Origin of the sequence: Hydrogenophaga sp. (assembly GCF_030158645.1) — a bacterium.
Lineage (GTDB): Bacteria > Pseudomonadota > Gammaproteobacteria > Burkholderiales > Burkholderiaceae_C > Hydrogenophaga.
The window spans coordinates 1-57,671 of sequence record NZ_JAOASO010000133.1 but is presented as its reverse complement, the minus strand read 5'-3'; the positions used below and the strand labels follow the sequence as shown (position 1 = coordinate 57,671).

The 57,671-nt window shown below is 62.9% G+C and carries 49 protein-coding genes and 3 pseudogenes (1 of these 52 running past the window's edge); 30 read left to right on the top strand and 22 right to left on the bottom strand.

The annotated features are described in order from the left end of the window. Together Q1W68_RS13990 and Q1W68_RS13985 are read left to right on the top strand one after the other, a co-directional pair. Positions 1-843, top strand: partial view of a patatin-like phospholipase family protein gene (locus Q1W68_RS13990; protein ID WP_300653001.1) — the 3' portion only. 231 nt of this gene lie to the left of the window's left edge; 843 of the gene's 1,074 nt are visible here — the last part of the coding sequence; its start codon lies beyond the left edge, outside the window; its stop codon occupies positions 841-843. Between the two features lie 28 nt (positions 844-871). Then, positions 872-2,008: a rhodanese-related sulfurtransferase gene (locus tag Q1W68_RS13985; protein ID WP_300653003.1), complete on the top strand. Its 1,137-nt coding sequence runs from the start codon at positions 872-874 to the stop codon at positions 2,006-2,008. Here the strand turns inward: Q1W68_RS13985 and Q1W68_RS18430 are convergent. From Q1W68_RS18430 to Q1W68_RS13950, 8 genes and pseudogenes are all read right to left on the bottom strand, one after another. Beyond that, positions 1,961-2,341 (bottom strand): annotated as a pseudogene (locus Q1W68_RS18430) (GNAT family N-acetyltransferase); the annotation flags it as partial. The gene Q1W68_RS13985 and the pseudogene Q1W68_RS18430 overlap by 48 nt on opposite strands. Continuing rightward, positions 2,341-4,629: a winged helix-turn-helix domain-containing protein gene (locus Q1W68_RS13980; RefSeq protein ID WP_300716958.1), complete on the bottom strand. Its 2,289-nt coding sequence runs from the start codon at positions 4,627-4,629 to the stop codon at positions 2,341-2,343. The gene Q1W68_RS13980 and the pseudogene Q1W68_RS18430, both read right to left, overlap by 1 nt. 246 nt (positions 4,630-4,875) lie before the next feature. Then, the gene (locus Q1W68_RS13975; protein ID WP_300653009.1) at positions 4,876-5,982 is read right to left on the bottom strand and encodes a hypothetical protein; all 1,107 of its coding nucleotides are present in this window, start codon (positions 5,980-5,982) and stop codon (positions 4,876-4,878) included. 29 nt (positions 5,983-6,011) lie between these two features. Next, positions 6,012-6,659: a glycoside hydrolase family 19 protein gene (locus Q1W68_RS13970; RefSeq protein WP_300653011.1), complete on the bottom strand. Its 648-nt coding sequence runs from the start codon at positions 6,657-6,659 to the stop codon at positions 6,012-6,014. Between the two features lie 12 nt (positions 6,660-6,671). Further along, positions 6,672-8,141 (bottom strand): hypothetical protein, encoded by a 1,470-nt coding sequence (locus tag Q1W68_RS13965; RefSeq protein ID WP_300653013.1) that lies wholly within the window; start codon positions 8,139-8,141, stop codon positions 6,672-6,674. 61 nt (positions 8,142-8,202) lie between these two features. Beyond that, entirely contained in the window at positions 8,203-9,690 is a 1,488-nt protein-coding gene (locus Q1W68_RS13960; RefSeq protein WP_300653016.1) for a hypothetical protein, read from the bottom strand. A gap of 39 nt (positions 9,691-9,729) precedes the next feature. Next, complete coding sequence (locus tag Q1W68_RS13955) at positions 9,730-9,990, bottom strand: LuxR C-terminal-related transcriptional regulator (protein WP_300653018.1); 261 nt, start codon at positions 9,988-9,990, stop codon at positions 9,730-9,732. Positions 9,991-10,290: 300 nt separating this feature from the next. Then, positions 10,291-11,427 carry an iron-containing alcohol dehydrogenase gene (locus tag Q1W68_RS13950; protein WP_300653021.1) on the bottom strand — a complete coding sequence of 379 codons (1,137 nt, stop codon included), beginning with the start codon at positions 11,425-11,427 and terminating at the stop codon, positions 10,291-10,293. A 154-nt stretch (positions 11,428-11,581) separates the two neighbouring features. Here Q1W68_RS13950 and Q1W68_RS13945 point away from each other — a divergent pair, with 154 nt between their 5' ends. Then, positions 11,582-12,565 carry an alpha/beta hydrolase gene (locus Q1W68_RS13945; RefSeq protein ID WP_300653023.1) on the top strand — a complete coding sequence of 328 codons (984 nt, stop codon included), beginning with the start codon at positions 11,582-11,584 and terminating at the stop codon, positions 12,563-12,565. A gap of 1 nt (position 12,566) precedes the next feature. Further along, on the top strand, positions 12,567-13,430 hold the full coding sequence (locus Q1W68_RS13940; RefSeq protein ID WP_300653025.1) for a YbgC/FadM family acyl-CoA thioesterase: 864 nt from the start codon (positions 12,567-12,569) through the stop codon (positions 13,428-13,430). Between the two features lie 3 nt (positions 13,431-13,433). Here Q1W68_RS13940 and Q1W68_RS13935 read toward each other — a convergent pair whose 3' ends face one another. Both Q1W68_RS13935 and Q1W68_RS13930 read right to left on the bottom strand, forming a co-directional pair. Next, complete coding sequence (locus tag Q1W68_RS13935; RefSeq protein WP_300653028.1) at positions 13,434-14,261, bottom strand: NRDE family protein; 828 nt, start codon at positions 14,259-14,261, stop codon at positions 13,434-13,436. A gap of 13 nt (positions 14,262-14,274) precedes the next feature. Beyond that, complete coding sequence (locus Q1W68_RS13930; protein ID WP_300653030.1) at positions 14,275-15,231, bottom strand: folate-binding protein; 957 nt, start codon at positions 15,229-15,231, stop codon at positions 14,275-14,277. 157 nt (positions 15,232-15,388) lie between these two features. Between Q1W68_RS13930 and mltG the strand changes: the two genes are divergently transcribed. From mltG to Q1W68_RS13890, 8 genes are all read left to right on the top strand, one after another. After that, on the top strand, positions 15,389-16,378 hold the full coding sequence (gene mltG, locus Q1W68_RS13925) for an endolytic transglycosylase MltG (RefSeq protein ID WP_300653069.1): 990 nt from the start codon (positions 15,389-15,391) through the stop codon (positions 16,376-16,378). Between the two features lie 27 nt (positions 16,379-16,405). Continuing rightward, positions 16,406-17,065 (top strand): dTMP kinase, encoded by a 660-nt coding sequence (gene tmk / locus Q1W68_RS13920; RefSeq protein WP_300653033.1) that lies wholly within the window; start codon positions 16,406-16,408, stop codon positions 17,063-17,065. Next, entirely contained in the window at positions 17,062-18,105 is a 1,044-nt protein-coding gene (locus tag Q1W68_RS13915; RefSeq protein ID WP_300653035.1) for a DNA polymerase III subunit delta', read from the top strand. The genes tmk and Q1W68_RS13915 overlap by 4 nt, the downstream gene beginning before the upstream one ends. 109 nt (positions 18,106-18,214) lie before the next feature. Beyond that, positions 18,215-18,586, top strand: a complete 372-nt coding sequence (locus Q1W68_RS13910; RefSeq protein ID WP_300653038.1) for a PilZ domain-containing protein — start codon at positions 18,215-18,217, stop codon at positions 18,584-18,586. A gap of 76 nt (positions 18,587-18,662) precedes the next feature. Further along, positions 18,663-19,484 (top strand): TatD family hydrolase, encoded by an 822-nt coding sequence (locus tag Q1W68_RS13905; RefSeq protein WP_300653041.1) that lies wholly within the window; start codon positions 18,663-18,665, stop codon positions 19,482-19,484. 13 nt (positions 19,485-19,497) lie between these two features. Then, the gene (locus tag Q1W68_RS13900) at positions 19,498-20,178 is read left to right on the top strand and encodes an ankyrin repeat domain-containing protein (protein WP_300653044.1); all 681 of its coding nucleotides are present in this window, start codon (positions 19,498-19,500) and stop codon (positions 20,176-20,178) included. An 84-nt stretch (positions 20,179-20,262) separates the two neighbouring features. Then, complete coding sequence (locus Q1W68_RS13895) at positions 20,263-20,751, top strand: tripartite tricarboxylate transporter TctB family protein (protein ID WP_300653046.1); 489 nt, start codon at positions 20,263-20,265, stop codon at positions 20,749-20,751. 15 nt (positions 20,752-20,766) lie between these two features. Further along, complete coding sequence (locus Q1W68_RS13890; RefSeq protein WP_300653049.1) at positions 20,767-22,278, top strand: tripartite tricarboxylate transporter permease; 1,512 nt, start codon at positions 20,767-20,769, stop codon at positions 22,276-22,278. 241 nt (positions 22,279-22,519) lie between these two features. On the opposite strand, the gene Q1W68_RS13885 is transcribed toward Q1W68_RS13890, so the two are convergent. Continuing rightward, positions 22,520-24,289 (bottom strand): AAA family ATPase, encoded by a 1,770-nt coding sequence (locus Q1W68_RS13885; RefSeq protein WP_300653052.1) that lies wholly within the window; start codon positions 24,287-24,289, stop codon positions 22,520-22,522. Between the two features lie 439 nt (positions 24,290-24,728). Between Q1W68_RS13885 and Q1W68_RS13880 the strand changes: the two genes are divergently transcribed. Beyond that, positions 24,729-25,151, top strand: a complete 423-nt coding sequence (locus Q1W68_RS13880) for a hypothetical protein (RefSeq protein ID WP_300653053.1) — start codon at positions 24,729-24,731, stop codon at positions 25,149-25,151. Between the two features lie 136 nt (positions 25,152-25,287). Next, on the top strand, positions 25,288-25,617 hold the full coding sequence (locus Q1W68_RS13875) for a hypothetical protein (protein WP_300653056.1): 330 nt from the start codon (positions 25,288-25,290) through the stop codon (positions 25,615-25,617). Positions 25,618-25,878: 261 nt separating this feature from the next. Here Q1W68_RS13875 and Q1W68_RS13870 read toward each other — a convergent pair whose 3' ends face one another. Next, positions 25,879-28,359, bottom strand: a complete 2,481-nt coding sequence (locus Q1W68_RS13870) for a TonB-dependent receptor (RefSeq protein ID WP_300653062.1) — start codon at positions 28,357-28,359, stop codon at positions 25,879-25,881. A 313-nt stretch (positions 28,360-28,672) separates the two neighbouring features. On the opposite strand from Q1W68_RS13870, the gene Q1W68_RS13865 reads away from it, so the two are divergent. Together Q1W68_RS13865 and Q1W68_RS13860 are read left to right on the top strand one after the other, a co-directional pair. After that, positions 28,673-29,251 carry a recombinase family protein gene (locus tag Q1W68_RS13865; RefSeq protein WP_300653064.1) on the top strand — a complete coding sequence of 193 codons (579 nt, stop codon included), beginning with the start codon at positions 28,673-28,675 and terminating at the stop codon, positions 29,249-29,251. Positions 29,252-29,283: 32 nt separating this feature from the next. Next, positions 29,284-29,808 (top strand): annotated as a pseudogene (locus Q1W68_RS13860) (DUF4158 domain-containing protein); the annotation flags it as partial. A 319-nt stretch (positions 29,809-30,127) separates the two neighbouring features. Here Q1W68_RS13860 and Q1W68_RS13855 read toward each other — a convergent pair. From Q1W68_RS13855 to Q1W68_RS13810, 10 genes and pseudogenes are all read right to left on the bottom strand, one after another. After that, positions 30,128-31,180, bottom strand: coding sequence for a porin (locus tag Q1W68_RS13855; RefSeq protein WP_300649363.1), 1,053 nt, complete (start codon positions 31,178-31,180; stop codon positions 30,128-30,130). Positions 31,181-31,633: 453 nt separating this feature from the next. Further along, the gene (locus tag Q1W68_RS13850; RefSeq protein ID WP_300716957.1) at positions 31,634-31,897 is read right to left on the bottom strand and encodes a hypothetical protein; all 264 of its coding nucleotides are present in this window, start codon (positions 31,895-31,897) and stop codon (positions 31,634-31,636) included. A 144-nt stretch (positions 31,898-32,041) separates the two neighbouring features. Next, complete coding sequence (locus tag Q1W68_RS18425) at positions 32,042-32,227, bottom strand: transposase (protein ID WP_366146708.1); 186 nt, start codon at positions 32,225-32,227, stop codon at positions 32,042-32,044. Next, positions 32,205-32,315 (bottom strand): annotated as a pseudogene (locus Q1W68_RS18420) (polymer-forming cytoskeletal protein); the annotation flags it as partial. The pseudogene Q1W68_RS18420 and the gene Q1W68_RS18425, both read right to left, overlap by 23 nt. 203 nt (positions 32,316-32,518) lie before the next feature. After that, positions 32,519-32,650, bottom strand: coding sequence for a hypothetical protein (locus Q1W68_RS13835; protein ID WP_300649365.1), 132 nt, complete (start codon positions 32,648-32,650; stop codon positions 32,519-32,521). A 12-nt stretch (positions 32,651-32,662) separates the two neighbouring features. Then, entirely contained in the window at positions 32,663-34,213 is a 1,551-nt protein-coding gene (locus Q1W68_RS13830; protein ID WP_300649367.1) for a DUF1173 family protein, read from the bottom strand. Positions 34,214-34,283: 70 nt separating this feature from the next. After that, a complete protein-coding gene (locus Q1W68_RS13825) occupies positions 34,284-37,472 on the bottom strand; it encodes a CusA/CzcA family heavy metal efflux RND transporter (RefSeq protein ID WP_300658466.1) in 3,189 nt (1,062 codons plus the stop codon). A 14-nt stretch (positions 37,473-37,486) separates the two neighbouring features. Further along, a complete protein-coding gene (locus Q1W68_RS13820; RefSeq protein ID WP_300649371.1) occupies positions 37,487-37,828 on the bottom strand; it encodes a P-II family nitrogen regulator in 342 nt (113 codons plus the stop codon). A gap of 19 nt (positions 37,829-37,847) precedes the next feature. After that, positions 37,848-39,464, bottom strand: a complete 1,617-nt coding sequence (locus Q1W68_RS13815) for an efflux RND transporter periplasmic adaptor subunit (RefSeq protein WP_300716956.1) — start codon at positions 39,462-39,464, stop codon at positions 37,848-37,850. An 11-nt stretch (positions 39,465-39,475) separates the two neighbouring features. Then, positions 39,476-40,840, bottom strand: a complete 1,365-nt coding sequence (locus Q1W68_RS13810; RefSeq protein WP_300649375.1) for a TolC family protein — start codon at positions 40,838-40,840, stop codon at positions 39,476-39,478. A 1,148-nt stretch (positions 40,841-41,988) separates the two neighbouring features. On the opposite strand from Q1W68_RS13810, the gene Q1W68_RS13805 reads away from it, so the two are divergent. The 14 genes from Q1W68_RS13805 to Q1W68_RS13745 form a co-directional block, all read left to right on the top strand. Further along, positions 41,989-42,150, top strand: a complete 162-nt coding sequence (locus Q1W68_RS13805; RefSeq protein ID WP_300658789.1) for a hypothetical protein — start codon at positions 41,989-41,991, stop codon at positions 42,148-42,150. A 200-nt stretch (positions 42,151-42,350) separates the two neighbouring features. Then, positions 42,351-42,968: a hypothetical protein gene (locus Q1W68_RS13800; protein WP_300649377.1), complete on the top strand. Its 618-nt coding sequence runs from the start codon at positions 42,351-42,353 to the stop codon at positions 42,966-42,968. After that, complete coding sequence (locus Q1W68_RS13795) at positions 42,965-45,469, top strand: heavy metal translocating P-type ATPase (RefSeq protein ID WP_300658787.1); 2,505 nt, start codon at positions 42,965-42,967, stop codon at positions 45,467-45,469. The genes Q1W68_RS13800 and Q1W68_RS13795 overlap by 4 nt, the downstream gene beginning before the upstream one ends. A gap of 349 nt (positions 45,470-45,818) precedes the next feature. Next, positions 45,819-46,331 carry a DUF6328 family protein gene (locus tag Q1W68_RS13790; RefSeq protein ID WP_300716955.1) on the top strand — a complete coding sequence of 171 codons (513 nt, stop codon included), beginning with the start codon at positions 45,819-45,821 and terminating at the stop codon, positions 46,329-46,331. Between the two features lie 652 nt (positions 46,332-46,983). Next, entirely contained in the window at positions 46,984-48,288 is a 1,305-nt protein-coding gene (locus Q1W68_RS13785; RefSeq protein ID WP_300649381.1) for a TolC family protein, read from the top strand. Next, entirely contained in the window at positions 48,285-49,493 is a 1,209-nt protein-coding gene (locus Q1W68_RS13780) for an efflux RND transporter periplasmic adaptor subunit (RefSeq protein ID WP_300649382.1), read from the top strand. The genes Q1W68_RS13785 and Q1W68_RS13780 overlap by 4 nt, the downstream gene beginning before the upstream one ends. Positions 49,494-49,514: 21 nt before the next feature. Next, the gene (locus tag Q1W68_RS13775; RefSeq protein ID WP_300649383.1) at positions 49,515-52,646 is read left to right on the top strand and encodes a CusA/CzcA family heavy metal efflux RND transporter; all 3,132 of its coding nucleotides are present in this window, start codon (positions 49,515-49,517) and stop codon (positions 52,644-52,646) included. After that, on the top strand, positions 52,643-52,978 hold the full coding sequence (locus Q1W68_RS13770; RefSeq protein ID WP_300649384.1) for a P-II family nitrogen regulator: 336 nt from the start codon (positions 52,643-52,645) through the stop codon (positions 52,976-52,978). Before Q1W68_RS13775 ends, Q1W68_RS13770 begins: the two co-directional genes overlap by 4 nt. Positions 52,979-53,262: 284 nt before the next feature. Next, positions 53,263-53,586 (top strand): zinc-ribbon domain-containing protein, encoded by a 324-nt coding sequence (locus Q1W68_RS18415; RefSeq protein WP_366146707.1) that lies wholly within the window; start codon positions 53,263-53,265, stop codon positions 53,584-53,586. 7 nt (positions 53,587-53,593) lie between these two features. Next, entirely contained in the window at positions 53,594-54,529 is a 936-nt protein-coding gene (locus Q1W68_RS13765) for a cation diffusion facilitator family transporter (RefSeq protein WP_300649386.1), read from the top strand. Then, positions 54,529-56,193, top strand: coding sequence for a phosphoethanolamine--lipid A transferase (locus tag Q1W68_RS13760; RefSeq protein ID WP_300649388.1), 1,665 nt, complete (start codon positions 54,529-54,531; stop codon positions 56,191-56,193). Before Q1W68_RS13765 ends, Q1W68_RS13760 begins: the two co-directional genes overlap by 1 nt. 347 nt (positions 56,194-56,540) lie before the next feature. Continuing rightward, positions 56,541-56,876: a transposase gene (locus Q1W68_RS13755; protein ID WP_300658937.1), complete on the top strand. Its 336-nt coding sequence runs from the start codon at positions 56,541-56,543 to the stop codon at positions 56,874-56,876. Next, positions 56,843-57,205, top strand: coding sequence for an IS66 family insertion sequence element accessory protein TnpB (tnpB, locus tag Q1W68_RS13750; RefSeq protein ID WP_300716954.1), 363 nt, complete (start codon positions 56,843-56,845; stop codon positions 57,203-57,205). The genes Q1W68_RS13755 and tnpB overlap by 34 nt, the downstream gene beginning before the upstream one ends. An 81-nt stretch (positions 57,206-57,286) precedes the next feature. Then, positions 57,287-57,671 (top strand): transposase (locus Q1W68_RS13745; protein ID WP_300649392.1); only part of this gene is annotated, 385 nt, incomplete at its 3' end.

The following is a 57,671-nucleotide window of genomic DNA, read 5'->3' as shown; positions in this document are numbered from 1 at the left end:
CACGATCCGGTGGCTGGATTCGAGCGCCTGGAGCGCGATTACATCGCCCAACATTACGCCGTGCCCCCGGGCCAGAAGCGCCCCACGCCCGACCAGGTGAGCGAGCAGTTTGGCGACAGCCTGGTGCTGTTCTACGGCGGACGCGTCCCTCAGGTGCTGAACCACCCGCGCTACCACCTGCACATCGTCACCTCGCGCGGTCGGCACGTGCTGGCCCGCGAGGGTCGCTTGCGCACCCCGCTGGGCTACCTGGGCGCGTTTGCCGCCAATGCCTTGCACCGCAAGGCGTTGGGGGCCTGGCTGGAGCGGGTGGTGTTTTCCACCAGCGCCGAACTGCCGTTCACCACGCAGGATTTCCGCACCCGCCAGGTGTTGCTCACCGACGCCAACTTCATGGACGCGCTGCAGGCCAGCTGCTCCATCCCGTTTGTGCTGCGCCCGGTGCACAGCATTGCGGGCGCGCCGCCCGGGGCTTACTGGGACGGCGGCATCACCGACTACCACCTGCACCTGCACTACCAGGCGCCCGCCACGGCGCCGATCGTGCTGTACCCGCACTTCCAGCAAGCGGTGGTACCGGGCTGGCTCGACAAGGCCTGGAAGAGCCGGCACCGCAGCAGCGCTGCGCTGGACAACATGCTGGTGCTTGCGCCCGACCCGGCCTGGGTGAAGAGCCTGCCCAACGCCAAGTTGCCCGACCGCCAGGACTTCACCCGCTACGGGCCCGACCTGGCCGGGCGCATGAAGGCCTGGCAAGGCGCCACCGCCGCCAGCCAGCAATTGGCTGACGAGTTCGCGCGGTGGCTTGAGCGGCCCGACCCGGGCCGATTGCAGCCGCTGTGAGGGCGTGGGGCAGGGGGATAATCGCAAGATGTCCGTCGAGCCCAACGCCCACCGCTTCCTCACCGCAGCCCTCTACCAGTTCGTCGATCTGCCCGATTTCGCCGACCTGCGCGAACCGCTGCAGGCCTGCTGCGAGGCGAACGGCGTCAAGGGCACGCTGCTGATCGCGCGCGAGGGCATCAACGGCACCATCGCCGGGTCGCAAGCCGGGGTGCGTGCGGTGCTGGCGCACCTGCGCGCCGACGCGCGCCTGGCCCGCCTGCCCCACAAGGAGTCGTGGAGCGATCACCCGCCGTTTCACCGCATGAAGGTGCGTTTGAAGAAAGAAATCGTCACCCTGCGCGTGCCCGGCCTGGACCCGAACAAGACCGTGGGCCAGTACGTGAAACCCCAGGACTGGAACGCCCTGCTGGCCGACCCGGACGTGCTGGTGATCGACACCCGCAACGACTACGAGGTGGCCATCGGCACCTTCGCGGGCGCAGTCAACCCGAACATCAAGACCTTCACCGAACTGCCCGCCTGGTTGGACGCGCAGCCGGCCTTGCAGGACGGCAGGAAACCCAGGGTGGCGATGTTCTGCACCGGCGGCATCCGCTGCGAAAAGTCCACCGCCCTCATGAAGATGCGCGGGTTTGATGAGGTCTACCACCTCGAGGGCGGCATCCTCAAGTACCTGGAAGAAATCCCGCCCGAGCAAAGCACCTGGCAGGGCGACTGTTTCGTGTTCGACGAGCGGGTGAGCGTGGGTCATGGTTTGCAGCCGGGGCCTCACGAGCTGTGCCGCTCGTGCCGCTGGCCGCTCAGCGTTGCGGAGAAGGCATCGCCGCACTATGTCAAGGGCGTGAGCTGTCCGCATTGCCACGATCAGCGCAGCCCGCAGGACAAGGCGCAGCTCGCCGAGCGCCAGCGGCAGGTGGAGCTGGCCGAGTCACGCGGACAGGTGCACGTGGGAGCCCGACAGGACCGGCCCGACGGCACCGCGCAAGGGGCGGCTCAGCTGCAGGCAGTCGACCGGGCCCCGCAGCAGGGCGGCGGGCAAACTCCAGCCCGCCGCCTTGAAGCCGGCGCGGCGCAGCAGGTGCAGCGAGACCGTGTTGTCGCTGACGATCAGGGCGTCCACCCGGGCCAGGTTCAGCGCATGGGCCTCATCGATGAGGTGTGACAGCAGGGCACGGGCGACACCCTGGCGCCAGTGCTGCCGATCCGTCTGGTAAACCACCACGCCGACGGTGCCTGAGCGCTGCGGGTGAACCGAGAGACTGCCCGTGCCCACCCAGCGCGACGACCCCGGGAGCACGGCCACCCGGGTGACGTACCGGTCGGGGTCCTGGCGGGCGAGCAGTTCGCAGAAGGCCCGCGCCAGCCCGGCCGCGCTGTAGTAGCGCTGGGGGTGGGGCTCGTTGAATTGCTCGAAAGGCCTGCGGTTGTCGCGCTCGAACGCCGCGAACCCGGCAGCGTTTTCTGCCGACAAGGGCTGGATGCAAAACCCCGGCATCACACAGGCAACGGCAGGTAGTGCGCGTAGCTTGATTGGCCCTGATCGCCCACGTCGGCAACGTGGTGGGTCATCAGGCGCGCGGCGGTGCCCAAGAGCACGGGATGCTGCCGCTGGGCGATCGCCCAGTAAGGTTTGTTCAGCAGCATGGCGCGCAGGTGCCGGCCTTCGCGCGTGGCATCCACCCATTGGCCGGCAGGCGCCAGCTGGGCGGGGGTGGGATTGCGCCCGTCGATCAGGGCAAGCCAGGTGTGGCCGAACAGGAGGATGTTGGACATCAGGGTGCCTCGGGCCAGCCGGCACGCTTGCTCGAACAGCAACAGGGCCTTGCTGGCGTTGCCTTCGGCGTACTCCACCATGCCTTCCACCGCCAGCGCGGTGGCTTGCCTGGGTTGGAGTGGCCGGCTCGCGTGCCGGGTCTGCAGGCGCTCGAGCAGCGTCCGGGCCGAACGCCGGTTGCCCGCCACCAGCGCCAGCTGGGCCACAAAGAGCCAGTGGTCCTCGGAACACCACACGCCAAAGTCGGCCATGTCTTCCATGGCGGATTCGGCCAGCGCCAGTGCCTTGACCGGATCGCCCGCCAGATAACAGCGGCGCGCCTGCAACCACAGGCACACCGCGCTGCCCATCGGGATCTGGCGCAGCGCCAGGTGCTCCACCGCGCTCACGCTGGCGTTCAGGCCCGCCTGATCGTCGCTGCGGGCGTGAAGACTGCCCAGCTGCAGGTGCGCGAACAGACGCGCCAGCGCAGACCCACCCCGTTCGCCAGCTTTCAGACCCACTTCGAGTTGTCGGCGGCACATTTCCCACTCGCCCCGTGCGCAGGCCTGAAGACCGTTCAGAACTTGCAGCCAGGCGGTGGTGGGCGCCTGCCCGAGCCAACGCGCGCAGGCGACCGGATCGACGCCGGGATGGGTTTCACCACTGGCCATCTGCCCCAGGGCCAGGTGATCCAGCTCGCACCTCAACAGATGCATGCGGCAGACCAGATCGGGCGAGGGCGACTGGCTGACCAGCGATGCGGCCTCGCACCAGAGGGCGTTCGCTTCGTTGGCTTTGCCAGCGGTGGCCAGCACTTGCGAAGCCAGCAGCAGGGCCCTGGCATGACGCGCGTGGGCTGCGGCACGGCGCACCAGGGCCACGCCGCCCAGGGCCTGCTCGACGGCTTGTTCCGTGTGATGCTGGTACAGGCTGTACAACGCCTCACAGAGCCGGGCCCACCCCTCGTGTGCGCCATCACCGGCCTGGATGGCCAGTTGCGCCATGCGTCGAGCGCACGCGGGCGTGGTGGCGTCTGCGCTCTGGGCCATCACCAGCAGGTATTCGGCCCAGATCGGCAGCGGGCAACCCGGCAGGTCGACACAGACCGCCATCAGCGGCAGGGCCTTGTCCGCCTGATCCAGGGACACGGCCAGCGACACCAGTTGGCACGCATCCGCCCAGAATCGGTCCTCCTGGCCCGGGATGGGCTGCAATCCCGACCGCATGCGGGTGATGAGCGCCACCTCGCGCGCGGCCCGCAGGGCGAGTTCGGCGGGTGCGAGGCCTTCGATCTGGTTGCCATGGCCCACGCCGTCGATCTGCATCCACCATTCGAGCCGGAACTGATCGGCGTGGGCCGTCAGCCGGCTTCGCACCACCGGAATGCCCACCTCACGGATGACGGGTCTGTGGTCTTCGCCCCAGAGAATGCCATCGTTCTCCATCGATTCGTGCACGCGTATGGCCTCGCTGGCGGGCACCGTGGGCACGCCATGGCCGTGCAGCACATGGCTGGCAACGGACATCAGACCGTAGCGAACCCACGACAGGTCCTCGCGGGGCAGACTGCAATCCGTGGGCAGCCACAGGATGCGCGTCGCGCCTGGGGGGCGCGGCGACACCTCGGTGGATGAGGACGCAGACGCCAGGGGATGAATGGCCTTTCGCACCTCGCTGGCAAAGCGGTAACCCACGCGGTGGATGGTCTTGATGGGCCCCGGCTCCTTGCCGCTGATGCCCAGGGCCTTGCGCACTTTTATGATGCTCTGCGCGATCACCGATTCTGAAACGAAGTGGTTGCCCCACACATGCTCCAGCAGTTCGTCTTTGCTGGCGACCCGCCCTTCCAGTTTGAGCAGGTACAGGATGAGGTCAAAGGAGCGACGTTCGATTTTCTGCGCCACCCCGTCCCGCAAAAGCTCCCTTGTGTCGCTGCGAATCACGCAATTGGCGAAGTGGTACTCCTCCCTCCAGGCGCTGCTTTTTTCCGTCATCTTGGGTTCCTTGTGGACGATTCGCCATGCCATGTCTCCACTTCTTCGAGTTTTCGACGCAACGGTTCAAGAATGCTGTGCGCATGCGCATTGCCAAGGATGCTTCGGCCTCGGCTGGTGAAGCCAGGCAGCCTTGTCAAGCAAAAATTAGCAACAAATGGATATTCCTTTACTCAATGGGTATGACTTTATAGAACGTTGGAACTCAGTGTGCCATCGGTGCATGGACCTAAGGGTCATCCATGCCCGCGGCTCGGCGTGCGGTGTGGGATGCGCGGCTCAGGCCGGAGCTTGCCGCTGGCGATCGCGCTGCATTTCGGGCAGGCGGTGGGCCACATAGGTACCGGTGCTCAAGCCCAGTAGGTACAGCAGCTCGGGTCCGAAGACGGGCATTTGCAGATCGTCAAAGACGTCGGCCAGAAACACGATGACCAGCGCAACCGTCCACGCCAGCATCTGAAAGCGCGAGATGGAACAACCCTCGTCGTCGGAGACCAGTTCGCGCATGAACCGGCGGGCCGTCCAGTGGGGCGCGCGAAAGGTGTCGATGTCGTTCTCGGGCAGCGGCGACGCTGCCGTGGTCGGCCCGGTGGCTTTCACAAACGTGTCACCCAATGCCGTCCCCGCGCTGATGCTCAGCGTGGAGAGGATGGAACTGTTCAAGGTGTCGAAGTTGCCGGTGGCCAGCCAGATCACCAGGAAGGCACCGAAGATCACAAAGAACCACAACGCCAGCTGCACCTTGGCCAGGCTGAAGCGGTGCGACAGCGTGCCCCCCGGCAGTCGGTAGCGCTCCATCAGCAGCGTGGTGTGCATGGCCAGGGCGCAGAAGGCCAGGGTGATCCCGGCCACGATCAGCACCGCGGTGAGCAGCCAGCGCCAGTTGATCACCGTGAGCCATGCGCGTTGGCTGGCCTGGGTGAAGTCGGTCGGGAACGGATCGACCTGCTCCAGCCCGACGCTGAACTGCACCGCGCGCTGGAAGGTCAGGGGGCTGAGCAGGTGCGTCCACGTGTCTCGGTTGCGCTCGGTGATGCGCAGATGGAACTGCACGCGACCCCGCCCCAGGTCCACCGCGAGTGGCGTCACGCCGGACAGGGCGCGCCCGTTGAGGTAGGGCACCAGTTGCCAGGCCGGATGCAACGACGCGGGCCCTGCGTGGGTGGCGGCCGGTCCGCCCAGGGCCAGGTTCCAGTCTTCGAGTTGATCGACGTGGACTTCGATGATCCGGTCGACCTCCAGTTCACCCACGATCGCGGTGACATGGGGTGTGGGAAGCGCCGGAGGAGCCGGGGACACCGCCTTGGCCGACGGTGTTTGCGCACCGGCCACAGGCGACGTCCCTGCCAGCAGAAGCGCCAGCGCCAGGAGAAGAACACGGTCCATGCGTTCACCCCTTTCAGGTGTGAGGGTGGTCAGGCAGCGGCGGACAGGAGCGTCTGCGCCTGTTTCCACAGCTGCTCGCGGTGGTCTTCACCGATGAGCCCGCCGTTGATCGCCTCGGTCAGTTGTGCGAATGACTGTTGTGTCGCGGGATCGGCCAGGCCATTGCCACCGATGCGTTGCCAGTACCAGCCAGCGACCCGGGCGGCGGCGTCGGGTTGCAGCAAGTCGTCGGGCTGGTTGACCAGGTCGAGCTGCAGGGCGGCGCCGGCCTCGGTGTACAGATGGCGCCCGGTCAGCTGGATGAGTCCTCGCCCGCGGAAACGCCAGCCATCGCCACTGTTTTCGGGCCCGTTGCCCATGCGGTCGGCGTAGACCACGTTGGCCAGCGCCTCGGGGTGGTGTTCAAACGGTGTGGCGTCCCGCCGGCCGTTGGCGTCGTCCGGCGGCAGAAAGAAGTGTCTGGGCCACACCTCGGGCAGGCGCCGGGCGCTGTAGCTGAGGCATTCTTCCACCGCACGCAGGCCGTCCGATTCGTGGACGATCTGCGCCAGAAACGCCGCCTCGCGGGCGGGCGTGTTGATGTCGAATTCGGTCATGGCGGCCTGCAGCGGCGAGACCCAGGGCGCCACCTCGTCCGTGGAGCGACCAGTCAGCGCAGCGAGATCGTTGGCGGTCATTCAGCCTCTCCCTCACTGGGGCGCGGCGGCCGCTGCGGCAGCGCTGTCGTCACCCTGGATCTCGAGGAACTTGTCGGGGTAGTACTTGCTGACCCACATCTGCGCCAGCTGCGTGCGGGTGATGGGTTTGAGGTAGTAATTGATCGGCACGCCAATGCCGCCTTTGCGGGCCGCCTCGACGTAGTTGTCGAAAGCGGTCATCAGGGAGTTCACGTCGAGCACCTTGACCTTCATGCCCTGGATCTCGCCGAGCTTGCTCAACACACTGGTCACGGTGTTGGCCTGCAGCTCGGTGAACTCCTGGCCCGAGCGCGCGCTGGCGGCCAGGGTCTGCATGGACTGCACACCCGTGTTGGCGGTGTTGGACATGGCGGCGAGCGCGTCCATGGTGGTCTTGCCTTCTTCGGTGGCGAAGGTCTTCACCGCCATCTGCACATCGGTGGAGGCCATGCCCAGGATCACGCCCGAGGTGATCACCGTCACATGCGAGGTGATCTCCTGGCGGCTGGTGATGCTCTTTTCGTCGTCGCTTTCGGTGTCTTCAACCCCCAGTGAACCACTGGCCGCGCTCAGCCAGTCTTTCCTCTCCGCCATGATCTGCAGCTCGCCCACGTCGGACTCCATCTGTTCGCTGGTGGCGGTGGTTTCCTTGCGCAGGATGTGCACCATGCCCACGAAGCTGGAGCCGTAGGTGGCACCGGAGATGATGTTGAAAGACTTCTCGCCGGGTGTGCCCTCCTGCTTCGCGATTTGCGCCATCGTGCTGGCGTCGGCCTTGATCTTGTCCTTGGCATCGGGAAACAGCTGGTTCCACACTCGGATGGCCTTGTCCACATCCAGGCACAAGGGCGCCAGGACCGTGGCCTGCCGGTGCGTGCAGTTGGCGGTGAGCACCAGGGTGCCGGCGATCTTGTGCATCTGCCGCTGACGGTTGATCTGCTTGACGGCGGATTGCGCCACCTCGAACGCGGCGCTCTTGTCGATCTCGGAGCCGGCCAAGCTGATGAAGCGCTGGATGTTGGAGATGGTGTTCTGCGCCTTCTGCTCGTTCTGGTCGAACGAGAAGTACTGGGCGTCCATCTTCAATGTGTCCGCCGCCAGCGGCATTTGTTTGGGCACGGTGCGCTGGTAGTCGATCGGGCTTTCCACGCCCGAGTTGACCAGCTGCACCTTGGCGCGCAGCGGCTGCATCTGCAGCTCCTGCTGCACGCGGACCGTGGCGTATTCAACAGCGGCTTTCTCCAGGTCCGCGTTGACCTGCGGCATCTTGGCGACCAGATTCTTCGGGTCGATGTTCATGTTCACCAGCTCGCTGGCGGTCATTTCCAGGCCGCGCTTGAGCGAGATGAACGAGTTGAGGGTGTCCTGTGCCGCATCGACCGGTGCCTGCAGGGCCGACATGGCCAGCAAGGTTTCCATGGCGGCGGGGTGAACGACGCTGCCCAGCACGAGGGAGGGCGAGTAGGGAATGGAGGATGGCATGGGATGGCTCCGGGAGGGGGTTGGTCGGGGGACTGGGCGCGCGTGTCAGGGACCGGTGCGCTCAGCTGGTAGCTGCCGCGTCTTTCTTGGGGCGGGGTGTGTCGTCGCCCTGGATGTCGAGGTACTTGTTGGGGTAGTACTTCGAGACCCACATCTCGGCCAGCTGCGCGCGGGTGATGGGCTTGAGGTAGTAGTTGATCGGCACGCCGATGGCGGCCTCGGGCGTCGCGGCCGCAGCGGTGTTCACGTAGTCCTCGAAGGCCACCACCATGGAGGCGATGTCGAGCATGCTGTTTTGACCGTCGTCCAGCTTGGCCAGGCTTTGCATCACGCTCTCGATGCTGGCGGTCTTCAGGGCCACGAACTCGCCCTTGGTGCGGGCTGCCGTGGCCGCCTGCTGGAGCGAGGTGCGGTCGGCGGAGGTGAAGTCGGAGAGCTTGGCCAGGCTGGTCATCATGTCCGACGGGTCGAAGTTGGCGAACTGCTTCACACCCAGCGCCACCTGGTTGGCTTTGATCGTGGGAATGAAGCCCGCCGTGATGAGGGTGACGTGGGAGGTGATGTTCTGGGTGCTCAGCAGGCGCTTGACGTCCTGGGCAAAGTTCTTGTCGACCCCGAAGCCGCCCTTGAGCGAAGAAATCGCCGAGCCCAGTGACAGCGTGCCTTTCATGTCCTTGGCGCGCGATTCGTCGTCCTGGCTGGTCGTGGTGTCTTCGGTGTTGAGCACGTGCACCATGCCCACAAAGCTCGATCCCAGCGAGGAACCCGAAATGATGTTGAACGACTTCTCGGCGGTGGTCCCTTCGTTCTCGGCAATTTGGCGCATGGTGGTCTCGTCCATGCGGATCTTGTCTTTCGCGCCGGGAAACAACTGGTTCCACACGCGTATGGCCTTGTCCACATCCAGGCAGAAGGGTGCCAGCACCTGCGCCTCCTTGTGGGTGCAGGTGGCGGTGAGCACCAGTGTTCCGGAGATCTTGTGCATCTGGCGCTGTTTCTCGACCTGGTTCACGGCGGTCTTGGCCATGTCGAACGAAACACCCTGACCCAGAAACGAGGTGGCCGCGCTCACGTACGACTTGATGTTGGAGAGCGTGTCGCTGTCGTTCTCGGCGTTGTCGTCGAACGTGAAGAACTGCGCGTCCATCTTCAGGGAGTCGGCCGCCAGCGCCATCGTCTTGATCTGGGTGCGGTTGTAGTCGATCGGGCTCTCCACATTGGCGTTGACGATCTGCATCTTGGCGCGCAGGGGTTGCAGCTTGAGTTCCTGCTCCAGCCGCACCGTGGCGTAGGCGGTGGCGGCCTTGTCCACGTCGGCGCCGACCTCCTCGATTTTTTTCAACAGATCCTTGGGATCCAGGCCCATGTTGATCAGCTCCTGAACCGTCATCTCCAGACTGCGTTTCATGGCAATGAAGGAGTTGAGCGTCTCTTGTGCGGCGTCGATCGGCGTCTGCGTGGCCGAGATCGCCAGCAGGTTGTCCATGGCTGCGGGCTCGACAATGCTGCCCAGCACGAGCGAAGGCGAATACGGGATGGTGGTCGACATGAAGGACTCCTGAGAAGTGGGGTGGGGCGGTCGGCGGGATCAGAACTTGGTTGCCATGGACGCTTCGCCCGAGGCCTTGAACGACGACAGCGTGGCGCGGCAAGAGGCGAGTTGCGCCCCGTTGTGCGCGCCGAGCTTGCGGCGCAGGTTGTCGCGGTGCGTGTTCACCGTGTAGGGGCTGATGTTCAGTTCCCGGGCGATCTGTTTGGAGGTGAGGCCCCGGGCAATGAAGTCGAGGATCTCGGTCTCCCGGGCGGTCAGCGCGGTGTCGGTGGCGTTCAAGAAAGATGCGAATGTCATGATCTGTCCTGGTGGTGGGTTGTCTGAACTCCATTCAGATGCAACCGCCCAGCGGCCCTGCACCCAGCCGGGCTGTTTCATACTGGGCGGCATCGAATTCAGTGAGATCAGTCTGCGGCAATCAAACCGTCGAGGATTGACGAACAGGTTATGAAACGCTCATGAATCGATGACTCGGAAACGCCCCAAAAGAGGGCTGCGGAAGCCGCCGCAACGCCCGTGCAACGGGCGAAAAAAAGCCGCGACAGCCAGCTGTCGCGGCACACGAAACCAGGGCTGCCCGGTTGGGCAGGGGCGGTGTTACAGAGCGGCCTGCAGCATCGCGCGGTAGTCGTCGGCGGTGGCCAGGCGAGGGTTGGTCTTGTGGCAATGGTCGGCCATGGCGCCTTCGATGACCTTGTCGAACAGATCGGGTGTCACACCCATCGCGGCCAGACCCGTGGGCAGGCCCAGGCGGGCGTTCATGTCGGTGACCGCTTCGGCCACATCACCCCCGCTGCTCAGGCCCATGGCGTGCGCCATGCGCTGCAGGCGGTTGTCCTTCTTCATCGACTCGGCCTCGGCGTTGAAGCGGATCACGGCGGGGAGAAACACCGCGTTGAGCGTGCCGTGGTGCAGGCGCGGGTTGACGCCACCCAGGCTGTGGCTGAGCGAATGCACGCAGCCCAGTCCTTTTTGAAACGCCATCGCGCCCTGCATGCTCGCGCTCATCATGTTCAAACGCGCGTCGCGGTCCTGGCCGTTTTTGGTGGCGCGCTCGATGTGCGCCCAGCCGCGCGCCAGACCGTCCAGACCGATGCCGTCGGCCGGTGGGTTGAATGGCGGCGCCATGAAGGTTTCCATGCAATGCGCAATGGCGTCCATGCCGGTGGCGGCGGTGAGCATGGGCGGCAAGCCCAGCGTGAGCTCGGGGTCGAGCAGCGCGGTCTTGGGCACCAGGTGCCAGCTGTGGAAACCGAGCTTGCGGCCATCGTCCACGATCACGATGGCGCCGCGCGCGACCTCGCTGCCGGTGCCCGCCGTGGTGGGCACGGCAATCAGCGGCGGCACGCGATCGGTGATCTTCGGCGAGCCGCCTTCGATGGTGGCGTAGGTCTTGAGCGGGCCTTCGTGCGTGCAGGCAATGGCCACGCCTTTGGCGCAGTCGATGGCGCTGCCGCCACCCAAGGCAATGAGTCCGTCGCAGCCTTGCGCCTGGTACACCGCCACCGCGGCGCGCACGGCGGCCTCGGTCGGGTTCGACGGCGTCTGGTCGAACACCGCGGGCTGCAAGCCGGGCAGGGCGGCGGTGGCCTTGTCCAGCAAGCCCGCGGCCTTCACGCCGGCATCGGTGACGATCAGCGGGCGGCGGATGCCCACGCGCTCGCACTCGGCCTGCAACTGCGAAAGCACCCCGAAGTCGATCAGGATGTTGGTGATGTAGAGGATCTGGGCCAAGGCGGTCTCCGTGGTGGTTTTTCTGCGTCCAAAAACTATACGGCCGGGCCCGCAATCCACCTATGGCGTCAACCCGCGGGCCGTCACCCACAAGACAGGCCGTTCGGTTTGCGATGTGCCATCCGGCAGCGAGCCCCGCGACAATCGGGGGGCCATGTCTCACCACCCCGATCCCCGCTCGCTGCTCACGCCGGCCATGCGCCATGTGCTGGAGCGCATCGCGCGCGCCGGTCATGTGCCCCTGCACGCACTGACACCCGCCCAGGCCAGGCTGGCCTACGAGGCCGGGGCCGGTGTGCTGGAGATCCCGTCGCATAAGCTGGCCCGTGTGGAAGACCTGCGTTTCACGGCGCGCGATGGTGCCAAGCTCGGTGCGCAGCTGTTTGCACCCGCCAGCGAGGTCGCTCTGCCGGTGCTGCTGTATTTCCACGGCGGCGGTTTCACGGTGGGCAGCGTGGCCACCCACGCGGCGCTGTGCCGGCACCTGGCGCACCTGGCCCATTGCGCGGTGGTGTCGGTGGACTACCGACTGGCACCCGACTGGAAATTTCCGACCGCGGTGTTTGACGCCTGGGACAGCCTGCAAGGCCTGCGCGCGCAGTGCCAGGCGCTCGGACTGGACCCGAAGCGCATCGCCGTCGGTGGCGACAGCGCCGGCGGCACCCTGGCCGCGGTGACAGCGATCGCCGCGCGAGACGCGGGCGTGCCGCTGGCGATGCAGTTGCTCTACTACCCCGGTTGCGTGGGGCATCAAGACACGGCGTCGCACACCAAGTTCGCCGAGGGCTTCCTGCTGGAGGAGCCCCACATCCGCTATTTCTTTGGCCACTACCTGCGCAGCGCCGCCGACCGAGACGATTGGCGTTTCGCGCCGCTCGATGGCGTCGACGAACAAGGCCATGTGCGCGAGCTCGACGACGTGGCGCCGGCGTGGATCGGCCTGGCCGAATGCGATCCGCTCACCGACGAAGGCGTGATGTACGCCGACCGCTTGCGGCACGCCGGGGTGCCGGTGGACATCGAGATCTACGCCGGCGTGGTGCACGGTTTCATCAACTTCGGTCGGGCCATTCCCCAGGCCCTGACCGCCCACAACGACGCAGCCCGGGCGCTGCGCCAAGCCTTCCAGGACACATGACATGAGCTTGAAACGCACCGATTTCCGCTTCTTCCACCGCCTGCGTGTGCGCTGGGCCGAGGTGGACATGCAGAAGATCGTCTTCAACGCGCACTACCTGATGTACTTCGACACCGCCATCACCGACTACTGGCGGGTGCTCGGGCTGCCCTACCAGGAAACCATGCACCAGCTCGACGGCGATCTGTACGTTGTCAAGGCCACGGTGGAGTTCCACGCCTCGGCCCGGGCTGACGACCAGATCGAGGTGGCCATGAAGTGCAGCCGTGTCGGCACCTCGTCCATCACCTTCACCGGCGCGATCTTCCGCGGCGACGAACACCTGATCAGCAGTGAAATCGTCTACGTCTTTGCCGATCCGGCTTCGCAAACCTCGCGCCCGGTGCCGGCTGTGTTGCGCGAGATCCTCAGTGGCTACGAGTCGGGTGGACCGGTGACCGAGGTGCGCGTGGGATCCTGGAGCGAGCTGGGTGCCGATGCCCAGCGCCTGCGCACAGCGGTGTTCGTCGAAGAGCAAAAGATTCCCAAAGAACTGGAATGGGACACCCCCGATGCCACCGCCGTGCACGCCGTGGCCTACAACCGCCTGGGCCGACCCCTGGCCACGGGCCGATTGTTGCCCCACGAACCGGGCAGCTCCAAGGTCGGACGCATGGCGGTGGATCGCACCCTGCGCGGCGGGCGCCTGGGGCGCGATGTGCTGCTGGCCCTGATGGAGACCGCCCGCGAGCGCGGTGATGCCGAGGTGGTGCTGCACGCGCAGCGCAGCGCTGAAGGCTTCTACGCCCGCCTGGGGTTCACGGTGCTGGGCGAGCCGTTTGAAGAAGCCGGTATCCCGCACGTGGCGATGTTCAAACGCCTCTGAAGCTCACCACACCAGGGTCTCGATGCGGGCGCGGTCGGGCACGAGGCTGGAGACAGCCGCCGCCGGATCGTGGGTCCATTCGTGTACCGTCACCGCAAAGCCCTGCGCACGCGCCTGCAAGCTCACCACCTGGCTGCTGCGCGTGCCGTACGCACGGTCGGCCATGCGCACGAACGGGCTGGAAAGCGCCCGCTCCAGCTCCGTGGACATGCCGGTGTGGGGCAGGTCGGGGTCGGGCACCGGTTGGTCGTGGGTGAGGGCCTCTGACAGGGGCGACAGCCAGTCGGCGTCGGTGTTCATCGATGCGACGAGCGCCGCTTTGAGCCGCTGTGTCTTGGGCCACGGTGTGTCCAGGCTGGCGTTGGACAGGCCGTAGATCCCGTCTCCAAGCGCCCGCTGGTGCAGGACGCTGGACCGTGCACTGTGCGGTGCACCAGGATCGCGGTTGCCCATCCAGTGCCAGGCGCGGGCATGGAAGTCGCCCACCACGAGATTGAATGCGCCATAGAGGGCCGGGTCGAGGCCGTAGGCGAAACGTTCGGCGTCACCGTCGCACTGCAGCCAGCGCGTGACCAGCTCGCCCCGGCTGCGCCGAGCGGGTTCCTGTACCGGCTGGCGCACATTTGTCAGCATCGCCACCCGGCCCTGCGGGCTCAAGCCAAGCCAGGTGCCACCATCGCGCAGATCCCGCCCGCCCACCACCTCGGTGCCGTCGGCCAGTTGCCAACGGTGCAGCGCCGCGGTGGGCCTGTCCAGGAATTCGTCGCGGTTGGAAGCAATCCGCAGCGGGCAGGCCGCGTCGGCGTTCAGCGCGAAGGCGATCAAGCACACGGCGGGGCCCGCTTCAGATGTCGTCGAGCAGCGGGTAGGGCAGGGTCAGCAGGGTGAGCAACGGACCCCCCGCAGCGCCGGCGTGCAGGCTGCCATCCTGGGCCGCGCTGGTCTGCATGGACACGATGGCGTCGAATCCGCCGTCCGGATGGGCGGCAGCTTGCACCACGGTGCCGCAGGCTTGCTCGGCGTCGCCGCTGTGGAACACCTCCTGGCCCACCGCCAGTGGCCCGGCCGCATGCACGAGGTACGCGCGGCGCTTGAGCGTGCCGCGGAACTGGCTGCGCGCCACCACCTCCTGGCCGGGATAACAACCCTTCTTGAAGTTCACACCGCCGACCGACTCGTAATTGAGCATCTGCGGCACGAAGGCTTCGAACACCGGCTGGCTCAGCGTGGCCACCCCACTTCTCACGTCGAGCCAGTGCCAGAGGTCCTCCGGCAGGGCCTGACCCACCGGTGCCGGGATCTCCGCAGGTGCCGCCCACAGCGCCCGGCCAACGCCCTCGGCGGGGTACAGCCGCACCACGCTGGCGTCCCCTTCGCGCACCTGTGACCACGGCGCGGCGGGCAGGGCGGCGGGCACCGCGTGGCCGGCCAGTCCCCACAGGGCGAACGCGTCGCTGGCATCGCTCAACTTCGCTTTGGCGCGCAGCACAAACATCGACAGGCGCTTGAGCGTGGCGGGCAGCAGGTCTCGGCTGCAGACCAGCAGGACCTGATCGTGGCGGCGCTTGAAACCCATGAAACTGGCCTGCATGCGGCCCTTGGCCGAGCAGAAAGCGGCCAGCCGCGCTTCGGACAAGCCCAGCAGCGAGAAGTCGTGCGTGAGTTGTCCATGGAGGAATTTCGCCGCTTCTTCCCCGTCGACCTGGATCACGCCGAGGTGGTGGAGACGAACCACGCCGTTCAGGGGCTGCGCCGTCGCGTGAGAAGAAGGCTGACTGGCAAGGGTGCTGGGGGAGTTCATGAGCGAAGCCTGTTGGGTTGCAGGATACCGGGAGGGGCGCCGGGGGATGAGGCGCCCTCGCGAGGTGCCCGATTATCATCGTGCGTCTCGCGCGGAGCGCCCTCGTCCGTCCCATCACCCTGTTGAGATCACCCCCTTGCTGCGTCTGCTCAAACTCATGATCGTGCTGCCGCTGGTGGCCTTGCTGATCGCAGCTGCCTTCGGCGTGTGGTGGGTGGACGAGCCCCTGCGGTTGGCGCCCGGCGTGAGCGAACAGACGCCGCTGGAGGTCGAGGTGGCTTCGGGCCAGTCGGCGCGCGGGATTGCGGAGCGGCTGTCATCGTCGGGCGTGCAGACGCCCTGGGTGCTGCTGTACGGCTGGTTCCGGTTGTCGGGTCAGTCGCGCGACATCAAGGCCGGCAGCTACGAGTTCGCGCCCGGCACCACGCCGCGCAGCCTGCTGTCCAAACTCGTGCGCGGTGAACAGGCCTTTCGCAGCATCACCCTGCTGGAAGGCTGGAACCACCGCCAGGTGTTTGAGCTGGTGCGCGCCTCGGCCGACCTCACGCAGGACATCGAGGGCATGAGCACGGCCGACATCATGGCCCTCATCGGCTACCCGGGCCGGCATCCGGAGGGGCGTTTTTTCCCCGACACCTACCGCGTCACCAAACGCGCCACGGCCTCCAGCGTCTTGCGCCAGGCCGCGCAGGCCATGGACAAACGCCTGGCCGATGCGTGGGCCCAGCGCGACAGCGCCGTGCCGTTGCGCAGCCCCGACGAGGCGTTGATCCTGGCCAGCATCATCGAAAAGGAAACCGGTCTGGAGAGCGACCGCAAACGCATCGGCGGCGTGTTCAGCAACCGCTTGCGCATCGGCATGCGGTTGCAGACCGACCCCACGGTCATCTATGGCCTGGGCGAGCGCTTTGACGGCAACCTGCGCCGCGACGACCTGCAGACCGACACGCCCTACAACACCTACACCCGCGCTGGATTGCCGCCCACGCCGATCGCCATGCCGGGTGCGGCCTCGCTGCGTGCTGCCGTGCAGCCCGGCGAGACCAACGCCATCTACTTCGTGGCCCGTGGCGATGGCTCAAGCCAGTTCAGCGCCACCCTGGAAGAGCACAATGCCGCCGTGCGCCGCTACATCCTGCGCCGCTGATCCCCGCTCGACATCCCTTCCCCTCCCATGCAGACCGCCGGACTTTTCATCACCTTTGAAGGCATCGACGGTGCGGGCAAATCCACCCACATTGCCGCACTGGCCGAGGCCTTTCGTGCACAGGGACGCGAGGTCACCCTGACCCGCGAGCCCGGCGGCACGCCGTTGGCCGAGAAGCTGCGCGAACTGGTGCTCAACGATCCGATGGACCCGTTGTGCGAAGCACTGCTGATGTTTGCCGCGCGCCGAGACCACCTGCAGCAGGTGATCGAGCCCGCACTCGCGCGCCGCGAGGTGGTGTTGTGTGACCGGTTCACCGACGCCACGTTCGCCTACCAGGGCGCCGGGCGCGGCTTTGACCTGGCTGTGCTGGGTCAGCTTGAGCGCTGGGTGCAGGCCATGCCGGCGCAGGACGGGCGCCTGCGCCAGCCCGACCTCACCGTGTGGTTCGATCTGCCACCTGCCGTGGCTGCCGATCGTCTGGCTGGCGCACGCTTGCCCGACCGCTTCGAGTCGCAGCCACAGGCGTTTTTTGAGCGCGTGGCGGCTGGCTACGGCGATCGCCTGCGTCAGGACCCGGCGCGTTTCGTTCGTGTGCCTTCAGACCAACCCAGAGAAGCGGTCTGGCGCGCTGTTCGCCTGTCATTTGAGCAGCGCGGCTGGCTGCAAGTCGAGGGTGTTCGGTGAGCGGGGCGGCACTGGCTCCCTGGCTTCAGACCCAGCTGACCACGCTGCTGGCCCAGCGCGGCCACGCCTTGCTGCTCTCGGGCCCGTCGGGCCTGGGCCAATACGACCTGGCGCTGGCGCTGGCACGCGCCTGGTTGTGTGAGCGACCGACACCGCACGGTGCCTGCGGCGAATGCGGCAGTTGCCACGCCATCGACGTGCGCACCCACGCCGATCTGTGCGCGCTCATGCCCGAGGTGCTGAGTCTGGCGCTGGACTGGCCGCTCGATGAGGGCGCACAAAAAGACATCGACGACAAAAAGCGCAAGCCCAGCAAGCTGATCCGCGTGGAAGCGGCGCGCGATGCGGTCGCATTCACGCAGACCACCCGCTCGCGCGGCAGCACCAAGGTGATCCTGGTGTACCCGGCCGAGCGCATGAACATGGAGTCCGCCAACACCTTGCTCAAGACGCTGGAGGAACCGGTGGGCGAGGTGCGCTTCATCCTGGCCACCGAATCCGCGCACCAGCTCTTGCCCACCATCCGCAGCCGTTGTCAGACCCACGCCATGGTCTGGCCTGCGCGGCCCGAGGCGCTGAGCTGGCTGATCGCGCAGGTGAGTGCTGCGCGGGCTGGAGGAAAGTCGCCTGCGCCTGTGCCCACGGCCGAACAGGCTTCGGTGTGGTTGCAGGCGGCGGGCGGACGACCCGAAGATGCCTTGGCCTGGGCTTCCAGCGGGCTGGATGCACAAGCCTGGGCCGGTCTGCCACAAGCGCTGGCGCGGGGCGACTGGTCCGTGCTGGCCGACTGGCCGGCCGCGCAGCAGCTGGCGGTGCTGCAAAAGCTTTGTCACGACCTGATGGCCCTCGCCTCGGGCGCCAGCGCCCGGTTTTTCCCGGCCGCCGGCCTGCCCGCCGCCCCACGCATGACGGCGCTGGCCGCCTGGTCGCGCGAGCTCATGCAGGCGGCACGATCGGTGGAGCACCCCTACAACGCTGGTTTGATGCAGGAAGCCTGGGCCGCCCGCACGCGCCAGGTGCTCGCCGCCAAGGCGCTTTGAGCGCTGCGAAGCGCGCGCTCGGCCGCACCATCCATACCCAACCGGGCATTGTTTTTGCGCCCCTGCAACAAGGCGCGCCTGCGACGAGATTGCCGCTAAACTCGGCGCGATGAGCACAACCCCTTCTCCCTCGGCGGCCGCGGCACGCCCGAGCGTGATCCAGCTCTCCATCAAGGAGAAGGCGGCGCTCTACGCGGCCTACATTCCCTTGTTTGCCGACGGCGGCATCTTCATCCCGTCTTCGCGCGAGTACCGGCTGGGCGATGACGTGTACGTGCTGCTCAGCCTGCCCGACGACCCACAGCGTTACCCCGTGGCCGGCAAGGTGGCCTGGGTCACGCCGGCCAAGGCGTCCGGTGGGCGCACGCAAGGTGTGGGTATCCGGTTCCCCTCCGATGAAAAGTCACGCATGCTGAAGCTGAAGATCGAGGAAATCCTCGGCGCCAGCCTCGGATCGGACCGCGCCACCCAGACGCTCTGAGTCAGCGCCTTCTGCGCCGCCCCGTTGACCGGGCCAACCGCGCGGCTTCCATCTTCTGCCGAATGCCAGGGACTGCATGTTCACCGACTCCCATTGCCATCTGAATTTTCCTGAGCTCAAGAGCCAGTTGCCCGAGATCTTGAGTGCCATGGCACAGGCTCAGGTGGATCGCGCCTTGTGCATCTGCACCACGCTCGAAGAATTTGAAGACGTGCACACGCTGGCGCGCGAGAACGCCAACCTGTGGTCCACCGTTGGTGTGCACCCCGACAACGAAGGCGTTCAGGAGCCCACACTCAACGACCTGGTGGACCGCGCTGCCCGTCCCCGGGTCGTGGGCATCGGTGAAACCGGGTTGGACTATTACCGGCTGGGTGAACGGTCCCTGGCCGACATGGCCTGGCAGCGGGAGCGCTTCCGCACACACATCCGGGCCGCTCGGCAAACCGACCTGCCGCTGGTCATTCACACCCGCAGCGCGTCCGAGGACACCCTGGCCATCTTGCGCGAGGAGGGCGGTTTTGTGGGTGAAGGGGGTTCGCTGGGGCAGGCACGCGGCGTGTTCCATTGCTTCACGGAAACCGCCGAGGTGGCGCGTGCCGCCCTGGACCTCGGCTTCTACATTTCGTTCTCCGGCATCCTCACTTTTCGCAGTGCCAGCGACATCCGTGAGGTGGCCGCCCTGGTGCCGCTGGACCGCATGTTGATCGAGACCGACAGCCCCTATCTCGCGCCGGTGCCGCACCGCGGCAAGACCAATTCACCGGCGTTCGTGCCTTGGGTGGCGCGGCAAATCGCAGAGATCAAAGGCCTGGAGGTCGCGGAGATCGCCCACGCCACCAGCGTCAACTTCGACCGGCTTTTCAACCGTGTCCTGTCCCCGATCCCGGCAGTCTGAGTTTACAAATCACATGAAGACATCCCAAAAGAACATTGTTTTCAAATGGCTGCTGGTGCTGTCCATCGGTTTGTCCACGGCGGCGTGGGCCGATTCGTTCAGCGATTTTTTCTCGGCGGTCAAACGCAATGACGTCAGCGCGCTGCGCCAGTTGGCCCAGCGTGGTTTTGATCTCAACACCCGCAACGAGCAAGGTGAACCCGCCTTGTTCCTGGCCTTGCGCGACGGTGCCTGGGAGGTGTCCGGCTTTCTGCTGGGTGAGCCCAGCGTGCAGGTCGAGGTTCGCACCAGACAGGACGAAACTCCGTTGATGATGGCCGCCCTCAAAGGGCGGCTGGAGCTGGCCCGGCGCCTCATCGAACGCAAGGCCGAAGTCAACAAGCCGGGGTGGACCCCGCTGCACTATGCGGCCACCAACGCCGATGCGGGCAGTCTCGCGCTGACCCGCCTGCTGCTGGAGCACCACGCCTACATCGACGCCGAGTCGCCCAATGGCAGCACGCCACTGATGATGGCGGCGCATTATGGCCACCCATCGGTGGTCAAGCTGCTGCTGGAAGAGGGCGCCGATCCCCTTTTGAAGAACCAGCAAGGGCTCTCGGCCATCGACTTCGCCAACCGGGCCCAGAGGGCCGAATCGGCCGAGATCATCGCTGCCTTTGTCCGTGCCAGGCAGCCGCAAGGCCGCTGGTAGCCCCGTTCATGTAGGTGTAACCCACATGGGGATATTCCTGCGACCGCATCAGAATCGCCACACCCGATATTCCGAGGAGACACTGTGAAGCTGGCAAGTCAAAAAGACTTTTTTTCTGGTTTGATGTTCACCATCGTGGGCGGCTCGTTTGCCATGGGTGCGACGAGCTTTGACGTGGGCACAGCGGCCCGCATGGGGCCAGGGTACTTTCCATTGCTGCTCGGGATCCTGCTCACGATCCTCGGCATCGTGATCACCATCCAGTCTTTTCGCAGCAAAGCGCCCGACGGCGACCCCATCGGCAAGATCGCATGGCGACCGCTGGGCTTCGTGCTCGGCGCCAATCTGGCATTCGGCGCGCTGCTGGTGGGTTTGCCTTCGTTGGGCATCCCCGCCATGGGCTTCATCGTGGCCATCTACGGCCTGGTGATCATTGCTGGCTACGCGCGTCCCAACTGCAACATCAAGGAATCGTTGCTTCTGGCGACCCTGCTCGCGATCGGCAGTTACGGCGCATTCGTCTACATGCTCAATTTGCAGTTCCCGGTGTGGCCTGCCTTCCTGACCGCCTGACCGGAGACAACCCCCATGGAACTCTTTGACAACCTCGCACTGGGCTTCAGTGTCGCCTTCACCCTCCAGAACCTGATCTACGCGTTTGTGGGTTGCCTGCTGGGCACACTCATCGGCGTGTTGCCCGGCATCGGCCCGCTGGCCACCATTGCCATGTTGCTGCCCGTGACCTACGGGCTGGAGCCTGTGGCCGCGCTCATCATGCTGGCCGGCATCTATTACGGCGCACAGTACGGTGGATCGACCACCGCCATTCTGGTCAACCTGCCGGGCGAATCGTCATCGGTCGTGACCGTGATCGACGGTTACCAGATGGCGCGCAAGGGCAGGGCAGGCCCTGCACTCGCTGCCGCAGGCCTGGGCTCGTTTTTCGCCGGTTGTGTCGGCACCCTGGTGCTGGCCGCCTTCGCGCCGCCGCTGACCGAGGTGGCGCTGAGCTTTGGGCCTTCCGAGTACTTTGCGCTCATGGTGTTGGGTCTCATCGGTGCTGTGGTGCTGGCCTCGGGCTCGTTGCTCAAGGCGCTGGCCATGATCGTCCTGGGCCTGCTGATCGGCCTGGTCGGTACCGACGTGAACTCCGGTGTGGCCCGTTTCAGCTTCGACATCCCCGAGTTGACCGACGGCATCAACTTCGTCGTGATCGCCATGGGCATCTTTGGCTACGGCGAGATCATCAGCAACCTGTCGCAGGATGAAAGCAAGCGCGAAGTCTTCACCGGCAAGGTGCATGGCCTCATGCCCACCAAGGAAGACTTCAAGCGCATGCTGCCCGCCGTGATGCGCGGCACGGCATTGGGCTCGGTGCTGGGCATCCTGCCCGGTGGCGGTGCGTTGTTGTCGTCGTTTGCGGCCTACACCATCGAAAAGAAGACCAAGCTCAAGCCGGGCGAGGTGCCCTTCGGCCAGGGCAACATCCGCGGCGTGGCGGCCCCCGAGTCGGCCAACAACGCCGGTTCGCAGACGTCGTTCATCCCGTTGTTGACCCTGGGCATTCCTCCCAACGCCGTGATGGCGCTGATGGTGGGTGCGATGACGATCCACAACATCCAGCCTGGCCCGCAGGTCATGACATCCAACCCCGAGCTGTTCTGGGGTTTGATCGCCTCGATGTGGATCGGCAACCTGATGCTCATCGTTCTGAACCTGCCCCTGATCGGTGTCTGGGTCAAATTGCTGTCGGTGCCTTATCGCTGGCTGTTCCCAGCCATCCTGATGTTTTGTGCGATTGGTGTGTATTCGACCAACAACAACAGCTTCGACATCTGGATGGTGGCCGTGTTTGGCTTGATTGGTTACAGCTTCATCAAACTGGGTTGTGAGCCAGCACCCTTGTTGCTGGGTCTCATTCTGGGTCCGATGATGGAAGAGTATCTGCGTCGCGCCTTGCTGATCTCGCGTGGCGACTGGTCGGTGTTCGTGACGAGGCCCATCTCCGCCTCGTTGCTGGCGGCGGCGCTGTTGTTGCTGGCCATCGTGTTGCTGCCATCGATCAAGAAGAAGCGCGAAGAGGCATTCGTCGAAGACTGACCACGGCTCAGGTGACCTGTGAAGAAAGCCCGACCTTGAGTCGGGCTTTCTTTTTTCATCTCGACGGAACCTTGTCGCACATTCTACGATGTATATTATGTAAACAAAAAGAATTACAACATTATCGCGGTTCAGACCTCACGACGCAACTACACCTGGAGCAGCCGATCACGAGTGCCCGGCTGCTCCTCCACCAGTGCGCCTCGGCAGACAAGCGCGTGATACGGCGGTTTCACATGCGCTAGGGTGCACCAGCGGCGGCTGGTCCTGTCTTCGGGTTCGAATCTAGGATGAATGTGCGTAGCACAGTGACTCTCTTTCGTAAGTCGAGCACACTCAAATCGGGCTCGAAATGCCCTACAACGTACTTGGCCACATCGACCTTCGACGCGCTGGTCTCCTTACCATTTGCTGATTTGATGCGCAGCAAGTTGGCATGCTTACCCGTCTCAGCAATCTGGACTGCTCTCGGGTGAATCACTGAAATGGCGCTCGCAACCTGTGAAGGCTGCAGGTAGTTCTCGATCTCCCGCCCTTCCGTGATCCATGCATGACCTGGTCCAGAATCAAATTCGGTTTGAAGTCGCCGTTTGGTCGCGTTTATAGATGCATGCGGCTTATCGCGATCACTATCAATAATCATTGCCCCCCTGCGGTTGAAGCGGCGGAGCGAGATGAAATCGCTGATCTCCGTACTGTCTGGAGCCTGCGTTAGATGTGATGCCAATCGACCGCCATAGAACATGATGCTGTAGTGAATGCCCTCTACCAGATCTGGATCCACACTACGGAGCCACCATTTCAGATAAATACGGTCTGAGGGACCCTCCACCCAAATCACGCAGTTTGCTTGCAGAAGATCCGATGGGTGATAGCCCAAGTCTTCGCATACCGACGAACGGTGTTCATTGCTGGTTGCACGTTCAACAATCGAAGCGCCATCTTTCAGACTAACGTGATACACCTCCGCGCCTGGTGTGTCCATTAGTGCTGCAGAGTGCGTAGTTATGAAATACTGATTTTGCGTGTATCGCGCGAGGTACCGTAGCAGCTTCTTCTGAAGAATAGGATTCAGATGCAACTCTGGTTCTTCTATGCAGACGACGTAATCCTCTAGGACTGTTGCAGCCGAAGCTAAGATGATGACTTCGTGAATCCCCGATCCAAGCGATTCAATGGGAAGTACCTTTCCATCCATATGCACCAAGATTGTGTCCCTTTCGTATGGGACTTCGATGGTGGCATCCGGTCGATCTACGACGTCGCGCAGGAAGTCGCGGATCGCGTTGAAGCGTTGGCGACTTGTCTGGCTGTGGACATCGGGATTTTGGAGTTTTGCAACTCGTTCGATTATTCCTGTGCCGTCGAAAGAATCGGAAGTGCTTCCCTTAGCGCCGATCTGGCGAATGGCGGGGATCATCTGCGTCCGAATAGCCATTGGAGCCGCCTGAATTCGCTGAAGTACACCTGGTTCCCAGCTATACTTTCGGTCACCCCCGCTCATTCCCGTGAGCAAGGCCCATACGTGCTTTATCTCTTGGTCCTGAAGTATCTTCGCGGCTTCTATCCAAGATTCTTGCTCGTCTGTGCGAATAGGCAGCGTCAATAGTGTCCAACACAAATTCGTCTGATCAATTCGCGCCTTTTCGGCGAGGAGCTTTCCTAGCGTATTTGAAAGGATCGCCTTGTTTTGCTCGCTGTGATTACCAGCTAATAATATTTGATCGTCCATCAGCTTTGGGCGCTTAGGATCAGTGCGGTTGAATGCCTCGCCTATACCAAGAAGGATTGGTGGCTGATCAGGCAAATGTCTTGCTAGTAAGTCGAGCTTCGGTGTCTCTCTCTGTGAGGCGTTCGGGTAGATTTCATGCAAGAACCTAAGGACGTTTGACTTGCCGGCGTTATTCTGCCCGATGAAAATATTTACCTTTGCGAATCGCTCGAAGTACTGAGGTTGCTTCCCAAAACTTCGATAGCCCGCAATTGCCAAATTAGGTATGAGAACGTTCATGGAGTAGATTGTGCCCATTAAGGTTGGGGATGAAGGAAGGAAACAAGCTGGCCGTCAAATTCACCATCGATGTGCTTAGGATGCATAGCACCCTCCTGAGAGGGTAGGCAAAGAAACTGCCTCGTCGCCGGCCCTGCATCCGCAGCAGAACCACGGCGCATTGGAGAGGCTGACTGATACGCAGTCATGTTCCTTTCTCCAGAGTGTTGAGCGCTATTCATCGAAGGCGCGGATCCGCCTCACCGACCATTGCCGGTGCCCAACTTTAGTCGCTCGCACCCTCCTCTGCCAGGTACGTGCTAGCCAGTCCGAGCGCACTGGAGAGAGGCACCGACTGCAACTACTTCGCAATTGATCTCCGTCCCGAGGTTCCGACGAGCACATTGAAGGTATCAGCAAAGCTGGGAAGCCAGCGTCAGAACCCAACCCGGAAAACATCATGAGCACCCGCAACACCAAGTCCAAAATCTCGCCCTTCGCCTTCCTCCTCGCCCTTGGCGTCATGGCCGTGGTCGTGATGAACGCTGACCGGCTGCACGGCGGAATGAGCGCCGCTGGCCAAGCGTTTGCCTCAGATGCCCTGCCCAGCCACGGAGCATTCAAGCTGCAAAACCCCGCTCCCGCGCGGCAGCTCCGGCAAGTAGCCGCGCAACCCGCACCCACGGTGATCCATGTCCCGCTTCGGACCTACAACGCCTCAGCTCGCCCGCTGGCCAAGCAAGGTGGCTTCGACTGGGCGTCTGATGAGGCCGTGAACGCCATGGAGCAAAGCCGGGCGCAAGAGCAGGCCATGGCCAAAGACGCAGCCGAGCGCCACGCCGCCGCCATGCAAGCCCAGCTCGATGAGCAAGCCACGCGGTAAGCAGCTCCAGGCACACACAAGAAAGGCCCACTTCGGTGGGCATTTTCACGTCTGCTCTCTGCATGTTCCGCCTCGCGTATTGAGGGTGTGGATGGAGCAATTCGCAACGTCTAAACCCAACCTCTGAAGGTCTCACATGAAGAAACTTGCCCTCGCCCTAGTGGTCTGTCTGTCGCTGCCGGCCTTTGCTGGCGAATCGGTCACGGGTGCATACCCAAATAGCTATCTGCGGTCGCAATCCGGCGAGTTGTTCATGAGTGGCAACCCTCGATGCGCTGCAGCTCTGGGCTACCTCGGTGCTCACATGGAAATCAACGGTCAGGCAAGCGATCAGCTCTTCTCGATGGCCCGCCACTACTTGACGCTTGTCCATTCCACTGAACGCGCCGGGTCGGCTGGCCGTGAACACATGGACAACGCGATGAAGATGGGGCGCCCACAGAATTCGAAAAAAATAGTACGCTAAGGTTTTCAGTTGGGCGAGGATTCGCTTCCGCGCCTTTGTGGCCAATGGCTCTGCGCGTTACACGCGGATCGACTATGACCGCGAAATGGCACTGGTCGCGATCTACAAGCAGCGCACACCGACAGCAGACGGCGAATTCACCGAAACCGAACGCATTATCGGCGTCTCGCGCTATATTTAAAAAGCCACCGCCTGGCATGCCTTCGAAACACACGTTCTGCTGGTGGATTGCCATACGCGCAGGTGCATGGCAATCTCCGGTTACCCCTTGGTAGGCTTGCCAAATGAATAGCGCAGTCCGACCCAGATCAGCCGTGGTGCGCCGGGGGCGAAGAAGGTCGATTGCTGGACCGGAAAGCCGTCGGCGTTCGATCCTCCGAATGGTCTGGCCTGGAAATTGCCGTTTGCATCAAAGCCTGTCGGGCCAAGCTGGGCGGCGGTGTTGTAGCGCGTGTCGAACACATTATTGACTTGCGCCAGCAACTGCAACTGTGGCGTCATGCGGTAGTTGGCGCCCAGATTGAAAATCGCATAAGCGGCGCTGCGGCCCTGGCCCAGGTAAAACGTGCGATCCGGCTGGTGGCCATTATTCTCGTTGCCGCGCGCTAATGCACCTGACACCGCCACCATGCTGCCGTTGAGCGTGAAGGCCGGCGACACCGCATAATCGGCAAACAGCTTCAGCATTTGACGCGGAATCAGCGGAATGCGGTCGCCGGGCCGAATGTTGATGATGCCATCCAGGCCGGGAGCGCCGGCGGCGGCCGTGACATTGCTGCTGTTGCTGCTGCCATTGACTGTTTCGGCACTCTGGAAAGTCGCATCCAGCAAGGTGTATTGCGCACCCAGATTGAGCTTGCCCAGCTTGCCGCTGAGACCCAGTTCCAGCCCCTGACGGCGGGTTTTCCCGAAATTCTTGAAGTAGCCAAAGCCGGCCTGATTGTCGGCCACAAACAGGATGTCGTCCCGATTTTCAGCGCTGAACACGCCGGCATTCCATCGCAGATTGCCGGCTGCAGTGCCGCGCACGCCAGCCTCCAGGGTGCGCGTGACAACCTGGTTCAGCGGCGGATCGCCAGCCATCGCATTGGGCAGCTTGCAGGGCTGGTCCGGATTGGCGCAACCCAGTTCAATGGCAGTCGGCGCGCGGCTGCTTGCGCTGTAGCCGGCATAAGCATTGAGTGCCTGCGTCGGGCTGTAGCTCAGGCCGATGGCTGGATTGAAACGTGAAAAGCGGTGGTCGCCACTGAGCGACGCGCTGTCGCCGTCGGCGTGAATCTGGTCGCGATTCTTGATTGACGTGGTGTTATAGCGCCCCGAAAGCGTCAGGTGCAGATTCTCCTGGAGTGACAGCGTGTCGCTGGCAAATACGCTCCAGGTCCGGATGCGACCCGACAGATCGACCCGCGTGTCATACGGTTCATCATCCACAGTGCCGCCGCTCACACCATCGCCAAAAGAATTGACGCCGCTAATGCTGCGGTCCGGATTCAGAAAACCGAGCTGCGAGGATTGCGTAAATTTCACCCGACTGGCGTCATAGCCGGCGCCTGTCACCAGCTGGTTGCGCTTGCCGGCCAGCGTGCCCAGCCAGGTCAACTGGCCTGACAGCCCATAGTTCTGTTGCGAGCTCTGGCTGCGGTTGATCAAGCCATTGCAGTTCTCGGCCGGCTCATCGTTTTGCAGCGATTGCTCGATGCAGCGCAAGGATGGAAAGGGCGTGTTCGATGCATTTTCACCGGGCTGATACACATCCTGGTCCAGCACCTCCTCGTTGATATCCCCATTGAAGGTCGAGGTCTTGATATTGCGGTAATACGCATTGCCGGAGAACAGCAGATTGTCATTGAATCCGTGGCTTGCCGCCAGATTGAGCAGCGTGGAACGGTTCTGCGTCAGATCCGGCTTGGTGTACACGCTGGCCCGGTCGCGCGCCAGCAAGCTTTGCTCTTGCAGACCGTTGCCGGTCAATCGATTGTCGGCATGTGCCAGCGTCAATTTCAGGTCGGTGGCGCCGCCGCGCCAGCCCAGCTTGCTGAACAACTGGCGCACATCGGACGGAGAATCATCGCGCCAGCCGCGTTCCTTGAACAGGTTGCCTGTCAGATACCAGTCCAGACCCTTGTCGTTAAAACCGCCATGCTCAAACTCGACTGCACGCCGCGCATTGCTGCCGACAGTGGTCTGCAGCGATGTCCCCGGATCGCTTCTGCCGTCCTTGGTCTGCACCGACAGCGCGCCGCCCAGAGTATTCAGGCCAAACAGCGGGTTCGAACCCGGGATCAGGGTCATCGACGAGATCGCCGCGCGCGGAATCAGATCCCAGCTCACCACATCGCCAAACGGCTGATTCATGCGCACGCCATCCATGTACACCGACAAGCCCTGCGGCGTACCCAGCAGCGGCGACGCGGTATAGCCGCGATAGTTGACATCCATCTGGAATGGATTGCCCTGCATTTCATTGACATGCACGCTGCCCAGCCTGCGGTTCATGAAGTCGCCCAACTCCAGCGCGCCACTGCGCTCGAGGTCGCGGCTTCTGGCACTTTGTACCGGTGCCGCGATCTCGTTGCGTGGCTGGCCGATGCCAGGCAGCGGCGTGGTGCCGATTACCTCGACCGCCGGCAGTATTTTTTCTTGTTGCGCGTGGGCATTCAGGTTGAATGCAGCCGTCAACGCCAGCGCGATGGCAGTCTGGGGCCATATCTGCGGCCCACGATGAAAAGTCGAATATTTCAAAACGTCTCCTATCTGTATTCAAATCGTTCTTGTTGTTTTAAATCCACTTTTCCACTGCCACGGGCCACGGCCAAAGGGCGGCACATCGCCACTGGATTTGTTGTCGCTGCGAATATTATCCCAGCTCACCTTGCTGCTGGCGTGCACGACAAATGTCCGCTCTTGTTCGAATGGTGCCTGTCGTAAAACAAGTGTTTCCCGACAGGCCGGCAGGCGACACCGGAAGCTTACTCGCAAAGGCTTGTAAAGTGTACGGAAAACTATGTCGTCATGGTGTAGCATACGGCAATCACACTTTATAGGTTTTCCGTACATGCTTGTAGGCTACATGCGGGTTTCGTCCGAGTCGGACCGCCAAAACACCAACCTGCAGCGCGATGCGCTGCAGGCGGCGGGTGTCGATACCCGTCACCTGTATGAAGATCGCGCCTCCGGCGCCAAGGATGATCGACCTGGCCTGGCCCAGGCGCTCGAATTTCTGCGGCCTGGCGACGTGCTTGTCGTCTGGAAGCTCGATCGACTCGGGCGCTCACTGCCACACCTGCTTGCCATCGTGAACACGCTGAAAGACAGGCAGGTTGCCTTTCGTTCACTGACCGAAGGCATGGACACTACAACACCTTCCGGCGAATTGCTGTTTCATGTTTTCGGCGCACTGGCTCAGTACGAACGGGCCTTGACCAGGGAGCGCGTGAGCGCTGGACTGGCGGCGGCGCGGCGGCGCGGTCGCATCGGTGGCCGGCCGCCTGTCATCACCGGCGAAAAATTGGAGTCCATCCTTACCGCGCTGGGCGGGGGCATGTCCAAGGCGGCTATATGTCGAACCTTTGGGGTCAAGCGAACCACGCTGATTGAAACCATCGCGCGAATCGGCGGGACCAGGCCGACATGAGGCGCCATTGCGCCGACAGGATGGCGTAACGCATGGCACGCCGATCAATACTTTCCGCAACGGAGCGGGACAGCCTATTGGCACTCCCGGAAAGTCAGGACGACCTCATCTTGCATTACAGCTTCACCGAGTCCGATTTATCCATGATCCGGCAGCGCCGCGGCGACGCCAACCGGATCGGTTTCGCCGTCCAATTGTGCCTGCTGCGTTATCCGGGCTATGCGCTGGCCGGCGACATGCCGGTGCCGGCCCCGGTAATCCAGTGGATCGCTCGCCAAGTGCAAAGCGACGCCGCCGCCTGGCCACAATACGGCGTCCGCGACGAGACGCGGCGCGAACATTTTCAGGAGATCCGCGCCTATCTCTCGCTGTCCACGTTTGGCCTGCCGGATTTTCGTAAGCTGGTGCACTGCCTTGCCGACCTCGCCATGCAAACCGACAAGGGAATGGTACTCGCGATTGAGTCGCTGGAAGCCTTGCGGCGACAGCGTGTCATTCTGCCGGCGATCACCGTCATCGAACGGGCATGCGCCGAAGCCGTGACGCGCGCCAATCGGGGTGAATTCAAGTTCGGTGCAAATGACCCGGTTAACGCCTGAGGGTTTTCCCCTGATCTTCTTGGGAAGAAAATTGACCGAAGCGCGAACCGCAAAGTGCTCCGAATTGATTTCAATGTTCAGCAGAAGTAACTGTAGGTTGTGTTGAAGCTTTCGTGACCCTGGGCCTCACGCTACGCATCGTCGGGATGGACGGGAATCCAGGCTAGGCTGCCTGAGCCCGGCGCCTCTCACACAAAATGCCGCACCCATGAAAAAACCCACCGCCCTTTCGAGCGGTGGGTGTCAACATGCGTTTGAGAGTTAGTAGGCTTGAGAATCAGAAGGCGTGAGCAACGCCGACGGCGTAGATGTCACGCTCGCGAACTTTAACGCCAGAAGAGTTCTCGATGTCACCGGTGGTCAGCAGGCCGTACAGCCGGGTTCGCTTGGACATGTTGTACAACACACCAGCAGAGAAAGCATCACCCTTTTCGAAGGTAGAACCGTTGGGATTTTTGGCTTTGGCGGTGCTGTAGCCCAAAGAGAACTCCATTGCGCCAACCGGCACCATAGCACCGATGGTGTATGTGTCCGATTTGCGAGGAGCCTGGTTCTTCACTTGGTTCCAGCCGCCGGAGAGGCGGAAGGAGCCGAAGTTGTAAGCCGCAGCCAAAGTGTTGTATTCCCGGGTAGTGTCGACCAGAGCGGCACTAATGGCTTTGTTTTCCTGGTAACCGTAGCCCACATCCAGATTGCCCGCTTTGTAACGCAGGTTGAAAGCGGTGATGTCGGTCTTTTCCGGTTTGGTGGCCTCGCCGAAGCCGTAGCTTACGCCAGCAGAGAAACCGCCGAAGGAAGGTGACTCGTAGCGGATTTGGTTGTTCGCACGGTCGCCGTAGTCAGCGAGCTGACCTACCCCTTGGAAGGCTGGAACAGAACCATTTCCAGTGTTGGCCAAAGTAACCTCGGTGGGAACAAAATTAGCCGAGTCCCAAATGTTTTGGCTGAGCATCAGATCGCGGATGTCGTCAAACGATGTGTCGTGGCGACCCAGCTTGACGGTACCGAAACCACCGGCCAAGCCAACGAACGCAGCACGGTTACCCAGACTGGTTGGTGAAGGCGCGTCGACTACAAGGTCACTCTCTACAGCGAAAATTGCCTTCAGACCACCACCGAGGTCTTCAACACCACGGAAACCCAGACGGCTGCTGGTCAAGCCGCTGTTGAACATCTGTGTGTTGCTGACAGGACCCACGCCACCCGTGATGTTGCCCACTTTGGCAGAACCAACGGACGCATCAAGGCGGCCATAGATGGTGACAGACGATTGCGCCAAGGCGGCGCCGGAAGCGGCCAGAACGGACAGAGCAATGAGGCTCTTTTTCATGAGGGTGTACTCCAATGGATTGCGGGAGGGCTTGTGCCCTTGCCCCCTACCGGATGCAGGGCGACCCTCATATTGTCCGCAAGAGACACCACAAGCCTGTGAACCACCCTCAGTTTTTTGCGGGTTTTTACTGATTTACAACGCCGACTGCACATCCGGGCTGATTCACATGTTTGTCATGAATCGCGATGGGGCCAGCGCGCGAGCAAACCACCCCGTAAAGACAAGTGCGAGACCAACAAGAATCCCGCGATAGCTTTCACAGCGGGCTTTCATCGATCGACGTGGTGCCGGAGAGATGAATCGAACACTCGACCTTTTCATCGTGAGCGGCCGGTCAACCCATCTTGACCGACCGCAGCCGGCTCATTTGGACTGCAGGCGTGCACCGATGTAGGCCACGCACTCCACGAGGTTGAGGCAGACCAGCCGCAAGTATTTCTCGGCGTCGGTTCACACGCACAGCAGGTCGTGCTGGCCAAGGTGGCCGTATACGAATGCCAGGAGATAGCGCTCGGGGTGGTCGACGGACAACTGCGTGAACATCTGTACGAAGAGATGTGGCGGCGCGCCTTTGGAGAACTTCGACGTCGCTGTCAGACGCCGCAAGCAGGTTTCGTGGACGTCTTCAGAGATCGTTGGCGAAGCGTGCCCGCAGTGCTTCATGGCCTGGAAGGCGATGAGCAGGACGTGGATCGGCTCCTCAAGCAGCTGCATGTCGACCCCGTAGCGAGTCAACACGAGGATATGCCCTGGATCGTTTCACTTGAACCGCGCCGACTGCACCAGGCTCACCACCATGGCCGTGCGCTGGCGAGCGAGTTCGCTGTCGGCGAACAACCATGCCCGGCGGCCCATGGCTCAAGGCTTTATCTGCCGCTCTAGGTGGTTGTTGTCGATTGCGACTGCGCGGTCCTCGAGATAGTGCGTTAGCGCTCGCCAGCGCGCGCCTGTGGCCGAGCGTGTACTGGCTCGATCCGGTGCAGATTGCGTTCTCGCCGAAGCTGACCAAACCGCCGCTGGCGTCGATCTTCCCGTTGGCTTCACCGTCGATGCTGATGCTCTTGGCCACGATCTCGCCTTCGACCTTGCCGCCGGCGGCGATCACGAGCTTGGACTGACCGGTCAAGGCCACCTTGCCCTTGATGCTGCCCACCACGACAAAGTCGCACGGGAAGGTGGCTCGCTCTCGTAGCTCAACCCTGCGGTAAAGGTGCAGACCGCTGCTTCTGCGCCAGTACCGGCCTGCAGGTTCAGGGTGCGCACAGGCAGATCGCACCCTGATGTCGCTGGCTCAAGGCTAACCACTGGGGTCGCCGCCGCTGCTGGCACCCGAGGCTATTCGTCGCTCTTGTCGCTCATTGATGCGGTTTCGCTGACGAATTGCACGGTGAGGAAGTGCGGCAAGGCGTTCGGCGGCGGGAACGGGGATTCGTCGACGGCGAGAAAGCTGGGGGTGTTCATCTGCATGGGTTTCTCCTTTCAGGTAGAAAACCGCGGGCTAGGCCCGAACTGATAATCGGCATCAGCACAGGTGCTGATCTCTTGCAAACGGTGCTGCGCCTCATTGGGGGCCTGCTCGTCTCTGGGGGGCAGCGCTGGCACGCGGCGCTCGGCCCAGTTGCCACCGGGAAGCCACGTCCAGGTGGGCACGCCCTTGGCTGCGAGCGATGCGGCCATGGCGTGGCGGGTCTGCAGGTATTCGGGGGAACTGCCCCGTTCCAGCACATCGAGCGCAGCGCGAGCCACGGTCTGACCGTTGGGACCGACGACATGACGAACCAGCCAGTCGGGTGCGACCCTCTTTATGGGCTGCACGTCGGTGAGGTTGCGCTGGAAGGCATGACCGTTGTCCAGCAGCGCATCGACCAGCAGCACTGCATTCGGATTGTTCGCCGGTATGAAGCTGCGGGGGTGGACGTTCATCAACCAGGTGGTGCGGGCGAACACGCCACCACGCAAGTTCACCTCGGCGAGGAAGAAGCCCATGACCTCCGGGTTGTGCTTGCCATAGGGAATCGCTTCATTGCCCTCGATCGCCTTGTTGATGCGCGCCTCGTCGTCGTTCGCCTGCAGATGGCGCAGCGCTGCGCTGCAGTTGTTGCGCAGGAAATCCAATGCTGCGTCCGACAGGACCACTGGGTGGCGCAAGTGGCGCAGGTGCATGACGGGTAGCTGGTTGGCAGGGACCGAGAAGCTGCGAACTGGTGCAACCAGCAGGCGCAGCGGTCGGGTCGCATCCTGGCGCCCCATGCTCAGGCTGGCAACGAATCCCTGCCAATCGGCGTTGAACTGCCTGCGCGCACTTTCCCTAAAACGGCGCGGGACGAACAGAAGCTCCTCCATCGCAACGCCGTTGACTTCGAGCGTGCGCGCTACGCGCATGAGCTGGTAGCGGACGCGGCCCCAGTCGCGGGTCCAGCTGGGGTGCCAGCGGCACAGGTCCGCTTCCTCCCACAAACCCATCGCAAGGTTCTTGAGGTTGAGGCGGCGGTCGACTCCATCGCTGATGGCGCGCTGCCCAGGAATAGCCAGTGTCAATGAACGGCGCTCGCTAGCTGGTGCTGCAGTACCCGTCGGTTCGGCGCCGCTGTTCACGCGCGCCGATGTCGAACGGGGACGCAGCGTGGCCTGGGTTGCTGGCGTTGCGCGGGCCGTGGCGGGGAAAGGTGCACGGGCGACGGGATGGTCGTGCGTGGCTTGGGACTGCGCTTGCACCTGTTCTGGCGAACGGGGAGTGATGATGGGATTAGACCAGAGGTCATCGCGGAAGAACGCGCACTCGGAATCGTGAAGCGGCCCTTCGTGGGGCCACACAGCGAGGTGTAACTTTGACTCCCGCAGGAGGACTTGCAGCTTGAGGGGTTGGCGCCGGCACAGACACAGAGCGTGGCCGAAGCGTTCGCGCGCGGCGACCATGGCCTGCTGTATTTCGGCGATGTGCGCCTGATCATCGACTTCTCGTTGACCAAACACCCGTCCCCCGATCATGAGCCGGGCGGCCAGGGAGGACGGTTGTGCGGTGGTGGTCATAACCTTGTGGCTCCGGCCACGGCGGTCTTGTTGCATAGACTAAATTCTCAGACAGCAGATGGAAGCATCTTCATGCAGGAGACTTTGCGCTGTCGGGCGGTGTCCATTGAGCAGTGACTTGTTCGGCTGGTTGCGCCTCGCGCCAATGGGCCAGCCGGTACAGCAATGGGAGCACCAGCAGTGTGAGCACTGTCGACGAGAGGATGCCGCCAATCACCACAGTGGCCAGCGGGCGCTGAACCTCGGCGCCAGTACCCGTGGCCAACGCCATTGGTACAAAGCCCAAAGAAGCCACGAGCGCAGTCATCAGAACGGGTCTCAGACGGGTTAGCGCGCCCTCATCGATCGCCTGGTCAAGGGGCATACCGTTATCCCTCAGTGACCGGATGAAAGAGATCATCACCAGACCGTTGAGCACGGCCACGCCCGACAGCGCGATGAAGCCGACCCCTGCCGATATCGACAGAGGTATGTCGCGCAGCCAGAGTGCGACGATGCCCCCAGTAAGTGCAAAAGGCACACCGGTGAAGACGAGCAGGCCGTCCTTGATGTTGCCAAACATCACGAACAGAAGCACGAAGACGAGCAGCAGGGCAACCGGCACCACGATTTGCAGCCGCTTGGCTGCAGACTGCAACTGCTCAAATGTGCCACCCCAGGTGGTCCAGTAGCCGGTTGGTATCTTGACCTGTGCGTCCAGCTTCGCTTGGGCTTCGGTGACAAACGAGCCGATGTCACGACCGCGCACGTTGGCTGTGACGACAACGCGCCGCTTGCCGTCTTCTCGGCTGATCTGATTGGGCCCAGGTGCAATGTCTAGCGTCGCAACATCCCCCAGCTGCACATAACCAGGAAGTCCTGCCGCACCGTCGGCAATGGGCAGGCGGATGGGAATGCGGCGGATGGCGTCAAGATTGCCACGTGCCTCGTCGGGCAGTCTCACGAGAATATCGAAGCGCCGGTCACCCTGAAATACCAAGCCAGCTTCGCGGCCACCCACGGCAATCGACAACGCCTCCTGGATATCGTTGACATTGAGGCCCAGACGCGAGGCCTTGTTGCGGTCAATGTTCAGCGTCAGCATCGGCAGGCCGGTTGTTTGCTCCACTTTCACGTCGGCGGCACCGGGAATGCTCTCCAACACCTCTGAAATTTCCGCCGCTGTGGCGTTCATCACGTCCATGTCATCGCCAAAAACCTTGACCGCGACGTCGCTGCGCACGCCGGAGATCAACTCATTGAAGCGCATCTGGATGGGCTGAGTGAACTCGTAGTTATTGCCGGGGATTTTCATCACGGCCACCTGCATGGCAGCGACCAGGTCCGCCTTGCTGCGAGTTGGATCGGGCCACTCCGAAATGGGCTTGAGCATCACGAAGTTGTCGGCCACGTTGGGGGGCATTGGATCGGTCGCAATCTCGGCTGTTCCAATCTTTGCAAAGATCTTGTCGACCTCAGGGAAGGTTTTGACGACCCGTTCAAGTTCGCTCTGCATCTCAATGGCCTGGGTCAGGCTGGTGCCCGGTATGCGCAGGGCATGCAGGGCCACATCTCCTTCGTTCAAGCTCGGGATGAACTCGCTGCCCATGCGGGTGGCGATGAGGCCACTGAGTGCCACCGACACGGCGGCGATGGTCAGCACGAGCGGCTTGTTCAACATCGCCCAGCCCAACATGGGTCGGTAGCCTCGTTTGGCCCAGACCATGAGTCTGTTTTCTTTCTCGTCGACCTTGTTGCCGATGAACAGCGCCACAGCAGCCGGAATGAAGGTGACTGAAAGAATCATCGCCCCCAGCAAGGCAGCCACGACGGTGTAGGCCATTGGGTGAAACATCTTTCCCTCGACGCCGGTGAGCGCAAAGATCGGGAGGTAAACAACCATGATGATCAATTGCCCAAACAGCAGCGGCCTGCGGGCCTCCTTCGATGCTTCGAAAACTTCGTGAAAGCGTTCGTTGCGTGTCAGGGGTCGACCCGCGATTCCTTGCGCATGCGCCAATCGACGCACGCAGTTCTCGACGATCACGACAGCACCATCGATGATGATGCCGAAATCAAGTGCTCCCAGGCTCATCAGGTTTGCGCTGACCTTGTTGGTCACCATGCCTGTGAACGTGAACAACATGGCCAGCGGGATGACCATGGCCGTGAGCAGAGCAGCGCGAATATTGCCCAAAAACAGGAACAGAATGGCAATGACCAGCAGCGCGCCTTCGATCAAGTTTTTCTTCACTGTGGCGATGGCTTTGTCCACCAGCACAGTGCGGTCGTAGACGGTTGTCGCCGTCACCCCAGCGGGTAGGCTTTTGTTGATCTCTGCCATACGCTTGTCAACAGCCTGCGAAACGATGCGGCTGTTCTCGCCCAGCAGCATGAACACTGTGCCGAGAACGACCTCACGGCCGTTCTCAGTTGCGGCCCCTGTGCGAAGCTCTTTTCCGATGAGCACTTTGGCGACATCAGCCACGCGCAGCGGCACTCCCTGGGGAGTTCCGATCACGATGTTCTCGATATCTGCGATGTTGCTGACCTGCCCGGGCGCACGAATCAGGTACTGCTCGCCGCTGCGTTCGATGTAGCCGGCGCCAACGCTGGCGTTGTTGCGCTCCAGCGCCTGCACCAAGTCGGCAAGCGAGAGGCCGTGCGCCATCAATTTGCTGGTGTCCGGGGCAACCTGGAACTCCTTGGCGTTACCTCCAATGGTGTTGATTTCCGTCACACCTGGTACGTTGCGCAATTGCGGCTTGATGATCCAGTCCTGGATCTCGCGAAGATCGGTGGCCGTGTAGGGCGTGCCGTCGGCCTTCAAGGCGCCAGGCTCGCTTTCCACTGTCCACATGTAGATCTCGCCGAGTCCCGATGAAATGGGTCCCATCGCAGGCGCAATGCCTGGCGGCAGCTTGTCTTTTGCCTCCTGAATGCGTTCGTTGACGAGCTGCCTTGCGAAATAGATGTCGGTGCCGTCCTTGAAGATCACGGTGACCTGCGACAGGCCGTAGCGCGAGATGGATCGGATTTGCTCCAAATCGGGAAGACCGGCCATCGCCGTCTCGACTGGAAAGGTAATGCGCTGCTCCGATTCCAGTGGTGAGTAGCCCGGTGCCGCGGTATTGACCTGCACCTGGACATTGGTGATGTCGGGAACTGCGTCAATGGGCAGTCGCTGGTAGTTGTAAGCCCCCAGGGCGGCCATTCCCAGCACCATCAGCATCACCAGCCACCGCTGATCGATGGCGAAGCGTATGATTTTTTCAAACATGAGAAATTCTTTCGTCAGGCTGCGGCATCGCCGCGTTCGCCGGTGCGGATGCGCACAAGGTCAACAAGCTCGGTCATGGCGACCATCCCGTCACCGGCATTGCCCGTGCGGGCTGCTCGGCAAATGACGTTCAGCATTTCCATGGCGTCGTCGTCAGCACAAAACATCACGAGCACCAACTTGTCGTGGGCGTCCGGGTTCCATTCGTCAGGCGTGAACTGGTGTTCTGCACCGTGGCCGCGAGCATGGCCACGGGCAGCATGCAGCGTGAAGCCTGGCAGGTTGGGCAGCGCATGCAGTGCCTGCTCCACTTGCTCAAGTCGATGTGGGCGAAAGATAGCGGTGATCTGTTTCATGTGATGCTCCCGACATCTGTCAATGGCTGTGGCTGGCACCGGCTTTGCCGATATCCGCCTTGACAAGAAAGCTGTTGCGTGAGGCGTAGCGTTCACCTGCCTCCAGGCCGCTCAATACTTCGACCATCTTTCCATCGCTGCGGCCCAGCGTCAGTGGACGGGCTTCGAACTGTTCGCCATAGCGGCCGAAAACAACCGTGGAATCTCGCAAGGACTGCACCGCATCGACGGCAATCGCCAGCGGTACCTCGACTTCCTCGGCCGTCAGTTCGACGTTGACGGGCAGACCTGGCCGCCACAAGCCTTTGGGATTGGGCAGGACCATGCGGGCGGTGGCCGCGCGCGTCTGCTCACCAACGAGATTGCCGACGTAAGAGACCTTGCCCACCGCCTCAGCCTCAAAAGACGTGGCCTTCACCGTGGCTTGCTGGCCCAACATCACCGCATTGAGGTCTTTGGCATAAACCGTCATTTCGACCCACACCGAACTGAGATCAGCCACGATGAAGATGTTGGTGTCTTCCCTCACCACCTCGCCAACCGAAATTTTCTTGTCGGTGATCACACCGTCGATGGGCGAGCGAACTTCATACCGCGTCAAACTGCCTGGAGTGGGTGTCGCTACAGCCACGGCGCCGAGCGCTGCGAGCTTCTGACGCGCAGACTGTTCGGCGATCTCAGCTTCGGCAAATACTTGACGAGCCTGCAGGTAGTCCTGCTCGGCCGATATCTTTTCGTCCCACAGCTTTTTCTCGCGTTCCAGCGTCGTGCGTGCCAGGCCCAGTCGCTTCTGTGCGGCCAGCAACTCACTGCGCTGATCAGCGAGACTTTGGCTGGACAGCACAGCAAGAACCTGGCCGCGTCGAACCCGATCGCCGGCATTGGCCGATACCGATTCGACAAGGCCCGTCAGTCGCGGCACCACATGCACGGTGCGGTCTTCGTTCAATCGCACTTCACCTTGCAACTGCAGCGCGGTCTTGATGCGCGCCGGCCCGACGGACCCAATCTCAACGCCGTTTGCCTTGAGTTGGGCCTCATTCATGGTCACACGCGCTTCTACTTGTTCGAACTTGAACTCATGCGTCTTGCCCGTCTCTTGTGCTTCGATGCGCACAGCAAAGGAGTGCGGCTCCTCGATCACCGCATTTCCCTTCAGATAATCGCCTTCCTTTGCGAACGTCACGACCTGCGGTTTGCGGCCCAGTCGCTCAACCGAGACGGTTGCTTGAACTTGTGCCGGGTCAGTGGGTTTACCGTCGCGATAGGTGTAGATCCGAAACTGTGGCTCTGTTCCACTCTCAAAGATGGTCAGCTCCAGCCCGAAATCGCCAGCGGTGAACAGCCGGCCACCGTTCGGACCTTTGGCAGGTTCCGCAGTCGTGGTTTCGTGGTGCTCCTCATCCGCATGATCTTTTTCGTCGGTGTGTCCATCTTTTTTGGCATCGCCGTGATGCTCTTTGTCATCGTGACCTTCGGCTTCTGCGTGAGCGCCGTGGGCGTCTTCGCCGCCTGTGGGCTGCGACTTGCCGCTACTCAATAGCGCAGCGCCCAAAGCCAATCCGATGGCGACTACGATCCCGACCAGCACCATCTGCTTGGTTTTGGGTTTCTTTTGGCTTGCTTCGTTGTTCATGATGATGGCTCCTAGCGCTGGGCGGGGGATGTGGGAACTGTTGAGGTTGGAGTCGCGTCGCTGTCGGTCGAGTCGCCTAGTTGGCGGTCGATGTCAATGGCGAGGCGCTGTGCTTCGCCACTGGCGCGCTGGTATTGAGCACGCGCCTGAAACAAGGTGCGTTGCGCGTCAAGTACATCAAGGAAGTCGAACTTGCCGAGCTCGAACCCTTTGGTTGCAGCGTCATAGGCCGCTTGGGCGCCAGGCAACACCGAGTCGCGGATCGTTTGGGCCTCGATGCGCGAAGCCTCCAGCCGTGCGTGTGCTTGCAGTACGGACGTGCGCAGTTGAAGTTCTGTCAACGCCAACTCGTCGCGAGCCTTCTCTTCGCGCTTCAGAGCCTCCAGGATGTTGCCCTGGTTGCGGTCGAAAACACCAAATGGCATGCTCAAACCCACCACGGCCAGATTTCGGCCAGACTGCGCATCTCGCTGAACACCCATGCTGACCGTGACGTCGGCCGTTGCCTTGCTGTTCTCAACACGCACGATGGCCTGCCGAAGCGCCACGTTGCTCTTCACGCGTTGCAAGCTCGGCGACGATGCCAAGCGCGACATGAGGCTCTCGACCGTGGGCAGAAAAGGGAGCTCTGTGTAAGTTGCGGTGCTCGGCTCTGCACGCTCGAATCTCGGGTACGCGCTGCCCCAAGTAGCGGCCAGCCGTTGACGCGCCTGCATCAATTCAGACTGCGCCTGCAAGGTATCCAAGCCCGCCGTGGCTTCGGCAATCTTGGCCTTGGTTTCCTCCACCGGTGAGACCTTGCCAGCTTGCACCCGTCTACTTGCGGCCTGACTGCCCCGCCTTGCGAGCTCTGTGGTTTCAGCAGCAAGCTTGATGCGTTCCTGCGCCAGCAACACGTCGCGGAAAGCCAGCACAACGGTGCTCCTGACCTCAGCGCGTCGCGCTGCGAGCTCGGCTGCGGCAATGTCGCGATTGCGCTCGGCGGCGTCGATACGGGCTCTGCGTTTTCCGCCCAGCTCTATCGCCTGGCTGATTTGAAAGGTGGTGGTGCGGGTGGCTTTCCGCTGATCCTCCAACTGCACTGACAACGCAGGGTTTGGCCGCGTGCCACCCTGGAGTACGGGGCCTTCTGCGGCTTCAAGTTCACGCTGTGCAACCGTCAGTTCGGCGTTTGATGACATGGCCAGAGCCAGAGCCTGCTGTAGGGTCAGCGGACCAGTGGTTTCAGCCGCGCTGGTCGCCGAGCGGACTGAAAGTGATTCCTGGGACCAAGCGGGCAAACAGGAGGCAAGACCGATCACGGCCAAGCCCATGGGAAAGATGGTTTTTAACGCGATCAAATGCGCTGAAGTTCTTTTTTTGACGTGTTGAGACATCGACATCTCCTTGATGTAGGTTCGCCCGCCGCAGCGTGCAAACAGGAAGGACAAGGATGGCGCGACTACGTTTGGCATGGCGCCAAACGCTTCAAACAGCAGTGCTTAGTGTGAAAACCCGCCGCGCCGAATCAGGCGAGGGGTGTCCATCGCGGCCGCTCGGGCCTTGCCTGATCGACCTCGGGCCCGCTGGTGACCAAGCCTAGTGCCGCAGCGTGCACTGCGTGGTTGCTTGGCATGAGGCGCGCTGGTGGCATAGCTGTGGCGCCATGGGAGTGACAGTGATGACATTCCCCGTTGGGCTCGCTCAGTTGATCAACAGCTTCTTCCAGTGCACCCACCCCGTTGGATGCAAGGTCTGTCCCGCATTCAAGTCCGTGGTGTTCCGTCTGTTGAGATGGCAGATCAGAACTGTGATGGTCATAGCTACTCGCCGCAGCCCAGTTGAGCTGGGATTGCAAAATAACCATCAGAAGAAGGAAAACGATACGCTTCACGGGGAGGATAGTAGCGCAACGAGCATTGTTCGGCGGCCGTACTGGATATTTACGGGCAATCCTTATTGCAGCAAGTGGCGTCCACGACGGTGCTGGTCTTTAGAAACAGGCCCTGATGGGCCGGCCCGGCACTGAAGGTGGCCAGCACCTGAGGGGCGAGCTGGCAATTCTCCAGCAAGTGGCGAGAGCGCAAAATGGAGCTCTCGCTCGGCAGGCGCAGACTGCCGGTCCACCAAGGCAGCTGGAAAAGGGGGCGCTCGCGCAACTTTTCTTTCATCGTTGGATCTCTCAGCCTCCAACACAGCTGAAGGCAGTGGGTGCGCCCAATCTTCCTGCCTGTGTTCATTCGCCAACAAACTCCTTGGCCCCAAGCGATTCGCTCCGCATCAACGTCACGCCGTTCTTGGCGCGACAGAAGCTACGGAGTCTGGTATTCAGCCAAGCCCAGCAATGTCATCTGGAAATGCTGGGACACGACGCTCACAGTCATGCGCCATCCGAAAAGACCGAACATGTGGCGGCCGGCAGCGCAGGTTCATGTTCGAACTGCCGGTACCGCCAAGTGACGACCAACTCGCGCGTGCAGGTGGTGAGAGGGACGTCTTTGATCGATGAACGCGCCCGCTGCGGATACAACAGATCCTGAGGAGATTGAAAGACGCCGGCATCGAGACCGATGTGTGGAATGTGGAAGGCCTGGACAGTCATGCCGATGGCGAGCGCATGGTGCAGATCGCACGGCGTACCGGGCGCGCTCAGGTCGGCTGTATCGTGCGTGGCCCCGGCGCCGATGAAGCGAAGGTACGCTGTTGACCCACCATCGCTTCGGGCGTGCCGGGCTTCATAGGTTTCGCGGTGGGCCGCACAAGTTTCTGGAATGCGATTTCCGGCTATCGCGATCAGACGCTGAAGAGCGCCGAAGCAGTGACGCCGATCGCCCAACGCCTTCGCGAGTGCGTTGAGGTGTTCGAGGCAGGTCGTCCGGCGCGCTCGCCGGGTTCGGTCGCGGCAGCATGGCCCGCGTGATCAGCCCCCAGACCGGCCAATTGGCCCCGATATCAACGCTGATCGATTTGGGGCAACTCGTAGCGGCTTACCGAACCCTGCCCGACACGACGATCGCAGCACAGCACTTGGCCTTTGACACCTTGGAGCACAGCGGCTCGGCGTTCGAGCGTTCGTTCAACGAATGGCAGGTGCTGGCGATCACCCAGGCGATCTGCCACCACCGCGCGGCCCGAGCCATGGCCGGGCCACTGTTCCTGGGCATCGACACGCATGCGCTGTCGGCACCTGGATGCGCCAGCACGCTCCAAGTGCTGGCGGCCAACGGCGTGGACGTGATGCTGGCAGCGGGCGACGAGACCACGCCGACGCCGGCGGTTTCGAACGCGATCCTCAGCCACAGATTCAGGTGCCCGCTGGTTGAGGTGCCCGTCAGCTTCAAATGGTTCGCCAACGGCCTGCACAGCGGCGCGCTCGGCTTCGCGGGTGAAGAAAGCGCAGGCGCTACGCTGCTGCGCCGCGACGGCCTGGACAATCGACGAGAACGACATCGTGGACGTGCTGCAAGGCATCGTGGGTACGGCGCAAGATATCGTCGATACTGTGATTCACTGAAGTGCTCATGATCAACACCACCGAACTCCGCGTCGTCCTGCCCTTGGTCCTCCCGGGTATCGCCGATACGCGCGACCGCTGTGTGGCGCGCCTCATCGCGTTGCTGGAGGGCCGGCCGGGCATCGTCCAGGTGCACATCGTCGGGTCCGAAGGACCTTCGCCCGAGCTGTGCATTCACTACGACCCGTCTACCCTCTCGCTCAGCCGTGTGCGCGAACTGGCGCAAGCCGCCGGCGCCGAGTTGAGCGCTGCCTTCGGCCACCTGGTGATCTCCACCAGCGCGGCCATGCAGCCGCGCGCCGCCAGCCGCATCGCCGAAAGCCTGCGCAAGGCACCGGGTGTGGTTGAAGCGGACGTGGCGGCGTCCGGGGCGGTTCGCATCGAATTCGACCGAGGAAAAACATCGGAGAAGTCGCTGCGCGACGCCGCCGCCAAGCTCGGCTTGGGCGCTGAGGGCCCATCTGCAGAAGCCGCCGAGCATGCGCCAGGTCAGGGTGAGCATGCCGGCCACGGCCATGCGTCAGGCGGCCCGTTCGGCGAACGCTCGGAGCTGATCTTCGCCATCCTCGCAGGTGTTCTACTGGCCAGCGGCTGGTTGATCGAGTGGCGCGAAGTCGGTCCCGGCTGGCTGCCCACCGCGCTGTATATCGCGGCCTACTTCTTCGGCGGCTGGTTCACCGCCAAGGAAGCCTTCGAGAACCTGCGTGAGCGACGCTTCGCGATCGACACCCTAACACTGGTGGCGGCCATCGGCGCTGCGGCATTGGGCAAATGGGCCGAGGGCGCGCTGTTGCTGTTTTTGTTTGGCATCGGCCATTCGCTGGAGCAGTACGCCATGGGCCGCGCTCGGCGGGCCATCGAGGCCTTGGCCGAGCTCGCGCCGGACACGGCCACCGTGCGCCGCGACGGCAGCACACAAAGTATTCCGGTCGGCGAACTTCAACTGGGCGATGTCGTCATCGTGCGGCCGAACGAAAGGTTGCCCGCAGACGGCGTGGTGGTGGTTGGTACCACCAGCGTCAACCAAGCGCCGGTCACCGGCGAGAGCGTGCCCGTGGACAAACGCGCTACCGACGATGCCAAGGCCGCACTCGCCGCGTTCGACAGGTTAGGCCCGGAGTTCCGCGTCTTCGCCGGTACCATCAACGGCGCTGGCGCCATCGAGGTGATGGTGGCGCGGCGTGCCGAACAGTCGACGATGGCGCGCGTGGTCAAGATGGTGACCGAGGCGCAGGCCCAGCGCTCGCCGACGCAGCAGTTCACCGAACGCTTTGAGCGCATCTTCGTACCGTCGGTGTTGGTGCTGGTGGCCGTTTTGCTGTTCGCTGGCTTCGTGATCGACGAGCCGTTTGCAGCCACCTTTTACCGCGCGATGGCGGTGCTGGTGGCCGCCAGCCCTTGCGCGCTGGCCATCTCGGTGCCCAGTGCGGTGCTCAGCGGCGTGGCGCGCGCTGCGCGCGGTGGTGTGCTGATCAAGGGCGGCGGTGCGCTGGAGAACCTGGGCTCGCTCACCAGCATCGCTTTCGACAAGACCGGCACGCTGACTGAAGGCAAGCCCAAGCTCACCGATGCCGTGGCTGCCCCCGGCGCAACCGAAGACGAACTGCTGGCGGTGGCGCTGGCGGTGGAGGAGCAGAGCGATCACCCACTGGCTTCCGCCGTTGTGGCCGGTGCGCGCGAGCGCCTGGCGGACCGGATCAAGCCTGCGACCGTAGCCGACGTGAAGAGCATCACCGGGCGCGGTGTGTCAGCGCAGGTCGACGGGCAAACGGTGCACATCGGCAAGCCCGTGCTGTTCTCCGAACTGCCGGATTCGGCGCTACCCGCGGCGGTCGATGAAGCCAACAAACAACTCGTGGCCAATGGCCGCACGACAATGGTGGTGCGGCAAGGCGCGCGCTTTCTCGGCGTGCTGGGCGTGATGGACACGCCGCGCCCGGTGGCGGGGCAGGTGATGGCGGAACTGCGCCAGCTCGGCATCGAGCGGCTGATCATGATCTCTGGCGATAACCAGCAGGTGGCCGAAGCGGTAGCCAAGACCGTGGGCCTGACCGAAGCGCAGGGCGACCTGATGCCCGAGCAGAAGGTCGATGCGATCAAGAAGCTGCGGCAAGAGCACGGCAAGGTGGCAATGGTTGGCGACGGCGTCAACGACGCACCGGCGATGGCCAACGCCACGGTCGGAATCGCGATGGGTGCTGCCGGCTCCGACGTAGCGCTGGAAACAGCCGACGTGGCGCTGATGGCCGACGACCTGGCGCAACTGCCATTCGCGGTGGGCCTGTCGCGCAGCAGCAGCCGTATCATCAAGCAGAACCTGTGGGTCAGCCTGGGCGTGGTGGTGATGCTGATCCCGGCCACCATCTTCGGCCTGGGCATCGCGACGGCGGTGCTGTTCCACGAGGGTTCGACGCTGATCGTGGTGGCGAATGCGTTGCGGCTGCTGGCCTACAAGGGCAAGACGCCTGCGCGCGCCAAAGTTGACGCCAAGGTGGCGGAGGCCGCACGATGAATTCGGCTGCGGTGTCGGCTCCGCAACCCGGCCCGAGGCTGGCGCTTCGGGGCTGGCCAAACTGATGCTGATGATGACGCGCGAGCGGGGGCCAGTTCTGCTTCCAAAGATTGTCGACTATGTTCCCTCGATCGGGCCTGACGTTGGGCTCAGCTCCCATAGATATGGTCGACTCTATCTTCCATTTGCATATCGTCGATGCGGCTCATTTGAGCAGTGACAGTCATGGCCGCAAGATTTGGCTCTCTATTCCAGTCAGCCGGTGCATGAAGCGGACGTACCGCATTCGTGCCAATAGAGTTTGAGCTGAAACACAAGATACGTAGCAACGCTTCCAATGGAGAACCTAGTGACAGCAACTGATGAGCCGGCAGGCGGATGTGTGGATACCTCGCGCGTGGCGCAGTCGGCCCATGCCGACAACGAAAACGACGACGGTGACCTGAGCGATATGCTGGGTGAACTTCGTGTGCTTCTTCCCAGCGCGCAGTTGCTTTCAGCGTTCCTCATCACGGTGCCTTTCAGCGCTGGTTTTTCGGCCGTCGTTGTCGCTGAGAAGGGTGTATTCCTAGCCACGTTTTTGCTCGCAATGGCCAGCGTCGTGATGCTCAGTGCGCCGGCGGTGCAGCACCGGCTGATCCGGCCGCTCATCGATCGCGCGCGCTTCAAGCGCCTGGCCACGAGACAGATCGTGGTCGGTTCAATCACCCTTTCTCTGGCGCTGGTGATGGTCACTCAACTGGTTCTCTCGGCGGTCTTCGGACATGCAATGGGCAACGTCGCTGCGGGCGCGATGGCGGCGCTAATCCTGTTGATGTGGTGGGTGTTGCCCAAGCTTCTCAAGTCGAGCGGCAAACTTTGAAGGTGATGCCATCATGAAAGCTCGTGCCCGGTCTGCACTTGCTGGCTCGCTCGTTCTGTTTGTCTGCGATCCGGTGTCGGGTACTGTCAAAAGCTTGCGCTTAACGCGCCGGCCGAGTCGCCGCGGTGTTGGCCGTCAGTTAGCCGTGCGTTCGACATCAAGACTGCCGACCTGATAAACTTCGAGTATGCGTCGGTTGATACTCGTCCTTCTGCTTGCAGTGTTGCCCCTCCAGTTCGCCTGGGGTGCGGCGGTGACTTATTGCCGACATGAGCAAGGGGCAGCCGTCGGTCATTTCGGTCATCACAGCCACAAACACCAAACAGAGGCGAAGGGCGAAACGCCGTCTGTCTCGGCGGACCAAAAGGTCAATCCCTTGGCAGATGACCCCGATTGTGTTGCGCATCACATGGGTTGCGTTCCACCGATAGGCAGGTCACCACCTCTGCTAACTGCGGAATTAACTGCAGATCTTGTTTTCCGAGACGCAATAGCCGAGGCGGCATCTCCGCCGGTCTCCATCGAGCGCCCGAAGTGGTCGCGCGCCGAATAATTCGGCGAGGAAAAGACATTTCTCCAGACGACCAGCGCTGACCACCGACGCCTCGCCGAATTCTTCCGTTTCGTTGTTTGTTGCAAACAGGAGAATTCGATGCGAAAAAAATCGCTGGCGTTCGCCAGCATATTGTTCTGTACTGTCGGAGCATGCTTGGCACAGATGCCGGCGGGCCCTGAAGGTCAGTCCTCGACAGCGCAGATGTTGCGACCGTTGACGATGATCGACGCGCTCGCCAAGGCCTTGACAGCCAACCCAATGTTGCAGGCGAAGATGGCGGAGCTTGCCGCTGCCGAAGGCCAGCGCACCGACGCGGCGGCATGGCTCTACAACAATCCCCAAGTGTCGGTCGACCAGCGCCGCCGGTCCGTGCCCCAGGGCGCCGGCACCGATCGCCAGAGCGAATGGGGCGCCGGGTTGTCCCAAACCTTCGAGGTAGCGGGCCAGCGCGGCTACAGGCGCGAGTCAGCCGAAGCCGCGCTGAGCGCGTTGCGCCTGGAGATTGCCGACGTGCGGCGCCAGGTTCGTGCCGAGGTGTCCGAGCGCTACGTGCGCGTGCTGGCGCTGCAGCAGCGCATCGAACTCGAACGGCAGGCGCTGGGGCTGTTCGAGGACACCGCGACGGCGGTGGAACGGCGTCGCGCGGCCGGTGAAGATACTCGGCTCGATGCCAATGTGGCACGGGTCGAAGCCGAGCGAGCACGTAATCAGCTGGCGTTGGTCCTGGAGCAATTGCTGGACGCTCGGACTGGACTCGCCGCCCAGCTCCAACTGTCACCAGAGAGACTGCCGCTGGCCAGCGGCGACCTCGCCGCCGAGCGGGACGGTTACTCGCTCGAAACCCTGCTGGCCGCTGCCCAGGCACAGCCGCGCTTGCGTGCCCTGGCAGAGCGTGAAAACAGTGCCGCTGCGCGGCTGAAGCTAGAACGTGCCAGTACCTATCCGGATGTGACAGTTGGCTTGAACGTGGGCCGCGAAGGCCCGGGCTTTGCCCGCGAAAGGTTGACGACCTTGTCGGTGTCGATACCGCTGCCCTTCTTTCGACGCAACGCCGCCGGCATTGGCAAGGCCAGCACCGAGCTGAGCCAGTCACAGATTGAAAAGCAAGCGGGCACCCGAGACGCACAGGCCAATGTGACCGCGCTTTGGGCCCGTCTGAACAGCCTAGAGGTTCGTGTCCGCAGGCTGCAGCAATCGGTGCTGCCTGCGTTGCAAGACAACCAGCAACTGTCGCTGAAATCGCAACGGGCTGGCCAGATCGGCCTACTCGAACTGATAGTCGTCAGCCGCCAGGGACTTGACGCGCGCCGCGACCTGATCGAAGCCCTCACTGACTACCAAAGTACCCGCATTGCCCTCGAACTCGCGGCCGGTTGGCCGCAGGAAGAAGCCCGTCCATGAACCACTCGACTCTCCTGATCACCACCTCCACTGTTGGTGTCCGTCTCGTGCTGACGGCGATTACAACCGCACTTGCGCTGGCTATGGCTGGGTGCGGCGAGGGCGACAAATCTGCTCTTGCCGCACCGCCCGCCACGGCACAAGGCGAACGCAAGGAAGAGCCTGGCTTGAAACTGTCCCCCGAAGACACACAGCGCGCCGGCATCAAGCTCGAGACTTTGGCCGCTCAGAACCTTGCCGATACGGTAACCTTTACAGCGACGATCCGGCCGAACGCGGACCGTGTCGCCCGCGTTGCTCCACGAGTGGAGGGCAGAATCGTACAGGTCAGCGCTAACCTGGGTGACAAGGTGAAGGCCGGTCAAGCGCTGGCGGTGCTGGACAGTCTTGCGCTCGGCGAGGCGCACTCCACGCTGCAACGCGCCCAGGCAGCGCACCGCGTGGCGCAGTCTGAGTTCAAGCGCGCCGAGTCGCTCAGTGCCGACGAGATCATTCCGCAACGCGAGTTTCTGCGCGCCAAAGCCGGGTTCGAGTCGGCCACCGCCGACCTGCATGCTGCCGAAGACAAACTGCGCCTGCTCGGCGGCACCGCGTCCTCCGCGCGCGGCGGGCGGGAATCGTCCACGTTTGCGCTGACGGCGCCGTTGGCCGGAACGGTAGTGCAGAAAGACGCCACCGTCGGTGAGCTGGGATCGCCCGCCGCGGCGCTGTTCTCTGTTGCTGACCTGTCCATAGTGTGGATCGAGGCCAACCTCACAGAGGACAAGCTCGCCAGCGTGAAGACGGGCGCGGCGGCCACGGTCACCGTGACGGCCTATCCTGGGGAGCGCTTCGCCGGCCGCGTCACCTATGTTGCCAGCATGCTTGACAAGGACAGCCGTACCACGCCTGCGCGTATCGAAGTGTCGAACCAAGACGGCCGACTCAAGCCCGAAATGTTCGCCAGCGCCACCATCGAGACCGGAGGCACGCGGCCGCCGGCGCTGTCGGTGCCCAGCGGTTCGATCGTGCTGATGCAAGGGCAGCCGACAGTGTTCGTCGTCGGCAAAAACGGGTACGACGAACGTGCCATCGTGCCCGGCGAAAAGCTGTCTGGCAGAACAGTCGTCAGTTCCGGGCTGATGGCTGGCGATCAGGTCGTCGTCGAGGGCGCCTACGCGCTCAAGGCGCGCCTGCTCAAGTCGCAGATTGGCGATGCGAACTGACATCGAGAGAGAACAACCACCATGCTCAATGCCATTGTCGATGCCTCGCTGCGCTACAAGGTCCTGGTGCTCGTCGCTTTCGCGGTGATCATCGGTCTGGGCGTCCAGGCCTTCCGCCAGGTACCCGTGGACGCGTTCCCGGACGTGACACCGATCCAGGTCAGCATTTATACCGAGTCGCCCGGCCTGGCCGCAGAGGACGTCGAAAAACTGCTCACGACACCCATTGAGGCTGCAATGGCCGGGTTGCCGGGCGTGGAAGAAGTGCGTTCCGTTTCGCTTTTCGGGCTGTCTTACGTCGGCGTCTATTTCAAAGACGATGTCGATATCTATTTCGCGCGTCGCCTGGTCGGCGAAAAGCTACAAGACGCCAAGGGACGCCTGCCTGAAGGCTATGGAGAACCGGTGCTCGGCCCCAATAGCTCGGGCTTGGGCCAAGTGTTTTGGTACACGGTCGAATCAGCCGATAGCAAGCTCGACGCGATGGACCTGCGCACGCTGCACGACTGGACGGTGCGGCTGATCTTGCGCACCTCGCCGGGTGTCGATGATGTGATTTCTTGGGGCGGCTTCCAGAAGCAATACCAGGTGCAGATCGATCCGCGCCAGCTCATCAAGTATGGCCTCTCTTTCAAGCAGGTGATGGAGACGCTGACTGCCAACAATAAGCAGGTCGGCGGGCAATCCATCAACCTGGGCTCAGAGCAGTACCTGGTGCGCGGCCTTGGGCTGGTGAGCAATACAGCCGACATCGCCGGCATCGTGTTGGCCGAACGTAACGGCGCGCCGATCTACGTGCGCGATGTCGCGCAAGTCAAGGAGGCACCGGCGCCGCGCTTCGGCGCCGTCACGCGCGACGGCAAGGAGGCCGTGCTGGGAATTGCGCTAGCGCGGGTCAACGAAAACGCGCAGGCCGTGGTCGATGCGGTGAAGGCGAAGATGGTGACGGCGCAGGCGGCGCTGCCCAAGGACGTGTCGCTGTCACCCATCTATGACCGCGCTGAACTCGTGCAGAAGGCACTGCAGACAGCCAAAAGCTCGCTGATCGAAGGAGCGGTGCTGGTGGCCATCATCTTGTTCCTCTTCCTGGGGGAATTTCGCTCGGCCATCGTGGTCATCGTGACGCTACCGCTGGCAATGCTGATTGCTTTCATCTTGATGCAGCAGTTCGGTGTATCTGCCAATCTGATGTCGTTGGCGGGCCTGGCCATCGGCACCGGCATGATGGTTGACGGTGCGGTGGTATTGGTGGAAAACGCCTTCCGTCTGCTGGCGCATGCCCGCGAATCGGGACGCCCTATCAACCGCACTCACATGATCCTGGAGGCGGCGCGCGAGGTGATCAACCCGATCGCCTTTGCGATCTTGATCATCATCGTTGTGTTCCTGCCGCTGTTCTCGCTGACCGGGCTTGAGGGAAAGCTTTTCAAGCCTATGGCGCTGACCATCACCTTCGCGATGGCGGGCTCGCTGGTGCTGTCGATCACGCTGGTGCCAGTGCTCGCGGCATTGATCCTGCGGCCCAAGGAGGAGAAGGACACCTTCGTCGTGCGCTGGGCCAAACGGGCCTACCTGCCTCTGCTGGACTGGGCGCTGGAGCGCAAGAAGCTCGTCATCGGCTCGGCGCTGCTGCTGCTGGCCGGCTCGCTGGCGCTGTTTCCGTTCCTCGGCAAGGAGTTCATGCCGACACTGCAGGAAGGCACGATTCAGTTCCGTGTCACCAACATCCCCTCGGCCTCGCTCGACGAGTCGATCCGTGTCTCCAACGTGGTCAGCGACGAACTGCACAAGAAGTTCCCGCAGGTCACTTCCGTGCTGGCCACCATTGGCCGTGCTGAAGGCGGCGAGACGACCGACGTGAACTACATGGAGATCAACCTCGCGACCAAGCCGCAATCGGAATGGCCGAAGAAGATGGCCTATGCCGAACTGGCGTCTGAGATGCAGCAAGCGCTTGAAGTGGTGGTGCCGACTGCCGTTTTCGGCTCCACACAGCCGATCCAGTCGCGGGTGGAAGAGTTGATCTCCGGCGTGCGCGCCACGCTGGCCTTGAAGCTCTACGGTGAAGATCTGGAAACGCTGGATCGGCTGACCGCGCAGATGAAGGGCGTGCTCGCTGGCGTACCCGGCGTCGCTGACCTGTCGGCCGAGGCCAACAAGGGCAAGCCCCAACTGGTGATCAAGGTCAACCGCGAGGCCGCCTCGCGCTACGGCATCAACGCCGACGAGATCCTCGAAGTGGTGCAGGCCGGTATCGGCGGCAGCACCGTGTCGACGCTGATCGAAGGCACCAAGCGCTTCGACATCTCAGTGCGGCTGTCCGACGAATTCCGGCTTGACCCGGCGACCATAGGCGCGATTCCGATCCGCAGCGCCGAGGGCGCTCTGGTGCCCTTCTCACAGGTGGCCACGATCACGCTTGACGAAGGATATTCGTTCGTGCGCCGCGAGTCCTTGCAACGGTATTCGGTGCTGCAGATGGACGTGAAGGGTCGCGACGTGGACGGATTCGTCAAGGATGCCGATGCCGCGCTGAAGGCGCAAGTGCAACTGCCGGCGGGTTACTACGTCCAGTGGGGAGGTGCGTTCGAGAACCAGCAGCGTGCGATGGCGCGGCTGGCGGTGATCGTGCCGTTGACCATCGGCCTGATCTTCATGCTGCTGTACACCGCGTTCAACTCGGTACGCCACGCCACCATCATCATCGCCAACGTGCCGTTCGCTGTCATCGGCGGCATCGTTGGGCTGTTTGTCAGCGGGCAGTACCTGTCGGTGCCGTCGGCGATCGGCTTCATCGCAGTGTTTGGCGTGGCAATGCTGAACGGCATCGTGATGGTGGAATTTCTCAACGACCAGCGGCGCCAGGGTCTGTCACCGCGCGAGGCGGTGCGAAGGGGCGCTGCGCTGCGGTTGCGGCCGGTGCTGATGACGGCGTCGGTGGCCATCCTCGGCCTCATCCCGATGCTGCTGTCCACCGGCGTGGGCGCTGAGACGCAGCGCCCGCTCGCCACGGTGGTGGTCGGCGGCCTCTTCACCTCCACGGCACTCACGTTGCTGCTACTACCGTTGATCTACGAATGGTCCGAACTGCGCGCTGAACGTCGCAAGCAGCAGCCTGACCCAGCCACTGTCATTGAAGGAGTCAAGCCATGAAGGAGATAAAGGCCTACGTGCACAGCAACCGGGTGGCCGGCGTCATTGCCGCCCTGAAAAGTTCCAGCGCCTGGGACACGCCGTCCCGTTCGGAGCACAACCTGAGCGTCTATGTGGTGAAGGGTTCTCTGGCGCCGCTGAGCGACAGCGAGAGGCACTATTCGATCGATCTGGGGGACGAGGTCATCAATGAATACAAGCTCGAACTGCATTGCGCCGACGAACACGTGGACGAATTGGTGGCCGTGATACGGCGCGAGGCGCATACCGGGCAGGTCGGCGCTGGATGGATTTACGTGATCCCGATCGAGCAGGCTGTGCGGGCGGATTGATCGCGCTGACACAACAGACATCAGATGTTCTGCCAAGTGGCACAGCGTTTGATGTTATCGACGCCGTGGTCATGGAGGCGTGATCGTTGAAGCTAATCTGACCTGTTGGCGGCTGTGGCCCAAACCGCGCCGCCGGACTGCGGAAACCTCTGAGCCAAAGTACACACGGCGCTAGCCAGTGGCTGCGCTTGGGGGAAAGTGACTGCGTGCAAAGCGGTCAATCGACCAAGCTGCTGATTCGCAGCTTGAACAGGGCAAACCGGCCTAGTAAGGGCCTCGACTGAATGGAGATCGACATGAGTATCTGGGAAAGACTTGCGCGCGGCATGATGGGTGGGCACAGCAATGACGGACATGGCAGTCGCCGTGGGTACGACAGCGACTTCGGCCAGCACGGGCGCTCGCGCGCGCCATATCCGGCACCCACTGCGCTAGGCCCGGCTGCGAATGCCCTGGCCTGCCTGAAGTGCGGTAGCCACAATGTGCCAGACGCGCGCTTCTGCTCGTCGTGCGGCAACCCGATGGTGCCGAGCAACTGCAGTTCGTGCAACTCGGTGATGGCAGCGGACGCGCGTTTCTGTCCGCAGTGCGGCAAGCCGAGAAGCTGAGGGTGACATGAGCACTGGTTCCGAACACGCCCTGCCAACCACCGGCAACGAACGCGCGCTGCGCGTCGCGCTCGTGCTGACTGGCGGCTTTATGCTTGCCGAGGTGATCGGCGGCTTCATGCTAAATAGCCTGGCGCTGCTGTCCGATGCGGCGCACATGTTCACCGACGTGGCAGCCCTGGCCATCGCGCTGGCTGCGATCAGGCTGGCCCGCCGCGCAGCAGACAACAGGCGCACCTTCGGCTACCACCGCTTCGAGATTTTGGCGGCGGCCTTCAATGCGCTGCTGCTGTTCGGCGTTGCGGCGTACATCCTGTTTGAGGCCTGGCAGCGCTGGAGTAACCCGCCTGCGGTGCAGACCACTGGCGTGCTCGTCATCGCGGTGCTCGGCCTTATCGTCAACCTTGTGAGCATGCGCCTGCTGAATGCGGGCAAGGACGCCAGCCTCAACGTCAAGGGCGCCTACCTCGAAGTCTGGAGCGACCTGTTGGGCTCGGTCGGCGTGATCGTTGGTGCGCTGGTCATCCGCTTCACTGGGTGGAACTGGGTCGACACCGTTATTGCCGTTGCCATCGGGCTCTGGGTGCTGCCGCGGACATGGATCCTGCTGCGCGAGACAGTCAACATCCTTCTCGAAGGTGTGCCCGACGGCGTTGACCTGGCGGCAGTGCGCCAGGCTTTGCTGGGCCTGCGCGGAGTGCTGGCCCTGCACGATCTTCATATCTGGGCGGTGACCAGCGGCAAGACCAGTCTCAGCGTGCACATCGTGCATGGCGCCCCTGGTGTCGATGCGGCGGAGCTGCTGGTCGCGGTGCGGGCATTGCTGATGTCGCAATTTGGAATCGCGCACATCACCGTGCAGTTGGAGAACGCGCCCTGCAACCAAGCCGGCGCCGACGGCGGCGAGCGGGTCGAGACCGAGCACTGGCAGGCGCAGGCCTGATGGCGTCCACCCGTTGGCCCGTGTCAGCCATTCGAGCGGCCCGGCCGCTGCGGCGACCGTCGGTCAGCATCAACATGCTTGCGCTGGCCGCCAGCATGTTCTTTGCAATCGCCTGCAACGGGCCTTTCCTGCGCGGTACCCTGGAGGGTCGCACCTGGGACGCGTGGGCGACCTGGACCTTTGCTGCTGCGATGGTGGTGCTCCTGGGTGCGTTGCACATGCTGTTGCTGTGTCTCGTGTTGAACCGCTGGACCGTGCGGCCGGTGCTGAGCGTGCTTGTGCTGACCACTGCATTCGCCACGTACTACATGCAGCGGTTTGGCGTCTACCTAGACCCGAGCATGCTGCGCAACGTGCTGCGCACGGACCCGGCCGAGGCGCGTGAACTGTTCGGCTGGAGCATGCTGCCTCACTTGCTGTTCTATGCCGTTTTGCCGCTGGCGCTCGTGTGGTGCGTGCGGCTGACAACGCGCCCGCCGCTGCGCGCCTTGCTCTGGCGGTTGGCCGCCATCGCCACCAGCGCGCTGCTGATCCTGGGCTCGCTGCTGCTCGTGTTTCAGGACTTCTCGGCAATGATGCGCAACCAGAAGGAGCTGCGCTACTTGATCACGCCGGCCAACTACCTGTATTCGGCCGCCCGCGTCCTGTCGGCTGACACCCGCACGGCAGCGCGTGCGCGGGCGCCGGTCGGTATCGATGCCCGACAGGCGCCTTCCTGGCAGCAGCGTAGTAAACCGGCGCTGTTCGTCATCGTCGTCGGCGAAACCGCGCGGGCGTCGAACTGGGGGCTCAACGGCTACGCGCGCCAGACGACGCCACAGCTGGAGCAGCTGGACGTGCTGAACTTCAGCGACGTCAGCGCCTGCGGCACCAATACCGAGACCTCGCTGCCGTGCATGTTCTCGGCCGTCGGCCGGCGCAATTACGACGAGGACCGCATCCGCTCCAGCGAGTCACTGCTGCATGTGCTGGCGCGGGCGGGATTTGCCGTGCTCTGGCGCGACAACCAATCGGGCTGCAAGGGTGTGTGCGAAGGTCTGCCGCAGCAGCCCATCGACCCGGCCCTGCTGCCCGACCTCTGCACCGACGGTCGCTGTCTCGACGAGACACTACTGCGTGGGCTTGACAGTGTGGCTCGCGACACGAAGGGCAACCTTGTGATCGTGCTGCACATGCTCGGCAACCACGGCCCCAGCTACTACAAGCGCTACCCTGACGCATTCAGGCGCTTTGCGCCCACCTGTGACACCGGCGAACTGCGCCAGTGCGACCGTCAGGCCGTCGTGAACGCTTACGACAACGCCTTGCGCTACACCGACCACGTTCTGGCCGCCACCGTCGCCTTTCTGAAGGCGCAGGAGCCGCGTTTCGACACCGCGATGCTCTACGTCTCCGATCACGGCGAGTCGCTTGGCGAGAAGGGGCTCTACCTGCACGGACTGCCGTATGTTATCGCTCCCGATGAGCAGACCCGCGTGCCGATGGTGTGGTGGTTATCGCCCGGTTTTACCAGCAGCTTTGGGCTGAGCCGTGAGTGTTTGGCCGATCAGGCGGCAAAGCCCTGGGGACATGACAACCTATTCCATTCGACGCTTGGTCTCTTGCAGGTGCAGACCAGCGTCTATGAGCGTTCACTCGATATCTCGGCGGCTTGCCGGCGCTGATGGTCGCTGCCGCGTAACTCTCACAGGGCAATTCGGTTATACCGATAAAGTTACCGTAAAGGCGCGACGCCTCGCCTGATCCCGCTTACTGGCCCTAGTAGACTGTAACGTTTAAAAGGGAAGTATCATTGCAACCATTCCACCGGAGGTTGCGATGAAACTCACAAAGAGCGAACGCATGGAACTTCAACAGCAAGTAGCCGCGAGAAATGGCCGAGCCGATACGGCGCGGCACGCGCGGTTGATCTTGCCGTTGGCCGCCGGGCTGTAAGCGCGCGGCCATCCCACCTTGAAGGGATCGGTCTAAGCGGCAACGATGGTGTCCACCAAGCGAATAGGTGGACACCATGAATGAATCCAAGAAGAAGACCCGCCGGCGGTACGGCGTAGAGCTCAAGCAGCAGATCCTCTTTGAGTGCGCTGAACCTGGCGCTTCGGTGGCAGGCATTGCTCTGTCACACGGCATCAACGCCAATGTCGTTCACAAGTGGCGCCGCGAAGCGGGTGGCGCGCTGCCTGCACTCCAAGCCCCCGCGTTCGTTCCGGTGCCGCTGCCGCCGGCATGTGCACCTGCACGAGACATCCGCATCGAGCTGCGCCGCGGCGCTACCAGCGTCTCGGTGACCTGGCCCCTGGCGGCAGCCGAGCAGTGCGGCGTGTGGATACGAGAGCTGCTCAAGTGATCCGGGTTGATGCGCTGTGGCTTGCCACCGAGCCGCTGGACATGCGAGCAGGCACCGAGACGGCGCTGGCCCGCGTGGTGTCGGTCTTCGGCGCAGCGCGCCCGCACCACGCCTACCTGTTCGCCAATCGACGAGCCAACCGCATGAAGGTGCTGGTGCACGATGGCATCGGGGTCTGGTTGGCCGCTCGGCGCCTGAACAGAGGCAAGTTCGTCTGGCCGCGTGATGTGGCAAGCACCGCCTCGCTCACCCGCGCGCAGTTCGATGCGCTGGTGCTGGGCCTGCCCTGGCAGCGCCTTGGCGACGGTGGTGTCATTACCGTGGTCTGACTCTGAAGCGCAGACCGATGCTTGCCAATTGGGGCATGCGCCAATGGTGCGCACATTCCAGTGCTGGCAAAGTGAATGCCCATGGTGGTCGAGCCTCAATCCCTGCAGAGCCTGAGCGCAGAAGAGCTGCGTGAGCTGACCACGCGCCTCATGACGCAGCTGCGCCACCAGAGCGCGCTGCTGGACAAACTCACGCACGAGAACGCGCTTCTGAAGCGTATGAAGTTCACAGCTCAAAGCGAGAGGTTTGGCGAGCGCTTCAACCCCGAGCAGAAGAGCCTGCTTGAAGACGAGATCGAGGCTGACTTGGCGGCCGTGGCCACAGAGATCGATGCGCTGCAGGAAGCGCAGACACCGGCCAAGCTGGAAGAGAAGAGAAACCCCAAGCGCGCGCCGCTGCCAGCCAACCTTCCGCGGCGCGAGATCCGCCACGAGCCCGACTCGACCACCTGTGCCTGCGGTTGCC

Bases quoted from the DNA above. Each gene is read 5' to 3' on its own strand.
- Q1W68_RS13985 (WP_300653003.1), top strand. From the start codon at position 872: ATGTCCGTCGAGCCCAACGCCCACCGCTTCCTCACCGCAGCCCTCTAC.
- Q1W68_RS13980 (WP_300716958.1), bottom strand. From the start codon at position 4,629: ATGGCATGGCGAATCGTCCACAAGGAACCCAAGATGACGGAAAAAAGC.
- Q1W68_RS13975 (WP_300653009.1), bottom strand. From the start codon at position 5,982: ATGGACCGTGTTCTTCTCCTGGCGCTGGCGCTTCTGCTGGCAGGGACG.
- Q1W68_RS13970 (WP_300653011.1), bottom strand. From the start codon at position 6,659: ATGACCGCCAACGATCTCGCTGCGCTGACTGGTCGCTCCACGGACGAG.
- Q1W68_RS13965 (WP_300653013.1), bottom strand. From the start codon at position 8,141: ATGCCATCCTCCATTCCCTACTCGCCCTCCCTCGTGCTGGGCAGCGTC.
- Q1W68_RS13960 (WP_300653016.1), bottom strand. From the start codon at position 9,690: ATGTCGACCACCATCCCGTATTCGCCTTCGCTCGTGCTGGGCAGCATT.
- Q1W68_RS13955 (WP_300653018.1), bottom strand. From the start codon at position 9,990: ATGACATTCGCATCTTTCTTGAACGCCACCGACACCGCGCTGACCGCC.
- Q1W68_RS13945 (WP_300653023.1), top strand. From the start codon at position 11,582: ATGTCTCACCACCCCGATCCCCGCTCGCTGCTCACGCCGGCCATGCGC.
- Q1W68_RS13940 (WP_300653025.1), top strand. From the start codon at position 12,567: ATGAGCTTGAAACGCACCGATTTCCGCTTCTTCCACCGCCTGCGTGTG.
- Q1W68_RS13930 (WP_300653030.1), bottom strand. From the start codon at position 15,231: ATGAACTCCCCCAGCACCCTTGCCAGTCAGCCTTCTTCTCACGCGACG.
- mltG (WP_300653069.1), top strand. From the start codon at position 15,389: ATGATCGTGCTGCCGCTGGTGGCCTTGCTGATCGCAGCTGCCTTCGGC.
- tmk (WP_300653033.1), top strand. From the start codon at position 16,406: ATGCAGACCGCCGGACTTTTCATCACCTTTGAAGGCATCGACGGTGCG.
- Q1W68_RS13910 (WP_300653038.1), top strand. From the start codon at position 18,215: ATGAGCACAACCCCTTCTCCCTCGGCGGCCGCGGCACGCCCGAGCGTG.
- Q1W68_RS13905 (WP_300653041.1), top strand. From the start codon at position 18,663: ATGTTCACCGACTCCCATTGCCATCTGAATTTTCCTGAGCTCAAGAGC.
- Q1W68_RS13900 (WP_300653044.1), top strand. From the start codon at position 19,498: ATGAAGACATCCCAAAAGAACATTGTTTTCAAATGGCTGCTGGTGCTG.
- Q1W68_RS13890 (WP_300653049.1), top strand. From the start codon at position 20,767: ATGGAACTCTTTGACAACCTCGCACTGGGCTTCAGTGTCGCCTTCACC.
- Q1W68_RS13885 (WP_300653052.1), bottom strand. From the start codon at position 24,289: ATGAACGTTCTCATACCTAATTTGGCAATTGCGGGCTATCGAAGTTTT.
- Q1W68_RS13880 (WP_300653053.1), top strand. From the start codon at position 24,729: ATGAGCACCCGCAACACCAAGTCCAAAATCTCGCCCTTCGCCTTCCTC.
- Q1W68_RS13875 (WP_300653056.1), top strand. From the start codon at position 25,288: ATGAAGAAACTTGCCCTCGCCCTAGTGGTCTGTCTGTCGCTGCCGGCC.
- Q1W68_RS13865 (WP_300653064.1), top strand. From the start codon at position 28,673: ATGCTTGTAGGCTACATGCGGGTTTCGTCCGAGTCGGACCGCCAAAAC.
- Q1W68_RS13855 (WP_300649363.1), bottom strand. From the start codon at position 31,180: ATGAAAAAGAGCCTCATTGCTCTGTCCGTTCTGGCCGCTTCCGGCGCC.
- Q1W68_RS13850 (WP_300716957.1), bottom strand. From the start codon at position 31,897: ATGCAGCTGCTTGAGGAGCCGATCCACGTCCTGCTCATCGCCTTCCAG.
- Q1W68_RS13835 (WP_300649365.1), bottom strand. From the start codon at position 32,650: ATGCAGATGAACACCCCCAGCTTTCTCGCCGTCGACGAATCCCCGTTC.
- Q1W68_RS13830 (WP_300649367.1), bottom strand. From the start codon at position 34,213: ATGACCACCACCGCACAACCGTCCTCCCTGGCCGCCCGGCTCATGATC.
- Q1W68_RS13825 (WP_300658466.1), bottom strand. From the start codon at position 37,472: ATGTTTGAAAAAATCATACGCTTCGCCATCGATCAGCGGTGGCTGGTG.
- Q1W68_RS13820 (WP_300649371.1), bottom strand. From the start codon at position 37,828: ATGAAACAGATCACCGCTATCTTTCGCCCACATCGACTTGAGCAAGTG.
- Q1W68_RS13815 (WP_300716956.1), bottom strand. From the start codon at position 39,464: ATGAACAACGAAGCAAGCCAAAAGAAACCCAAAACCAAGCAGATGGTG.
- Q1W68_RS13810 (WP_300649375.1), bottom strand. From the start codon at position 40,840: ATGTCTCAACACGTCAAAAAAAGAACTTCAGCGCATTTGATCGCGTTA.
- Q1W68_RS13800 (WP_300649377.1), top strand. From the start codon at position 42,351: ATGGCCCGCGTGATCAGCCCCCAGACCGGCCAATTGGCCCCGATATCA.
- Q1W68_RS13795 (WP_300658787.1), top strand. From the start codon at position 42,965: ATGATCAACACCACCGAACTCCGCGTCGTCCTGCCCTTGGTCCTCCCG.
- Q1W68_RS13785 (WP_300649381.1), top strand. From the start codon at position 46,984: ATGCGAAAAAAATCGCTGGCGTTCGCCAGCATATTGTTCTGTACTGTC.
- Q1W68_RS13780 (WP_300649382.1), top strand. From the start codon at position 48,285: ATGAACCACTCGACTCTCCTGATCACCACCTCCACTGTTGGTGTCCGT.
- Q1W68_RS13775 (WP_300649383.1), top strand. From the start codon at position 49,515: ATGCTCAATGCCATTGTCGATGCCTCGCTGCGCTACAAGGTCCTGGTG.
- Q1W68_RS13770 (WP_300649384.1), top strand. From the start codon at position 52,643: ATGAAGGAGATAAAGGCCTACGTGCACAGCAACCGGGTGGCCGGCGTC.
- Q1W68_RS18415 (WP_366146707.1), top strand. From the start codon at position 53,263: ATGGAGATCGACATGAGTATCTGGGAAAGACTTGCGCGCGGCATGATG.
- Q1W68_RS13765 (WP_300649386.1), top strand. From the start codon at position 53,594: ATGAGCACTGGTTCCGAACACGCCCTGCCAACCACCGGCAACGAACGC.
- Q1W68_RS13760 (WP_300649388.1), top strand. From the start codon at position 54,529: ATGGCGTCCACCCGTTGGCCCGTGTCAGCCATTCGAGCGGCCCGGCCG.
- Q1W68_RS13755 (WP_300658937.1), top strand. From the start codon at position 56,541: ATGAATGAATCCAAGAAGAAGACCCGCCGGCGGTACGGCGTAGAGCTC.